The organism is Sphingomonas alba (assembly GCF_023516555.1).
Classification (GTDB): domain Bacteria; phylum Pseudomonadota; class Alphaproteobacteria; order Sphingomonadales; family Sphingomonadaceae; genus Sphingomicrobium; species Sphingomicrobium album.
Window position 1 is genome coordinate 1,549,354 of record NZ_JAMGBD010000001.1, and the last position, 54,440, is coordinate 1,603,793.

At 64.3% G+C, this 54,440-nt stretch carries 60 protein-coding genes (2 of these 60 only partly in view); 39 read left to right on the forward strand and 21 right to left on the reverse strand.

The annotated features are described in order from the left end of the window. The 4 genes in view from ribD to ribH are tightly spaced (at most 53 nt apart) and all read left to right on the forward strand, a layout consistent with a single transcriptional unit that may run on beyond the window. Nucleotides 1-502, forward strand: partial view of a bifunctional diaminohydroxyphosphoribosylaminopyrimidine deaminase/5-amino-6-(5-phosphoribosylamino)uracil reductase RibD gene (ribD, locus tag LZ536_RS08140; protein ID WP_249847959.1) — the 3' portion only. It extends 449 nt beyond the left edge of the window; the window shows 502 of its 951 coding nt (coding positions 450-951); its start codon lies off the left edge, out of view; its stop codon occupies nt 500-502. Nucleotides 503-509: 7 nt separating this feature from the next. Continuing rightward, nucleotides 510-1,109 carry a riboflavin synthase gene (locus LZ536_RS08145; protein ID WP_249847968.1) on the forward strand — a complete coding sequence of 200 codons (600 nt, stop codon included), beginning with the start codon at nt 510-512 and terminating at the stop codon, nt 1,107-1,109. A gap of 53 nt (nt 1,110-1,162) precedes the next feature. Beyond that, a complete protein-coding gene (ribB, locus tag LZ536_RS08150; RefSeq protein ID WP_249847969.1) occupies nt 1,163-2,446 on the forward strand; it encodes a 3,4-dihydroxy-2-butanone-4-phosphate synthase in 1,284 nt (427 codons plus the stop codon). Continuing rightward, nucleotides 2,446-2,895 (forward strand): 6,7-dimethyl-8-ribityllumazine synthase, encoded by a 450-nt coding sequence (ribH, locus tag LZ536_RS08155; protein ID WP_249847971.1) that lies wholly within the window; start codon nt 2,446-2,448, stop codon nt 2,893-2,895. Before ribB ends, ribH begins: the two co-directional genes overlap by 1 nt. On the opposite strand, the gene LZ536_RS08160 is transcribed toward ribH, so the two are convergent. Beyond that, nucleotides 2,892-3,980, reverse strand: a complete 1,089-nt coding sequence (locus LZ536_RS08160; protein WP_249847973.1) for an alkene reductase — start codon at nt 3,978-3,980, stop codon at nt 2,892-2,894. The two genes, ribH and LZ536_RS08160, sit on opposite strands and share 4 nt — an antisense overlap. A gap of 150 nt (nt 3,981-4,130) precedes the next feature. Between LZ536_RS08160 and LZ536_RS08165 the strand changes: the two genes are divergently transcribed. Genes LZ536_RS08165 through ssb form a run of 5 tightly spaced genes read left to right on the forward strand, consistent with a single transcriptional unit; the run spans nt 4,131 to nt 8,381 of the window. Further along, the gene (locus tag LZ536_RS08165; protein WP_249847975.1) at nt 4,131-5,009 is read left to right on the forward strand and encodes a DMT family transporter; all 879 of its coding nucleotides are present in this window, start codon (nt 4,131-4,133) and stop codon (nt 5,007-5,009) included. A gap of 5 nt (nt 5,010-5,014) precedes the next feature. Further along, complete coding sequence (locus LZ536_RS08170) at nt 5,015-5,671, forward strand: COQ9 family protein (protein WP_249847985.1); 657 nt, start codon at nt 5,015-5,017, stop codon at nt 5,669-5,671. A gap of 38 nt (nt 5,672-5,709) precedes the next feature. Then, on the forward strand, nt 5,710-5,985 hold the full coding sequence (locus LZ536_RS08175) for a FeoA family protein (RefSeq protein ID WP_249847986.1): 276 nt from the start codon (nt 5,710-5,712) through the stop codon (nt 5,983-5,985). Next, a complete protein-coding gene (feoB, locus tag LZ536_RS08180) occupies nt 5,982-7,832 on the forward strand; it encodes a ferrous iron transporter B (protein ID WP_249847988.1) in 1,851 nt (616 codons plus the stop codon). Before LZ536_RS08175 ends, feoB begins: the two co-directional genes overlap by 4 nt. Nucleotides 7,833-7,883: 51 nt before the next feature. Further along, complete coding sequence (gene ssb, locus LZ536_RS08185) at nt 7,884-8,381, forward strand: single-stranded DNA-binding protein (RefSeq protein ID WP_249847989.1); 498 nt, start codon at nt 7,884-7,886, stop codon at nt 8,379-8,381. Nucleotides 8,382-8,384: 3 nt separating this feature from the next. Here the strand turns inward: ssb and LZ536_RS08190 are convergent, their stop codons facing one another. Next, nucleotides 8,385-8,828 (reverse strand): hypothetical protein, encoded by a 444-nt coding sequence (locus tag LZ536_RS08190; protein WP_249847991.1) that lies wholly within the window; start codon nt 8,826-8,828, stop codon nt 8,385-8,387. Between the two features lie 113 nt (nt 8,829-8,941). On the opposite strand from LZ536_RS08190, the gene LZ536_RS08195 reads away from it, so the two are divergent. Further along, nucleotides 8,942-9,292 carry a PilZ domain-containing protein gene (locus LZ536_RS08195; protein WP_249847993.1) on the forward strand — a complete coding sequence of 117 codons (351 nt, stop codon included), beginning with the start codon at nt 8,942-8,944 and terminating at the stop codon, nt 9,290-9,292. A gap of 79 nt (nt 9,293-9,371) precedes the next feature. Next, nucleotides 9,372-10,010 carry an EF-hand domain-containing protein gene (locus tag LZ536_RS08200; protein ID WP_249847995.1) on the forward strand — a complete coding sequence of 213 codons (639 nt, stop codon included), beginning with the start codon at nt 9,372-9,374 and terminating at the stop codon, nt 10,008-10,010. Nucleotides 10,011-10,212: 202 nt separating this feature from the next. Here the strand turns inward: LZ536_RS08200 and LZ536_RS08205 are convergent, their stop codons facing one another. Beyond that, nucleotides 10,213-10,911 carry a winged helix-turn-helix transcriptional regulator gene (locus LZ536_RS08205; protein WP_249847997.1) on the reverse strand — a complete coding sequence of 233 codons (699 nt, stop codon included), beginning with the start codon at nt 10,909-10,911 and terminating at the stop codon, nt 10,213-10,215. A gap of 178 nt (nt 10,912-11,089) precedes the next feature. Here LZ536_RS08205 and LZ536_RS08210 point away from each other — a divergent pair, with 178 nt between their 5' ends. After that, on the forward strand, nt 11,090-11,605 hold the full coding sequence (locus tag LZ536_RS08210) for an SRPBCC family protein (protein WP_249847999.1): 516 nt from the start codon (nt 11,090-11,092) through the stop codon (nt 11,603-11,605). Nucleotides 11,606-11,914: 309 nt separating this feature from the next. On the opposite strand, the gene LZ536_RS08215 is transcribed toward LZ536_RS08210, so the two are convergent. Both LZ536_RS08215 and LZ536_RS08220 read right to left on the reverse strand, forming a co-directional pair. Beyond that, nucleotides 11,915-12,439: a YceD family protein gene (locus LZ536_RS08215; protein WP_249848001.1), complete on the reverse strand. Its 525-nt coding sequence runs from the start codon at nt 12,437-12,439 to the stop codon at nt 11,915-11,917. Next, the gene (locus tag LZ536_RS08220; protein WP_249848003.1) at nt 12,436-12,945 is read right to left on the reverse strand and encodes a ubiquinol-cytochrome C chaperone family protein; all 510 of its coding nucleotides are present in this window, start codon (nt 12,943-12,945) and stop codon (nt 12,436-12,438) included. Before LZ536_RS08220 ends, LZ536_RS08215 begins: the two co-directional genes overlap by 4 nt. A 124-nt stretch (nt 12,946-13,069) precedes the next feature. Between LZ536_RS08220 and LZ536_RS08225 the strand changes: the two genes are divergently transcribed. Genes LZ536_RS08225 through LZ536_RS08235 form a run of 3 tightly spaced genes read left to right on the forward strand, consistent with a single transcriptional unit; the run spans nt 13,070 to nt 15,467 of the window. Next, nucleotides 13,070-13,537, forward strand: coding sequence for an outer membrane protein assembly factor BamE (locus LZ536_RS08225; RefSeq protein ID WP_249848005.1), 468 nt, complete (start codon nt 13,070-13,072; stop codon nt 13,535-13,537). 38 nt (nt 13,538-13,575) lie between these two features. Continuing rightward, nucleotides 13,576-14,310 (forward strand): tryptophan 2,3-dioxygenase, encoded by a 735-nt coding sequence (locus LZ536_RS08230; RefSeq protein ID WP_249848006.1) that lies wholly within the window; start codon nt 13,576-13,578, stop codon nt 14,308-14,310. Beyond that, the gene (locus LZ536_RS08235) at nt 14,307-15,467 is read left to right on the forward strand and encodes a class V aminotransferase (protein ID WP_249848010.1); all 1,161 of its coding nucleotides are present in this window, start codon (nt 14,307-14,309) and stop codon (nt 15,465-15,467) included. The genes LZ536_RS08230 and LZ536_RS08235 overlap by 4 nt, the downstream gene beginning before the upstream one ends. On the opposite strand, the gene LZ536_RS08240 is transcribed toward LZ536_RS08235, so the two are convergent. Next, on the reverse strand, nt 15,464-16,093 hold the full coding sequence (locus LZ536_RS08240) for a TetR/AcrR family transcriptional regulator (protein ID WP_249848011.1): 630 nt from the start codon (nt 16,091-16,093) through the stop codon (nt 15,464-15,466). The two genes, LZ536_RS08235 and LZ536_RS08240, sit on opposite strands and share 4 nt — an antisense overlap. A 124-nt stretch (nt 16,094-16,217) precedes the next feature. Here LZ536_RS08240 and LZ536_RS08245 point away from each other — a divergent pair, with 124 nt between their 5' ends. The 11 genes from LZ536_RS08245 (at nt 16,218) to LZ536_RS08295 (ending at nt 31,260) form a co-directional block, all read left to right on the forward strand. Beyond that, nucleotides 16,218-18,614: a TonB-dependent receptor gene (locus LZ536_RS08245; RefSeq protein WP_249848012.1), complete on the forward strand. Its 2,397-nt coding sequence runs from the start codon at nt 16,218-16,220 to the stop codon at nt 18,612-18,614. Nucleotides 18,615-18,622: 8 nt separating this feature from the next. Continuing rightward, the gene (locus LZ536_RS08250; protein WP_249848013.1) at nt 18,623-19,489 is read left to right on the forward strand and encodes an alpha/beta fold hydrolase; all 867 of its coding nucleotides are present in this window, start codon (nt 18,623-18,625) and stop codon (nt 19,487-19,489) included. 66 nt (nt 19,490-19,555) lie between these two features. After that, a complete protein-coding gene (locus LZ536_RS08255) occupies nt 19,556-20,803 on the forward strand; it encodes a spinster family MFS transporter (protein WP_348538822.1) in 1,248 nt (415 codons plus the stop codon). Nucleotides 20,804-20,877: 74 nt separating this feature from the next. Continuing rightward, complete coding sequence (locus LZ536_RS08260; protein WP_249848014.1) at nt 20,878-22,278, forward strand: hypothetical protein; 1,401 nt, start codon at nt 20,878-20,880, stop codon at nt 22,276-22,278. Nucleotides 22,279-22,373: 95 nt separating this feature from the next. Beyond that, nucleotides 22,374-22,943 carry a fasciclin domain-containing protein gene (locus LZ536_RS08265; RefSeq protein ID WP_249848015.1) on the forward strand — a complete coding sequence of 190 codons (570 nt, stop codon included), beginning with the start codon at nt 22,374-22,376 and terminating at the stop codon, nt 22,941-22,943. A gap of 72 nt (nt 22,944-23,015) precedes the next feature. Continuing rightward, nucleotides 23,016-24,119, forward strand: coding sequence for a DNA polymerase III subunit beta (gene dnaN / locus LZ536_RS08270; RefSeq protein ID WP_249848016.1), 1,104 nt, complete (start codon nt 23,016-23,018; stop codon nt 24,117-24,119). 19 nt (nt 24,120-24,138) lie between these two features. Beyond that, the gene (locus tag LZ536_RS08275) at nt 24,139-24,888 is read left to right on the forward strand and encodes a DUF2059 domain-containing protein (RefSeq protein WP_249848017.1); all 750 of its coding nucleotides are present in this window, start codon (nt 24,139-24,141) and stop codon (nt 24,886-24,888) included. Nucleotides 24,889-24,921: 33 nt separating this feature from the next. After that, a complete protein-coding gene (gene recF, locus LZ536_RS08280; RefSeq protein WP_249848019.1) occupies nt 24,922-25,983 on the forward strand; it encodes a DNA replication/repair protein RecF in 1,062 nt (353 codons plus the stop codon). 224 nt (nt 25,984-26,207) lie between these two features. After that, on the forward strand, nt 26,208-27,740 hold the full coding sequence (locus LZ536_RS08285; protein WP_249848021.1) for a DEAD/DEAH box helicase: 1,533 nt from the start codon (nt 26,208-26,210) through the stop codon (nt 27,738-27,740). Between the two features lie 218 nt (nt 27,741-27,958). Beyond that, on the forward strand, nt 27,959-30,454 hold the full coding sequence (gene gyrB / locus LZ536_RS08290; protein ID WP_249848022.1) for a DNA topoisomerase (ATP-hydrolyzing) subunit B: 2,496 nt from the start codon (nt 27,959-27,961) through the stop codon (nt 30,452-30,454). 35 nt (nt 30,455-30,489) lie between these two features. Beyond that, on the forward strand, nt 30,490-31,260 hold the full coding sequence (locus tag LZ536_RS08295) for an endonuclease/exonuclease/phosphatase family protein (RefSeq protein ID WP_348538823.1): 771 nt from the start codon (nt 30,490-30,492) through the stop codon (nt 31,258-31,260). Here LZ536_RS08295 and rpoN read toward each other — a convergent pair. The 5 genes from rpoN to LZ536_RS08320 are packed head-to-tail and all read right to left on the reverse strand — an operon-like array spanning nt 31,257 to nt 35,310. Further along, nucleotides 31,257-32,723 (reverse strand): RNA polymerase factor sigma-54, encoded by a 1,467-nt coding sequence (gene rpoN / locus LZ536_RS08300; RefSeq protein ID WP_249848023.1) that lies wholly within the window; start codon nt 32,721-32,723, stop codon nt 31,257-31,259. The genes LZ536_RS08295 and rpoN overlap by 4 nt on opposite strands. Before the next feature lie 12 nt (nt 32,724-32,735). Next, nucleotides 32,736-33,509, reverse strand: coding sequence for an LPS export ABC transporter ATP-binding protein (lptB, locus tag LZ536_RS08305; RefSeq protein ID WP_249848024.1), 774 nt, complete (start codon nt 33,507-33,509; stop codon nt 32,736-32,738). Nucleotides 33,510-33,522: 13 nt separating this feature from the next. Continuing rightward, the gene (locus LZ536_RS08310) at nt 33,523-34,059 is read right to left on the reverse strand and encodes an LptA/OstA family protein (RefSeq protein ID WP_348538824.1); all 537 of its coding nucleotides are present in this window, start codon (nt 34,057-34,059) and stop codon (nt 33,523-33,525) included. Next, entirely contained in the window at nt 34,056-34,697 is a 642-nt protein-coding gene (gene lptC / locus LZ536_RS08315) for an LPS export ABC transporter periplasmic protein LptC (protein WP_249848025.1), read from the reverse strand. Before lptC ends, LZ536_RS08310 begins: the two co-directional genes overlap by 4 nt. Further along, nucleotides 34,690-35,310 (reverse strand): ribonuclease D, encoded by a 621-nt coding sequence (locus tag LZ536_RS08320; RefSeq protein ID WP_249848026.1) that lies wholly within the window; start codon nt 35,308-35,310, stop codon nt 34,690-34,692. The genes lptC and LZ536_RS08320 overlap by 8 nt, the downstream gene beginning before the upstream one ends. A gap of 238 nt (nt 35,311-35,548) precedes the next feature. Between LZ536_RS08320 and LZ536_RS13055 the strand changes: the two genes are divergently transcribed. Further along, on the forward strand, nt 35,549-36,349 hold the full coding sequence (locus tag LZ536_RS13055) for a cold-shock protein (RefSeq protein ID WP_283938394.1): 801 nt from the start codon (nt 35,549-35,551) through the stop codon (nt 36,347-36,349). 63 nt (nt 36,350-36,412) lie between these two features. Here the strand turns inward: LZ536_RS13055 and LZ536_RS08335 are convergent, their stop codons facing one another. Genes LZ536_RS08335 through LZ536_RS08345 form a run of 3 tightly spaced genes read right to left on the reverse strand, consistent with a single transcriptional unit; the run spans nt 36,413 to nt 39,691 of the window. Next, on the reverse strand, nt 36,413-37,705 hold the full coding sequence (locus LZ536_RS08335; RefSeq protein ID WP_249848027.1) for a metal-dependent hydrolase family protein: 1,293 nt from the start codon (nt 37,703-37,705) through the stop codon (nt 36,413-36,415). A 44-nt stretch (nt 37,706-37,749) separates the two neighbouring features. Continuing rightward, nucleotides 37,750-39,348: a cisplatin damage response ATP-dependent DNA ligase gene (locus tag LZ536_RS08340; protein ID WP_249848028.1), complete on the reverse strand. Its 1,599-nt coding sequence runs from the start codon at nt 39,346-39,348 to the stop codon at nt 37,750-37,752. 34 nt (nt 39,349-39,382) lie between these two features. Next, on the reverse strand, nt 39,383-39,691 hold the full coding sequence (locus LZ536_RS08345; protein WP_249848029.1) for a hypothetical protein: 309 nt from the start codon (nt 39,689-39,691) through the stop codon (nt 39,383-39,385). 146 nt (nt 39,692-39,837) lie between these two features. Here LZ536_RS08345 and rpmG point away from each other — a divergent pair, with 146 nt between their 5' ends. Further along, the gene (rpmG, locus tag LZ536_RS08350) at nt 39,838-40,005 is read left to right on the forward strand and encodes a 50S ribosomal protein L33 (protein ID WP_037498456.1); all 168 of its coding nucleotides are present in this window, start codon (nt 39,838-39,840) and stop codon (nt 40,003-40,005) included. Between the two features lie 179 nt (nt 40,006-40,184). Here the strand turns inward: rpmG and LZ536_RS08355 are convergent, their stop codons facing one another. Next, nucleotides 40,185-40,580: a response regulator gene (locus LZ536_RS08355; RefSeq protein WP_431357940.1), complete on the reverse strand. Its 396-nt coding sequence runs from the start codon at nt 40,578-40,580 to the stop codon at nt 40,185-40,187. A gap of 43 nt (nt 40,581-40,623) precedes the next feature. Here LZ536_RS08355 and LZ536_RS08360 point away from each other — a divergent pair, with 43 nt between their 5' ends. The 6 genes from LZ536_RS08360 to LZ536_RS08385 all read left to right on the forward strand — a co-directional run bounded on the left by LZ536_RS08360 (nt 40,624) and on the right by LZ536_RS08385 (nt 44,650). Further along, entirely contained in the window at nt 40,624-40,887 is a 264-nt protein-coding gene (locus LZ536_RS08360; RefSeq protein WP_249848032.1) for a DUF3572 family protein, read from the forward strand. Next, nucleotides 40,884-41,498 carry an HAD family hydrolase gene (locus LZ536_RS08365; RefSeq protein WP_249848034.1) on the forward strand — a complete coding sequence of 205 codons (615 nt, stop codon included), beginning with the start codon at nt 40,884-40,886 and terminating at the stop codon, nt 41,496-41,498. Before LZ536_RS08360 ends, LZ536_RS08365 begins: the two co-directional genes overlap by 4 nt. Further along, nucleotides 41,495-42,241, forward strand: a complete 747-nt coding sequence (locus tag LZ536_RS08370; protein WP_249848036.1) for an SDR family NAD(P)-dependent oxidoreductase — start codon at nt 41,495-41,497, stop codon at nt 42,239-42,241. Before LZ536_RS08365 ends, LZ536_RS08370 begins: the two co-directional genes overlap by 4 nt. Before the next feature lie 139 nt (nt 42,242-42,380). Then, complete coding sequence (locus LZ536_RS08375) at nt 42,381-42,842, forward strand: RidA family protein (protein WP_249848038.1); 462 nt, start codon at nt 42,381-42,383, stop codon at nt 42,840-42,842. Continuing rightward, nucleotides 42,817-43,527: a glycerophosphodiester phosphodiesterase family protein gene (locus tag LZ536_RS08380; protein WP_249848039.1), complete on the forward strand. Its 711-nt coding sequence runs from the start codon at nt 42,817-42,819 to the stop codon at nt 43,525-43,527. The genes LZ536_RS08375 and LZ536_RS08380 overlap by 26 nt, the downstream gene beginning before the upstream one ends. Further along, nucleotides 43,514-44,650, forward strand: a complete 1,137-nt coding sequence (locus tag LZ536_RS08385; RefSeq protein ID WP_249848047.1) for a GNAT family N-acetyltransferase — start codon at nt 43,514-43,516, stop codon at nt 44,648-44,650. The genes LZ536_RS08380 and LZ536_RS08385 overlap by 14 nt, the downstream gene beginning before the upstream one ends. Here the strand turns inward: LZ536_RS08385 and LZ536_RS08390 are convergent. After that, a complete protein-coding gene (locus LZ536_RS08390; RefSeq protein ID WP_249848049.1) occupies nt 44,632-45,546 on the reverse strand; it encodes an isoaspartyl peptidase/L-asparaginase family protein in 915 nt (304 codons plus the stop codon). The genes LZ536_RS08385 and LZ536_RS08390 overlap by 19 nt on opposite strands. Before the next feature lie 94 nt (nt 45,547-45,640). On the opposite strand from LZ536_RS08390, the gene LZ536_RS08395 reads away from it, so the two are divergent. From LZ536_RS08395 to LZ536_RS08410, 4 genes are all read left to right on the forward strand, one after another. Continuing rightward, on the forward strand, nt 45,641-46,546 hold the full coding sequence (locus LZ536_RS08395; RefSeq protein WP_249848051.1) for an SPFH domain-containing protein: 906 nt from the start codon (nt 45,641-45,643) through the stop codon (nt 46,544-46,546). A gap of 9 nt (nt 46,547-46,555) precedes the next feature. Next, the gene (locus tag LZ536_RS08400; RefSeq protein WP_249848053.1) at nt 46,556-46,753 is read left to right on the forward strand and encodes a type II toxin-antitoxin system antitoxin; all 198 of its coding nucleotides are present in this window, start codon (nt 46,556-46,558) and stop codon (nt 46,751-46,753) included. A 105-nt stretch (nt 46,754-46,858) separates the two neighbouring features. Further along, nucleotides 46,859-47,095, forward strand: coding sequence for a hypothetical protein (locus tag LZ536_RS08405; protein WP_249848055.1), 237 nt, complete (start codon nt 46,859-46,861; stop codon nt 47,093-47,095). Beyond that, nucleotides 47,092-48,024 (forward strand): alpha/beta hydrolase, encoded by a 933-nt coding sequence (locus tag LZ536_RS08410; RefSeq protein ID WP_249848057.1) that lies wholly within the window; start codon nt 47,092-47,094, stop codon nt 48,022-48,024. Before LZ536_RS08405 ends, LZ536_RS08410 begins: the two co-directional genes overlap by 4 nt. On the opposite strand, the gene LZ536_RS08415 is transcribed toward LZ536_RS08410, so the two are convergent. From LZ536_RS08415 to LZ536_RS08435, 5 genes are read right to left on the reverse strand one after another with little or no spacing between them, the layout of a single operon-like run. Continuing rightward, nucleotides 48,021-48,905: a S1/P1 nuclease gene (locus LZ536_RS08415; RefSeq protein ID WP_249848059.1), complete on the reverse strand. Its 885-nt coding sequence runs from the start codon at nt 48,903-48,905 to the stop codon at nt 48,021-48,023. The genes LZ536_RS08410 and LZ536_RS08415 overlap by 4 nt on opposite strands. Before the next feature lie 44 nt (nt 48,906-48,949). After that, nucleotides 48,950-50,785, reverse strand: coding sequence for a DUF4231 domain-containing protein (locus LZ536_RS08420; protein WP_249848068.1), 1,836 nt, complete (start codon nt 50,783-50,785; stop codon nt 48,950-48,952). Continuing rightward, nucleotides 50,785-51,270 carry a hypothetical protein gene (locus LZ536_RS08425; protein WP_249848071.1) on the reverse strand — a complete coding sequence of 162 codons (486 nt, stop codon included), beginning with the start codon at nt 51,268-51,270 and terminating at the stop codon, nt 50,785-50,787. The genes LZ536_RS08420 and LZ536_RS08425 overlap by 1 nt, the downstream gene beginning before the upstream one ends. Before the next feature lie 28 nt (nt 51,271-51,298). After that, nucleotides 51,299-51,862, reverse strand: a complete 564-nt coding sequence (locus tag LZ536_RS08430; protein ID WP_249848073.1) for a hypothetical protein — start codon at nt 51,860-51,862, stop codon at nt 51,299-51,301. A gap of 31 nt (nt 51,863-51,893) precedes the next feature. After that, nucleotides 51,894-54,029 carry a toll/interleukin-1 receptor domain-containing protein gene (locus LZ536_RS08435; protein ID WP_249848074.1) on the reverse strand — a complete coding sequence of 712 codons (2,136 nt, stop codon included), beginning with the start codon at nt 54,027-54,029 and terminating at the stop codon, nt 51,894-51,896. Between the two features lie 111 nt (nt 54,030-54,140). On the opposite strand from LZ536_RS08435, the gene ispG reads away from it, so the two are divergent. After that, nucleotides 54,141-54,440 carry the beginning of a flavodoxin-dependent (E)-4-hydroxy-3-methylbut-2-enyl-diphosphate synthase gene (gene ispG, locus LZ536_RS08440; protein WP_249848075.1) on the forward strand. 825 nt of this gene lie beyond the right edge of the window, so 300 of the gene's 1,125 nt are visible here — the first part of the coding sequence; its start codon is at nt 54,141-54,143; the stop codon falls past the right edge of the window.

The following is a 54,440-nucleotide window of genomic DNA, read 5'->3' on the forward strand; positions in this document are numbered from 1 at the left end:
TTCGATCGACGGCAAGATCGCGCTTCCCTCGGGCGAATCGAAGTGGATCACCGGAGAGGACGCCCGCGCCCACGTCCATCTCGAGCGCGCGCACAGCGACATGATCCTCGTCGGCCGCGGCACCTACATGGCCGACCAGCCCCGCCTCGACGTCCGTCTGCCAGGCCTCGAAGAACGCTCGCCCCGCCGCGCCTTGTTGAGCCGCGGCGAAGCGGTCCCTGGCTGGGAAATGCTTAAATCTCCGAAGGATGTGCACCGACTTCATGACGTCAACGACCTGCTGGTCGAGGGTGGATCTGCGACCGCGACGGCATTTCTGGCCGAGGATCTGGTCGACCGCATCCTGATCTATCGCGCCCCCATTCTGGTCGGCGAGGGCAAATCCAGCTTCGGGTATATCGGCCTCGACGCCATCGCCGATGCCCATGGTCGCTGGCAGGCCGTCGATCCGCGTCCGCTTGGCATCGACAGGCTCGAAGTCTACGAGCGCGTTCGGGGTTAGGAGCGGCATGTTCACCGGCATCATCACCGACATCGGAACCGTCCGAAGCGCTGAAGAGCGCAGCGACCTGCGCCTCACCATCGGCTGCGGCTACGACATGGCCGGCGTCGACCTCGGAGCCTCCATCGCCTGCTCCGGTGTATGCCTGACCGTCGTCGACAAGGGGAATGACTGGTTCGCGGTCGACGTCTCCACAGAGACCCAATCCCGGACCCCGTCACACATGTGGCAGGAAGGCACGAAGCTGAACCTGGAACGCGCCCTGCGCGTCGGCGACGAGCTCGGCGGCCATTTCGTCACCGGCCACGTCGACGGGATGGGCGACGTCCTCAATGTCGCACCGGAAGGGGGCTCGATCCGCCTTTCCATCCGCGCCCCCGCCGAAATCGGCTCCTATATCGCCGGCAAGGGCTCGATCGCGCTCGACGGCGTTTCGCTCACGGTGAATGACGTCAACGATGCCGACGGCGGCACTGACTTCGGCATCAACATCATCCCGCACACCGCCGCTCACACTACATTGGGACGATTGGCGGCTGGCGACCGCGTCAATCTCGAGATCGACGTCCTCGCACGCTATTTGAAGCGCATGGCCGCATCACAATAGGAACATATCTGTTCCCTCTTTTATCACATTGCAATGTGATATATGGCCGCTTCATGAGCACGACCCTCATCGACCAGCTAACCCAAATCATCGAAACCGGCGAAGTCAGCCGCGCCGGCCTTGCCCGTGCCGCCGGCCTTCACCCCAATAGTTTGCGCAAATTGGGCGCGGAGGACTGGAATCCGACCGCCGAGACGCTGAAGCGGCTCGAAAAGCTGATCCAGCGCGGCAATGCGCAGGTGCTGGTCGGCGCTGAAGCGATCATCGACGAGGCCCGCAACGGTCGCATGTTCATCCTCGTCGACGATGACGACCGCGAAAATGAAGGCGACCTCGTCATTCCGGCGCAAATGGCGACCCCGGACGCCATCAACTTCATGGCCCGCCACGGGCGCGGCCTCATCTGCCTGGCTTTGACCAAGGATCGTGCCGACGCGCTCGAGCTGGCGCCCATGACCAGCAACAATCGCACGCGGATGGAAACCGCCTTCACCGTCTCGATCGAGGCGAAGGAGGGCGTCACGACTGGAATTAGCGCTGCCGACCGCGCTCGCACCATCGCCGTCGCCATCGATTCCGCCAACGGCCCGGACTGCATCGTCTCCCCGGGCCACGTCTTTCCGCTGGTCGCCCGTCCCGGCGGAGTCCTCGTCCGCGCCGGCCACACCGAGGCGGCGGTCGATGTCTCCCGCCTTGCCGGCCTCAACCCGTCGGGCGTCATTTGCGAGATCCTGCGTGAGGACGGCACCATGGCGCGCCTCGACGACCTCATCGAGTTTGCCGCCGCCCACCAACTGAAGATCGGGACGATTCGCGACCTCATCGCCTATCGCCTGCGCCGCGACCACATGGTGTCGGAAGTCGCTGACACGCGCTTCACCTCGAAGCGGGGCGCCAACTGGTCGGCCAAGGTGTTCCGCGACAAGGCCAGCGGCGCCGAGCAGCTCGCCCTCGTCCACGGCACGGTGGAAGAGGACAAGCCGACCCTCGTCCGCATGCACAGCCTCGACCTTTTCGCCGACGTCCTTGGCGAGCAGAGCGAGCGCAGCGGCCTCCTCGATGGCGCCATGGCGATGATCGAGAAGGTGGGCGGCGGCGTTGTCGTCGCGCTTCATGCCGCCTCGCCGGGCTCGCTTTCCCGCTCCGCCGACGTCCGCTCCGGCAAGCCACCCCAGGGCGAGGCGCTGCGCGACTATGGCATCGGCGCCCAGATCCTCGCCGCGCTCGGCGTCCATGACATGATCCTGCTCACCAACACGCGCCACGCGCCGGTCGGCCTGTCGGGCTATGGCCTGTCGATCGTCGAGGAACGCTGCATCCCGCTGGAGACCCGCTGATGGCCCGCATCCTGATCGTCGAAGCCCGCTTCTATCCGCACCTGAACGACATGCTGCTCGACGGCGCCCGCGCCGCGATCGAGGCGGCCGGCAACGAGCATGAGACGATCACCGTCCCCGGCGCGCTCGAAATCCCGGGAGTCATCGCGCTTGCCGCCAAGAGCGGTCGCTATTGCGGCTTCGTCGCCTTGGGCGTTGTCATCCGCGGCGAGACCTATCACTTCGAAGTCGTGTCCAACGAAAGCGCCCGCGCGCTGACGGACCTCAGCCTTGAAGGCTATGCGATCGGCAACGGCATCCTCACCGTCGAGAACGAGGCGCAGGCGATTTACCGCGCCGACCCGGCCCAGGCGAACAAGGGCGGCGGCGCGGCCAAGGCGGCGCTCGACATGGTCGATATCGCCACCCGCTTCGGTGCCGCCCCGTCCTATTTGCGGCAGGTGCGCTAGGCGGCCGCGGCCTCGTTGATTCGCGCATAGTCCACATAGCCGCGCGCGTTGCCGCTGTAGAACGTGCTCTCGTCGCCAGGGGTCAGCGGCAAGCCCATCCTGATACGGTCGACCAGGTCGGGGTTGGAGATGAACGGCCGGCCGAAACTGATCGCATCGCCGACCCCCTCGGCCAGGCGAGCGCGAGCGCTCGGACCGTCATAGTCGCTGTTGAGCGCGATCTTGCCTGAGTAAATCCCTCGCATGGCCGGGCTGACCGGCGCGGTCGGAACGGCGCCCGCGGAAGTCGGCTGGTGCGCTTCGCGAAGCTCGATCCACGGAACCTGCAGGCATTCGAGCCGCTCCGCCAGGGCTGTGAACAGCGGGATGGGGTCGCTGTCCTCGACGCCCTGCGAATAGATGTTGGGCGAAAAGCGGATGCCGACATTTTCCATGCCGATGGCATCCCCCACCGCGCTCAGGACTTCGGTGACGAAGCGCAGCCGATTGTCGATCGACCCGCCATAATCGTCTTCTCGATGATTGGCTGAATCGCGGAGGAATTGGTCGACCAGGTAGCCATTGGCGCCATGGACCTGGACGCCGTCAAATCCGGCAGCCATCGCGTTCTCTGCTGCTCGCCCATAATCCTCGACAATGCGCTCGATGTCGTGGGCCGTTGCCGCGCGGGCTTCCGTATAGGGCTTCTTGCCTTCGTAGGTGTGGGCATAGTCGGGTGCAGTCGTCGCCGACGACGACAAAGGCTGCCCGCCGCCGAGATCGGGATGGACCAGCCGCCCCATGTGCCAGAGTTGGGCGACGATCCTGCCACCGGCCTCGTGGACCGCCTCCGTGACCGGCTTCCACCCTTCGATCTGCTGGTCGTTCCACAGGCCCGGCGCATTAGGCCAGCCAAGGCCCTCCCGGCTGATTCCTGTGGCTTCGGTGATGATGAGGCCTGCGTCGGCGCGCTGCGCATAATATTCGGCCATGATTGGAGTGGGCACCGCTTCCCTGGTAGCCCGGCCCCGGGTCAGCGGCGCCATCCAGATACGATTCTTGAGTTGAAGACCACCGATAACGACGGAATCGAACAGATTTGACATAAGGGTCCTTTCTGGACGCAGCAGCAAAAGCCAGTCAATGGCTGTGGAGATGAGATAAGCGCGCTGCTCGTTCAACAGCGATTGTCCGCATGCTCTCATAAGATGAACTTATACCTTCCAGCCTATGGCCGAAGGCCCTAAGCGCGGCGCGTGACACAATCCCATCCCCATTCTCTGGCCTATCCCGCGCTGCTGCTTGGCAATGTTGCGCTGGCGTTCGGCCCGTGGCTGGTACGCATGGCCGACACAGGCGCGGTAGCGGCCGGCTTCTGGCGGTTGGCGCTCGCCGCGCCGTTTCTCTTCCTGCTAGCAGGCGTCTCCGGCCAGCCGGTTCGCTGGCCGGGGAGGAGGCTCGCCATCGCCCTCTTTGCGGCCGCCGCTTTTTTCGCCCTCGACCTCGCCGCATGGCATGCCGGCATCCGCCTCACCAAGCTCGGCAACGCGACCCTGTTCGGCAATTTCGCCAGCTTCGCCTTCGCCGCTTACGGCCTGTGGATGGCGCGCAAATGGCCTTCGCACATGCAGGCCGTGGCGCTCGTCCTGGCTGCCGCCGGTGTCGGCGCGCTGATGGCCGGCAGTGCCGAGCTCAGCGCCCGTCACGTGCGCGGCGACAGTCTCTGCCTCGCCGCGGGTCTACTTTATACCGGCTATCTGATCATCGTTGAGCGCTCGCGCGGGCGGCTGAAGCCTCTGCCTCTCCTGTTCATGGCCAGCCTGTTCGGCGCGATCATCCTGCTGCCCATCAGCCTCGCCTTCGGGGAGCGCGTTATTCCGCATGACTGGACGCCGCTCCTCATCCTGGCGTTCACCAGCCAGATCCTCGGCCAGGGCCTGCTGGTCTACGCCATCGGCCACGTGCCGCCTCTGATCGTCGGCCTCGCCTTCCTGACGCAGCCGGCCATCTCAGCCCTTATCGGCTGGCTGGCCTATGGCGAGACTTTGACCCCGCTCGACTGGGCGGGCGCCATCGCCGTCGGCATCGCCTTGGTCCTCGTCCGCTTGCGCTTGGGCAAGCGCGCGGCCAATTAGCCGCCATGGCCGACCAACCGACTCCTCTCGAAGCCGTCCGCGCCCAACTCGCGCTCGCGGTTGGCGAGAATGCCGTGTTCGACGGCTGGAGCGACAAAGCGGTCGAGGCCGCCGCCGCCACCCACGGGGTCGATCCGGCCATCGCCCGCCTGGCTTTCCCCAAGGACCAGCTCGGCAAGATCGGCGCCTATATCGAGGCGGTCGACGCGGCGATGGAGGCGCATTTCACGCCTGACGTCATCGCCGGCATGAAGATCCGGGACCGAATCCGCGAGCAAATCTGGTTCCGTCTCCAGGCCATGGGACCGGCGCGCGAAGCGGTGCGCGCTGCCCTCACCATCCTCGCCATGCCGCAGAATGTCGCCACCGGGCTCAAGACCGGCTGGCACAGCGCCGACCTCATGTGGCGGCTGGCCGGCGACAAGGCGACCGACTTCAACCATTATACCAAGCGCCTGACCTTGAGCGCGGTCTATGCCTCCACGCTCGTCGCCTGGCTCGACGACCAGAGCGAAGGCTGGGCAGAAACCAGTGCCTTCCTCGATCGCCGAATCGCCAACGTCATGAGCTTCGAGAAGTGGAAGGCCAGCTGGAAGGGCAGCAGCGAGCAGCGCCCGAGCATCAGCCGCTTCCTCGGCCGCCTGCGCTACCCGCCGCACTAGGGTTCCAATTTCCTCTCGTTATTGATAATCAGTCGCAAATGAATGCGGCCCAGCCTGCCCAAGCCTTTGCGATTCCGCTCGATTCGCTCGAGCTCGGCAAGCGCGCGCATATCCAATCCATCGATTGGGCCGCGTTGGAGGAAAGCGCAGCTCGCCGCCTCCGCCAGTTCGGCTTCGACGAAGGCGTCACCATCGAGGCCTTGCACCTCGGCCCGTTCGGCCGCGATCCGCTCGCCGTGCGCGTCGGCCGAATGACCGTCGCCATCCGTCGCGCCCATGCCCGCGCCGTGCACGTCGTCCCGATCGCAAAATGAACCCCCAGCCTTTGATCGCGGTGGTCGGCAATCCCAATGCCGGCAAGAGCGCCTTGTTCAACGCCTTGACCGGCGCGCGTCAGAAGGTCGGCAATTATCCGGGCGTCACTGTCGAACGCCATGTCGGCCGCGCCATCCTGCCGTCGGGCGCGCCGGCTGAGCTGATCGACCTTCCGGGTTCTTACGGCCTCGACCCGAACAGCCCCGACGAAGCGGTCACCCGCGACGTCCTTCTCGGCCGCCAGCAGGGCGAGCGCCTGCCCGACGCTTTGCTGATCGTCCTCGACGCCTCCAACCTAGACAATCACCTGCGCTTCGCCTTGCAGCTGATCGCTTTGGGTCGCCCGACCGTCGTGGCGCTCAACATGGTCGACCTCGCCAAGCGTGACGGGCTTGAGCTCGACGCTGCCAAGCTCGAAGCCGAGCTCGGCGTGCCGGTCATCGAGACCGTCGCCGTCCGCCGCCGCGGGATCTCCGACTTGCTCGGCCGTCTCGAAAGCGAGCTCGGCCACCAGCGCGCGGTTCACGGCAAGGACTTGCCGCCGCCCGACCTCATCCACCTGCAAAAGCGCGCTCGCGAAGTCGCGGAGGCGGCTATCCTCCGCGAAACCCCGGTCCGCCGCATCACCCACCGGCTCGACGCCGTCCTGCTGCACCCCGTCGCGGGCCCGATCATCCTCGCCGCGGTGCTTTTCATCATGTTCCAGGCGGTCTTCGCCTGGGCGACGGTTCCCGCCGACGCGCTCGATGCCGGCATCACCAGCCTCGGCAATATCGTCGGCAATGCGCTTGCCGCCGGTGTCCTCAAGTCCTTGGTGGTCGACGGCGTCTTCGCGGGCGTCGGCGCGGTCATCGTCTTCCTGCCGCAGATCCTGATCCTCTTCCTCTTCATTCTCGTCCTCGAAGCGACCGGCTATCTCGTCCGCGCCGCCTTCCTGATGGACAAATTGATGCATTCCGCCGGCCTCTCGGGCCGCGCCTTCATTCCGCTCCTGTCGAGCTTCGCCTGCGCGGTCCCCGGCATCATGGCGACGCGGACGATCGACGATCCCAAGGACCGGCTGACGACCATCCTCGTCGCGCCGTTGATGACCTGCTCCGCGCGCCTGCCGGTCTACACATTGATCATCGCCGCCTTCATCCCGAACCGCGCGGTCGGCCCTGGCATCGGCCTGCAGGGCCTGGTGATGTTCCTGCTCTACATCGGCGGCATCGCCGGCGCCCTGCTCGCCGCCTGGGCGCTCCGCCGCTCGGTCGTGAAGGGCAGGGGCGGCGCCTTCATGATGGAGCTGCCCAAATACCAGATGCCACGCCTCGTCGATATTGCGCTCGGCCTCTATCAACGTGCGCTCATCTTCCTGAAGCGCGCCGGCACCATCATCCTCGGCACGACCATCGTCCTCTGGGCGCTCGCCAGCTTCCCGCAGGCCGGCCCGGGCCAGAAACAGAGCGAAGTCTCCATCGCCGGCTACATCGGCTCAGCAATCCACAAGGTCGTTGCCCCCATCGGCTTCAACCAGGACATCAGCCTCGCGCTCTTGCCCACCATGGCTGCGCGCGAGGTCGCCGTCTCGGCCATCGGCACCGTCTATGCGCTCGACGCCAGCGACGAGGGCCAGCTGACCAGCCTCGAGGACCGTCTCGCCAGCCGCTGGAGCCTTGCCACCGCGCTCGCCTACCTCGTCTGGTTCATCTTCGCGCCGCAGTGCATCTCGACCATCGCCGTCACCCGCCGCGAGACCAACAGCTGGAAGTGGACCGGCTTCATGGTCGGCTACCTGTTCGTGCTCGCTTATGCGGCCGCCGGCCTCACTTACTGGACCGCCGTCGCATTCGGCCTTGGCTAAGCACCACGCCCGTCCTATCGCTCGTTCAAACTGGAATTGAGGAGAGCGGAAATGGCGGGAAGCGTGAACAAGGTCATCCTGGTGGGGAACCTCGGCGCCGATCCTGAGGCGCGCTCGCTCAACAATGGCGGCGAGGTCGTCAACATCCGTGTCGCCACGTCGGAAAGCTGGAGCGACAAGTCCTCCGGCCAGCGCCAGGAGCGCACCGAGTGGCACAATGTCGTCATCTTCAACGAGAATCTGGGCAAGGTCGCCAAGTCCTATTTGCGCAAGGGCAGCAAGGTTTATCTCGAAGGCCAGCTGCAGACCCGCAAGTGGCAGGACCAGTCGGGCAACGACCGCTACACGACCGAGATCGTCTTGAACCGCTTCCGTGGTGAGCTCGTCCTCCTCGACCGTGCCGAAGGCAGCGGCGGCGGTCGCAGCGACTTCGGTGGCGGCGGTGAGGACTTCGGTGGCGGCTACAGCGGTGGCGGCGGCTCTCGCCCGCAATCGCGTCCGCAACCGGCGGCCTTCGACACCGATTTGGACGACGACGTTCCCTTCTAAGGTCTAGAACTCGACCGTCAGTGATCCGTTGACCGGCACGGCCGCCCACTTAGCGGTCAGGTCGTCGAGCGTCGCCCGCACCCCATCCACATCCTCGGCCGTCACCGGCGCGGCGGCATGCCCGCGCGCCTCGCAGGCGATCCTGTAGGTCTCCAGCAGCTCGTCCGCAGGCACTCGGCCGCCCCACATTTCCGCCTGGAAGCTTTCGACCAGCCGCTCGATCGCCTCTTCCGACTCTCCGCCCTGCGTCGCGAACACCGCCGCGTCGCCCCCGGCGACCATGCCCAGGAAGCCGCGATGGGCGAGCACGCTCTCCACCGCATAATGGATCATGTCGTGCGGGATGATGCCCTGCTTGGGGTTCCGGATCGTCTCGGGCGCCGCATCGGGGCGCTCGATCAGCAGATCGTCATATTTCCCGTCGCGCTTGGTGAATGTCAGCCGCATCGAACCCCCTGTCCGGCAGACCATAACGCCGCTTGCATCCGCTTTCGACCCATTGCCGTCCGTCGTTTACACTCTGGCAGCATCCGGGTGCTAAACGGAGCGCTAGCGAGAATATGGCAACACCCGCACCCAAAGCGCAGGACACAGATCCTTTTGCCGACCGCCGCGCCTTTCCGCGCGTCGAAGTCGCCTTGCCCGCCTTTCTTCAGGCCAATGGCGATCGCCATGCCGTGCAGATTCTCGATTTGTCCGCGGGCGGCGCCAAGCTGGACTGCCCGCTGTCACTGCCGGTCGGCGCGGCGGTGCAGCTGGACTGCGGGACCCTGGCGCGCGGTGCGGTCGTCCGCTGGCAGGATGGCCGCGTCATGGGCATCTGTTTCGACACGGAGCTCGGCCATCGCGACGTCGCCGCTCTGGCCCAGCGCTCGACGGCCCTTGCCGCCTTCAGGAAGACGCGCGAATAGGCTGCTGTAAGGCGGGGTTCATGACGGTGCGCTCAGGAGCCTTGTCCGTCTGCTGCAATTTTGCGGGGTGATGAATGCGATGCGCCAGGTCCTAGCATTATCGCTCTTGGGGATGGCCCTTCCCGCCGCCACCCAGCCGCCGGACCATCCGCAATTTTCGCCGCGCACGCCCGTCTACCTCAGCCTGATGGGCGAACCCCTCGAGGGCGATGCCGGTGGCGGCTCGCCGGTGACGAAATGGATTGCCCAGGCCGACACGGACGGCGACGGCGCGGTCAATCGCACCGAATTGCTTCGCGATGCCGAAAGATTCTTCCATCGCCTCGACACCAACGGCGACGGGGTCATCGATTCCGACGAGATGGGCAATTACGAAAACGTGATTGCCCCCGCCCAGGTCAGGATGGCTGGCGGAATCAGGCCGATTTCGGAAGCCAGGCATGCGGTTGTCGACTATGCGGACGATGGCGACGGCGACGGCGTCCAGAGGCAAGGCACGGGCGAGACCGGCCTGTTCGGCGATGCCACGGCCGTCCCGGAACCGGTGGCCATGGCCGACATCAACATCGATCGTTCGGTATCGCTGGATGAGTTTCGGGCCGCCGCCCGCAAGCGCTTCACCCAGCACGATCTCAACGGCGACAACAAGCTCACCGCGGACGAACTCGCCCCGGCCCGCGCCCCCGACCGAGGCCGCCACGCGCACGGCACGCACTAGGATCAGCCAATTTCGTCATTCCCGCGAAAGCGGGAATCCCGCTAGTGTGTCACCGCCGACCCATTGCGCACATCCGCTTCCGACCCATTCCTGCCACAAGGCTATTTGGATATATGGTCCCTCATGGCGATCGCTTCGGTCTTTGCCATCTGGCCTTCGTCCACGGCAATGGCCGATGCCTGACGCTTGGGAGTCCGGCCCCTCAGCTTGCGAGCTTTTGCTCCTTTGCAAACGGACTGAGGCCGAGCCAAGATTGCATGGCTGAGGCGATGTCTCGATCGCCAGTCAACCGCATCCGATTGTTCCCGACCGCCGCGCGAACCGTATCGAGCCCCATCCAGATCGCGGTCATGGTGCGCAGGTCGACCGATACATAGAGGTCGACTTCGAATCCGGGATCGATCGAACAGAGATCGACACCGTCCGTCGGGTCAACGATCAGCCACCAGGATTGCCGGTTGGCCGGGAGTTCCGGATAGATGAACTGAATCACATTTCGACGTCGCGGCAGGGGCGTCGGGTTCAGATTCCGCCGCAAATCCCACATCAGCAATTGGGCATCGAGGTTCTGGAGTGACAGCTCGGCCTTGACCCGGCGTTGGCCCCAAATACCGAATCCCTCGACGATCTTATCGAGCTCCCGTCCGGCCGGTGTCAGCCGATACTCAAGAATACCGGGCTCAGAATCCGATCGTTCACGCCTGACAATTCCCGCAGCTTCAAGTTCCTTGAGGCGCTGGGACAGCAAGGCGGGGGACATGCGCGGAACGCCGCGCCGCAGGTCGTTGAAGCGGGTTGAGCCGGCGACGAGCTCGCGAAGCAGGACCACGGTCCACCTTGTGCACAGGATCTCGGCCGCCATCGCGACTGGGCAGAATTGCTTGTAACTTCCGGCGGCCACGTTTCCCTCGATTCCAATGGCATCCGCTATAGGTTCGAAACGGACGCCGCCGCTAGTTCACTTTCTGTACTGGGCAGATTCAGTCTCTGAACTGGCTGCGTGCGACTGCTGTCGCTAGCCCGCCGCGCTCCCGGATCCGATCGATCCGGCTCAACGCTCAAACGACAAAGGTAATTCTGTGAGAAACTTTTCGAATGCTTGGACTGCAGCGCCGACCTTCCGTGCGGCAATTGCGGCGGCGATAATCCTCGTTGGCGGCACTGCGCCGGCCTCCGCCGCAGTGATTTCACGCAGCGCCGATGTGCATGCACCCGCCTCGGCCGTATGGTCGTTGATCGGCCCATTCTGCGCGATCAAGGACTGGCTGCCTCCGGTCGGACAATGCATCGAGGACGGCAAGGCGCCGCCGACCCGGATCCTCGTAACCAAGGACGGGAAGGCCGCCTTTGTAGAGACTGAAGCGGCGAGAAATGAGGCGGAGCACACCTACTCCTACCGCTTCCTGTCGAGCCCCCTTCCGGTCTCGAATTACAAGTCGACAATCAAGGTCACCGCCAAGGGCGACGGGACTTCGACCATCACCTGGTCCGGTTCTTACATTCCGGAGCGTGGCAAGGAACAGGCCGCCAGCGATGCGCTGGGCGGCGTTTATGAAGCCGGACTTGGCGAGATCAAGGCAAGGTTCGCCAAGTAGCAGGGCGGTTTCGACCCGCCGATTGCTCGATAAGTCATCGTGTCGAGGCGCGCGGCGTTGGCCAGGCCATATGAGCCCGGCCAATGCCGTCGCCTGATTGCCGAGGCACTTTCCTGCATCGCTTTAGTTCACAATCCTTACGGACTCCGCGACCGTTTTGGTCAGGTTAGGGCGAGTTCTGAGAAGCGGAAAACCTGGTCGGCAATCCAACCAGCCAGCGCCTGCGCGCGAACGCGGACGCTGGCATGATGTGGCGCTAAAAATGTGGGCCGGCGTCAATGGGCGTCCGCTTTCCACCCATTCCGGGCTCTAGGCTTCGTCGGGCTTCTCGCTCTTTAGCGCTGCAAGCGCCGCGAACGGTCCCGCTTGCTCTTCGCTGAGCACGCCCGCCGCTTTCAGCGCCGCCTCGGCATTCGGCCCGCGCGGATAGGGGTCGAGCACCAGGCTCAACGTGTCCGCGACGGCCGCGCCCAGCTCGATCGCGGCGCCGTCGTGGAAGACGACGTCCAGCTCGCCCTCGCCAAGCTCCACTTCTTCGTCCGGCCGCCCTTCCGGCTCGGGCAGGAACAGCAATTCGAAGGGCTCGTCGATCCGCGCCGGCACCGGTTCGCCGCTGGCGACGCAGGCTTGGCTCAGCGCCGCCTTGATGCGGCCGGTGGCGGTGATCTTCTCGCCATCCCGGCCCAGCACCGCATGAGCTTCCAGCCGGTCGAGCGACAGCAGGCCGAGCCGCTTGGCGATGGCGGCGCATTCCTCGGCGCCCGCATTGAGGTCGACCCTTTCGCCGTCGCGGATCTGCGCCAGCGGCAGGCGCGCTTCGAAGCTTTCGCTCATCCCATCTGTCCCGTCATCAGGGCCGAATCACCCGTTGCCTGCAGCCTTTGCCACCAAAGCTTCGTCGCCTCGACCGCCTGTGCGCTCGCTTTGCCTTCGGGCACCGCGTACCCGTACAGGCTCATGCGCGTCGTCTCGTCCCACGGGTCGATGGCCTCGACCGCCCGGCGCCAGCGGTCGATGCGCGAGGCCAGCGCGCCGACCATCATCCGCACCTGCTTGCCCAGCGACGGGTCGCCAAAACCCTGTTCACGCATCTGCACGTCCATGTCGGCGATGAATGCTTCGGCCAGCCGTGGCCCCAGCGCCCGAGCCGGGTCCGCGCCACGTTCCAGCCTGATGTCGGCGAGCGAAAGCAGGGTCGTCAGCACGGCGAAGCGGCCGTCCAGCGTGTCGGGGACCTGCGCTTCGCGATACCAGTCTGGCCGCCGCGCCTCGGCGACGATCGCCCGGTAGAGCGGCCCGGCATCGGCCAGGGCCTTGGGTTGGAAAAAGGGCAGGCGCATTCAGCTTCCCATTCAGCTTGCTTTAAGCGGCAGCGGAGTCACTTGCTGCCCGACGCCGCACCGCATATTGAGGCGGCGCCGCCTGAGCGCAAGCTGGCCGGGAAAACGAAGGAGTTTGAAGTTCATGGCGTCGAAGTTCGTCAGCGTTGCAACGGCGCTTGTGGGCGTGACCCTCCTCAGCGGCTGCCTCGGCATTAAGGAGCACAAGGGCTACGTGCTCGACAAGGAGCTCGCTTCGGCCGTTCAGGTCGGCGTCGACAATAAGGCGTCGGTTGAAAAGACCCTGGGCCGTCCCAGCTTCACGGGCCAGTTCAACGACAGCGACTGGTTCTATGTCTCGCGCGACACCAAGTCGGTCGCCTTCCGCAGCCAGAAAGTGACGGACCAGGAGGTCCTCCACGTCCACTTCGACCAGGCCGGCAACGTCGCCGCCGTCAACAGCACGGGCAAGGAACTGGTCGTCAACATTTCGCCGGTCGACGACAAGACGCCGACGCTTGGCCGCAAGCGAAGCTTCTTCGACGAATTGTTCGGCAATATCGGCGCGCTGAACAGTGGCGCGCTCGCTCCCGGCAACGCCCCCGGCCAGTAAGCTTTTTCTGGAACGCCGTTTGCCCTAACGGGGGTCGCATGACCGCGACACCCGCCGGCATGACCTATGCCGAATATCTGCATCTCGACGATTTGCTGTCCGCCCAGCAGCCCCTGTCGGACCTGCATGACGAAATGCTGTTCATCGTCATTCACCAGACCAAGGAGCTCTGGCTAAAGCAGATGCTGCACGAGGTCGCGCTGGCGATTGCGCTGGTCGAGGACAATCGCTTTGCCGAGGCCTACAAGGCGCTGTCGCGGGTCAGCCGCATCCAGTCGGTGATGACCTTGAGCTGGGACGTGCTCGCGACCCTGACCCCGGTCGACTATTCCGCCTTCCGCCATGTGCTCGGCACCTCTTCCGGCTTCCAGTCGGCGCAATTCCGCGAGCTGGAATATCGCCTCGGCATCAAGGACCCCAAGTTCCTCGATTATTACGAAGGCGGCACAGAGGGCCATGCCCGCCTCACCCGGGCGCTGGCCGAGCCGAGCCTGTGGGAAGTCGCCGACGCCGCCCGCGACAAGGCCGGCGCCGCCAGCTGGCTCGAAGTCTACAAGGACGCCGACCGCTGGTTCGAATTGTACCAGCTTGCCGAAAAGCTGGTCGACGTCGACGATGCCCTCGCCGCCTGGCGGCACAAGCATGTGCTGACGGTCGAACGGATCATCGGTTTGAAGCGCGGCACCGGCGGCTCGGCCGGCGCGGCCTATCTCCGCTCGACGCTCGACAAGCGCGCTTTTCCCGAACTCTGGTCGCTTCGGACGGAGCTTTGAGCTTCAAGCGCCTGTTCTCGCGCAGCCTCGGCGCCGCGCCGGACCGGCTGCATTTCGCCGCCCACAGCCATCACCTCTGGCCCGACGCCAGTTTCGCCGGCCAGCAGCAGGCCTGGCTCGACGCCGCCGCCCTCGCCGACCGCAAGTGGGACAAGGTGATGGGCGAGGTCTGGCCGGAGGCTCAGGGCCATGTCGCCCGCGAGCTTGGCGGCGTGCCCGCCGACCGCATCGTCTTTTCGTCCAACACCCATGATTTCGTCATTCGCCTCTTTGCCGCCGTGCCGCGCTCGGGGCCGGTCCGGATCCTCACCAGCGACGGCGAATTCCACAGCGCCCGCCGCCAGTTCGCCCGCTGGGAAGAAGATGGCGACGCCGTCGTCACCCGCGTCGCCGCCGAGCCGTTCGACACGTTTTCCGACCGTTTTTTGTCCGCTGCGCAGGGCGGCGGGCACGACCTCATTTTCGTCAGCCGGGTCCTCTTCAACAGCGGCCGGATATTCGAGCGATCACAAGAACTTGGCGCACTCGCAAATCCTATGGGCCCTTGGGTGGTCATCGACGGCTACCATGCCTTCATGGCCATCGAGAATCCGTTTTTGGAAACCACTGCTCAGTCCGCTTTCTTCCTCGGCGGCGGCTATAAATATGCGATGGCCGGCGAAGGCATGGCCTTCATGCATTGCCCGCCGGGTTACGGCCCCCGCCCGCCGATAACGGGTTGGTACGCCGAGTTCGGCGACCTTACGGCGCCCCCGGGCAGTTCGGTCGGCTACACCCGCGACGCCATGCGGTTCATGGGCGCGACGTTCGATCCTTCGGCGCTCTACCGCTTCAACGCCATCCAGCGGATGCTCGGCGAGGAAGGCCTGACGACCGCCGCGATCAGCGCCCACGTTACCAGCCGCCAGCGGCGATTGCTGACCGCCATTGAGGGAACGGCACTCTCTGGCGCGGAGCTCCTCAACCCCCTCGAGGGCGGTCAGCATTCGCGTTTCCTCGCCTTCCAGAGTCCGAAAGCCGCCGAATGGAACGCGGCGTTGATGGAGCGCGGCTGCATCACCGATGTCCGCGGCGAAGTGCTGCGGATCGGCTTCGCTATTTATCATGATGAGGCCGACGCTGCGGCCTTGGCGGGGCTGGCGAAGGACCTGGCCTAGGGCTCCAGTCCCGCACGCAGGATCCGGTTGGCAATCGCCGCAACTTCCTCGGCATCCTCCTTGCCCCACACCGAAAAGCGCAGCCCGAGGAACACATTCATTCCCATCGCAGCCCAGGCGAGAACGTCGCGCTCCAGCGCTGTCAGGCCCCGCACTTCGCCCTTGCAGGCTCCGGTTTCCAGGCGCGAGGCGATGCGGTCGGCGACGGTCTCATAGTGCCGGCGATAAGCTTCCGGCGCGACGAACTCGGACTCGTCGATGATCCGGTAGACTTCCTTGTGGGTGGCCGCGAAGCGCAAATAGGCCGCGAGCGCCCGCCGCTCGGCATCGAGCGTGTCGGCTCCTTCGGACAGGGCCGGCGCGACCTCTTCACGGACCTGGGCCGACATGTCCTCGACCAGCGCGGCGAACAGGGCCTCCTTGCTGTCGAAGTAGGTATAGAACGTCCCGAGCGCGACCTTGGCGCGGCTGGTGATGGAAACGATCGAACTTTCCGAGAATCCCCGCTCGCCGAACTCGGCCAGTGCCGCATTGAGGATCTTGCGCATCGTCTTTTCGCCACGTGCGGTGCGCGGCGTTTTTGCTGACCCTGCGGCGAGCACCGGTTCGACCGACTGTTGCACCATTGCCGCTATCCCCCGGTTTCCGCCCGACCAAAGTTGAAAGTCGGTTCAACTTTCATTATGACCCCGTCTCAATGGCGGCGCAACCGGCACTGGCCGGAGACCGTCACATCGGAGGGGCTTATATATGCGCAAGATCGATCTTGCTCGCGCCATTCTTCTCGGCTCGAGCGCAGCCTTCATTTTTGCAGTGCCGGCGTCGGCGCAAACTGCGGCAGAAACCAATCAGCAGGCCAATGACCAACCTGCGTCGGCGGAAGCCACCACGGCCGCCAACGACGAAGGTAAGGACACGGCGACCGACGAGAACATCACCGTTACCGCGCGTCGCACCTCGGAGCGCCTGCAGGATGTTCCGGCGGCGGTCTCTGCCTTCAACGAGCGCACCCTCGATCGCCTCCAGGCGGTTGACCCGACCGGTCTTCAAGGCGCGGTTCCCAACCTCAACATCGTCCAGGGCCGCGGCTCGTCGAATGCGATGAATATCTACATTCGTGGTGTCGGCCAGCCCGACGCACTGCAGACGTTCGACCCAGCCGTCGGCGTATATGTCGACGACGTCTACCTGTCGCGAATCCGTGGAACGCAGCTCGACCTGCTCGACATTGATCGGATCGAGGTCCTGCGCGGCCCGCAGGGCACGCTCTACGGCAAGAACACGATCGGCGGCGCACTCAAGGTCGTGACGCACCGGCCCGGCGACGACTTCCGCGCCAGCGGCTCGATTGCCATTGGCAGCTACAACCAGTTCGAGGCCAAGGGAGTTGTCTCCGGCCCGATCGCCGCCGGCATTTCGCTCGGCCTGGCGCTCCTCACTTCGAAGCACGACGGCTATGTCAAGGATGAGCTGAACGACCGCGAATATAACGACAAGGACACAAAGGCGCTGCGCGGCGACATCGCCATCACGCCGATCGAGAACCTGCGGATCGACATCAGCGGCGACTACACCTGGGAAGACACGGCAATGACCGTGGGCCAGCCCCTTAACGATCTGACGACAGCCTACACGCCATTTTTCGGCACGATCCTGCCTGTCGGCAACCTATACGAAGACGGATACCATTTCACCGCCCAAATCTCGCCAAATCTGCCGAACTCGCTGGAGCTGCGACATCGCGGCCTATCCGGCACCGTCGCTTACGATGTCAGCGACCAGTTGACCCTGAAATCAATCACCGCACTGCGCAAGATGGATACGGCGGACAATATCGATATCGATGCGTCGATTTGGAACACGGGCGATGTTTTTGTCGGTGTCGACCAAAAGCAGTTCAGCCAGGAATTTCAGGCCCTGTACAAAAGCGAAAGGCTGTCCGGTGTTGCGGGGCTCTATTACCTGAATGAGCGAATCAAGTCTCATCAGGAGGCCTACGGATCCGACTATCTCCGATTCAGCCCACTCGTCGCTCCGCCCGCATTCCTGCGCACGATTGACGATGACCTGAGTACCAAGAGCTACGCCGCTTTCGTCAACGGCACCTATGCGGTCATGCCGAACGTGAATCTCTCTGCTGGCATTCGGTTCACTCACGAATCCAAGGACTATGATCGTTCGACAACCCGCTACATCGGCGGCGCTTTCTACGACATCTTTCCATTTTCCGGGAAGGATCACTGGAACGATTGGTCGCCGATGGCGAGCATCGATTACCACCCGACCGAAGACGTCATGGTTTATGCCAAGGTGTCGAAGGGCTTCAAATCCGGCGGTTTCAACGGCCGGGCAAACAGCGTTCAGGAATCGACCGAATACGACCCTGAAACTGTCTCGTCTTACGAAGCGGGCGTGAAAACACGTTGGTTCGATCAGCTGACACTCAACCTGACCATATTCCACAACGACTATAAGGATTTCCAGGCGCGAGTGGGCGGCTGTGGAGAGATCGATCCGATAACGCTCTCATGTACTCCGCTACTGTCGGTGTTGAACGCCGGCAAGCTGAGGATCCAAGGTGCCGAACTCGAAGCGGCATGGACACCAGTGCGTGGCCTGCTTCTTGACAGCCAAGTGGGCTACCTTGACGCCGAATATAAGGAATTCGACGACACCAGATTCCCGGATGGCAGCGTCGGCGGTCCGCCGTTTCCCAACGGGAGCCGCGCATTCCAAACACCTGCCTTTAGCCCGAAATGGACGATCCGAGGCGGCGCTCAGTACAGCTTCGAAATCGGCAATGCTGGTAACCTGACCATTGGCGGCCAGGCCCGATATAAGAGCCGCACCGCTCTCGCCGTCGACAACACTTACATCCTCTATCCGCCGACGCCTGGCGGATCGACCAACGGCACCGGCACCGATGTCGAGGTCCCCGGACTATTCCAGAAGGGCTATTGGCTCGCCGATGCCCGCATTGTTTGGGAAGACCTCGGCAAGCATCTGGCTCTCGGCCTCTATGCGAATAACCTGTTCGACAAGGAGTACCGGACCGACGCCCAGGAATTCTCGTCGGTGGGTAGCATCAGAACCGTTTATTACGGGGCTCCGCGGACTTTCACGCTGCGCTTCACTGCTCGCTACTGAGCGGTCCGATGACGGGGTTTAGCGAACGGCGTTGGACGACGCCGGACGGGCTGTCGCTTTATGCCCGCGACTATCCGGCAAAGGGCGGGGAGAAGCATCTTCCCGTCCTCTGCCTCCACGGCTTCACTCGCAACTCCGCGGATTTCGAGGATTTGGCACCGGTCCTTGCCGAGAGCGGCCGGCGGGTGATCGTCATGGATGTACGCGGGCGCGGCAAGTCCGACTGGGATCCGGCGCCCAAGCACTATCATCCGAAATTCTACGCGCAGGATGTCATCGGCTTCCTCGGCGCGCTCGGTATCCCCAAGGCCGTCTTCCTCGGCACGTCGATGGGCGGATTGATCACTTTCGTGGTTGCGTTGCTGCGCCCCAAGTTGATCTGGGCCGCAATTCTCAATGATGTGGGCCCGGCCGTCGATCCGGCGGGCATTGCGCGCATTCAATCCTATGCCGGGAAGGCGCCAGTGGTCCGCACCTGGGAAGACGCTGCCGACTATTGCCGTATTATCTACGAAAGCGCGTGGCCCTTCTACGGCCCGGCCGATTGGCAGCACCTGGCACGCCGCACTTTCCGCGATTCTCCGGGGGGACCGGTGCTCGACTACGACCCAGCCATTGCTTCGGCGCCTGGAGCCAAGACCAAGACGTCGAGCCTGCTCGCCTGGTTCGCCCTTCGAAGGCTGGCCAAAAGGGTCCCGACCCTCGTGATCCGCGGCGAGAATTCCGACATTCTTTCGGCGGCCATCGCCGAACGCATGCGGCGCAAGGCACCCGCCCTGGACTTCGCCGTCATCCCGGGCGTCGGCCATGCCCCGACGCTTGCCGAGCCGGAATCGTTGTCCGCCATCCACTCGTTCCTGGTGCGGGTCCCCTGAGCGGCTAGCCATGCTGATTTGCCCGTGCCATCAGGCGGGGACCGATTGCGGGCAGGGGAGTAAGCGGTGACGGAAGCGAAAAGCATCAACCGCAATGTCGTGCTTGGCGTGCTGCTGACTGCATATATCCTCAATTTCCTCGACCGGCAGATGCTCGGCATCCTTGCTGCCCCGATCAAGGCCGACCTCAATCTCACGGACGCACAATTTGGGGCAGTCGGCGGCCTTGCTTTCGCGATGCTCTACTCCTTTCTCGGAGTGCCGCTTGCGCTCCTCGCCGACCGCACCCGGCGCAGCTGGGTGGTTGCAGGTTCACTGGCGGTGTGGAGCGGCTTTACGGCGCTGTGCGGGACCGCGCTCAGCTATGGCCAACTGTTCTTCTACAGGCTCGGCGTGGGTGTCGGCGAAGCCGGCGGCGTTGCTCCGTCTTACGCGCTCATTGCCGACTATTTCGAACCCGAGAAACGCGCCCGGGCGCTGGCCATCTACTCATTGGGTGTCCCGCTCGGCCTTGCTGGCGGTGCACTCGCCGGTGCCTATTTGACATCCTGGATCAGTTGGCGGGCTGCGTTCATCGTCATGGGCGCAATCGGCCTGTTGCTGGCCCCCGTCATGCTGCTTCTCGTCCGCGACCTGCCGCGCGCAAAGATGTCCGAGACCGCACCCTCTTTGTTCAGCACGTTCCCGATCGTCGCCCGCAAGCCAACCTTTTGGCTGATGGCGTTCGCCTCGTCGTGCAGTTCGCTGTGCGGCTATGGCCTTGCGCTCTGGACCCCCTCGATCCTTATCCGCAGCTTCGGGCTCGATTTGCTTTCGACGGCGCATTTCTTTGCCTCGCTCCTTCTTATCGGTGGCACGTTCGGAGTGTTCGCGGGCGGTTGGCTGGCGGACCGTCTGGGGACTGCCGACCGCCGCTGGTATGCGCGACTCCCGGCCATAGCCTGGCTAGTAACTGCGCCCTTCTTTTTTGCGGGCTTCATGGCATCAAACCTCAAGGTGGCGTGGCTGCTGCTCCTCGTGCCGAACGCGCTGAATATCCTTTGGCTCGGACCCGTCACGACCGCAGTCCAGCACTTGGTGCCGCGCGCCTTACGATCGACGGCCTCGGCCAGCTTCCTGTTCATCAATAATCTGATTGGGCTGGGCGTCGGGCCACTGTTGATGGGCGCGATTTCGGACGGCCTTAAGGCCAGCTATGGCGCCGAGGCCCTCCGTTATGCGGCCACCGCCTGCCTCGGTTTTTACCTTCTTGCGGCCCTGCTAATGTTCGTTGCGGTGGGTCGGCTCCGTAACGACTGGGTGAAAGAGGCCTAGGAGCCTGTCGCGCCGATGAACGGGGGAACGACCCCGTTTTGCGTTGGTTTTCTCTCGTTGAAAGGAGAGTTTCCATGCGCATTTGGATGCTCGCGACCAGTGCAGCGGCGCTGGCGATCACAGCACCGGCGCTCGCTGACAAGGGTGGGCACGGTGGTCATGGCGGCGGCAACGACGCCCAGGTTCAACGCGGCGGCGGTGACCGCGCCCAGGCTCGCGCCTCTCATGGAGGAGGCGATCGTGGCCAGATGAGAGCTCAGGCCCAGGGGGGAGACCGCGGCCAGATGAAAGCCGACCCCGGCAACCGCGAGCGTGGCAACCGCCAGATGTTCGCCGAGGGCCAGAATCGCGGACACGGCCAGAATGGCGAGCGCATGCGCGTTCGTGAGAACGCTCAGGGGAACCAGGGCAACCATGGTTTCCGCGCCCGTGGCAACGACAACCACCAGGGCGACAACAATCGACAGGGCATGGCTCGCTTCGAGGACCGCGGCAATCGCGGCCACGAGATGCGCGTCCTGAATGCCGAGCGCGGCAATAATGCCCGAGTATTTGGGGAGGACCATATCCGTGCTCGCGGCAATGTCCGCTTCGCCGAGGGCGAGAAGGTGTTTCGCGTCCGCGACGTCGATCACGGCGTCGTCCGCTTCCGGGATGTCGATCGCGACGATCTCTTCGTGCGCCGCGTCGGCTGGGTAGATGGCTGCCCGCCGGGATTGGCCAAGAAGCACAACGGCTGCCTGCCTCCGGGCCAGGCGGCGAGGTACATCGGGCAGCCGCTCGGTGCGGTGAGCCGGATTGCCGCGCTTGAGTCGTTGCCGGCCGCATTCCGCCCGCTCTACCTGGACAATGACGACTATTATTACCGCTATGGCGGCGGCTATCTCTATCGCGTCGATCGGGGCGACAACCTGATCAATTCGATGGTGCCGCTGTTTGGCGCGGCGCTGCTCGGCCAGCCGATGCAGCCTTACTACGCCAACAACTATTATCGTCCGTCCTACTACGACGCATTCTATCCGAACACGGCATATGACTGTTACCAGTACGGCTACGGCTACGTGTACAATACGAACTGCGCCAACGGCCTGATCCAGGACGTCATCCCGACCTATGACTATGGCTATGGCGTCGGCCAGATCCTGCCGTCGAGCTACGGCTATTACAACGTGCCGTACGCCTATCGCGGCAGCTATTACGACAGCGGCGATTATTATTATCGCTACGCGCCGGGTGCGATCTACCAGGTCGATCGTTCGACCTCGTTGATATCGGCAGTCGCGGCGTTGCTGACCGGCGGCCTGACAGTCGGCCAGCCGCTGCCGGTCGGCTATTCGGCTTACAATGTGCCGTACGCCTATCGGACTACCTACCATGACACGCCGGACACTTGGTACCGTTACAACAACGGCTACATCTACGCGGTCGACCCGACGACCCAGCTGGTGACCTCGATCGTCCGGGCAATCGTCTAAACCAACATGCGTACACGCCGGTGGCCCGGCGGGGATTGGAGCGATGCTCCACCCCGCCGGGCTTCGGCCAGTCAGTCAAAAATTGGGAGAGTATGATGAACAAGCGCATGATCTCGCTTGGCCTTGCGGTGGGCCTCATCGCCCTTGCCGGTTGCAACAAGAACCAGGAAGGCAAGGAGGCCGCAGCCAACGGCACGGAGGCGGTCAAAAAGGCCGGCGACAAGACCATTGCCGCCAGCCTCGATGCGAACAGCAAATACGCCAGTTTGGCCAAGGCGGCCGGCCTCGACCTGACGCTCCAGGGCGCGGGGCCTTACACGGTGTTCGTCCCCGACGACGCCGCCTTCGACAAGCTGCCCCCCGGCACGACCGAGGATTGGACCAAGCCGGAGGGGCGCCCCGAGCTGACTCGGACCCTGACCTATTCAATCCTGCCGGGCACTGTGCTTGCCGAAGACATCGCGAAGGCGATCGACAACGGCAAGGGCAAGGCCGAACTCGCGACGATGGGCGGCGAAGTGCTGACCGCGACCAAGGACGGCGACAAGATCGTCCTGACCGACGCCGCCGGCGGCAAGGCGACCATCGTCAAGGCCGACGACACCATGGCCAATGGCGTCATTCACCACACCGATGCGGTGCTCATGCCCAACAAGGCATCGTAACGCGTCGATTACCCCCTTCCGCGCGCCTTTCGCCTCGCTATAACGAGCTGAAAGACGCGCGAAGGGGTAGTGATGAAGGCGACGATCGAGCGGGCGACCCTGTTGAAGAGCCTGGGCCATGTGCAGTCCGTGGTCGAGCGCCGCAACACCATCCCCATCCTCTCCAACGTGCTGATGGAAGCCCGTGACGACGGCTCCCTGCGGCTGATGGCGACCGATCTCGATCTGCAGGTCGACGAGAGCGTCCCGGCACAGGTTGCGCAAGCCGGCGCTACCACCGTCCCGGCTCACACTTTTTTCGACATCGTCCGCAAGCTGCCGGAGGGCAGCCAGGTCGAGCTGACCGCCGCCGAAGGCAAGATGCAGGTCGTCGCCGGTCGTTCACGCTTCAACCTGTCGACCCTGCCGCGCGACGATTTCCCGGTGATCGCCGAGGGCGAGCTGCCGACCCGTTTCGAGCTGCCGGCGGCAACGCTTCGGCAGATCATCGACAAGACCCGCTTCGCCATCTCCAGCGAGGAGACCCGCTATTACCTCATGGGCATTTTCGTCCACGTCGCCGACGACAAATTGAAGGCGGCCGCGACCGACGGCCACCGTCTGGCGCGCGTCACCGTCGACCGCCCGGACGGCGCCGAGGGCATGCCGGATGTCATCATCCCAAAGAAGTGCGTGGGCGAGCTCAGGAAGCTCCTGGATGAGGTCGAGGGTACCGTCGAAGTGTCGCTGTCGGCGACCAAGATCCGCTTCGGCCTCGGCAGCGCCATCCTGACCAGCAAGCTGATCGACGGTACCTTCCCCGACTATAATCGCGTCATCCCGACCGCGAACGACAAGCTCCTGAAGCTCGATCCGAAAAGCTTCTCGGCCGGTGTCGACCGCGTCGCCACCATCGCCAGCGAGAAGACGCGCGCGGTCAAAATGGCGGTCGACCGTGACAAGGTGACCCTGTCGGTGACCTCTCCCGAGAGCGGTACGGCGACCGAAGAGCTCGCGGCCGACTATGGCTCGGACAATATCGAGATCGGCTTCAACGCCCGCTACCTCCTCGACATCCTGCACGAGATCGAGGGGGACACGGTTGAAGTCCATCTGGCCGACGCCGCCGCCCCGACGCTGCTCCGCGAGAACGACAACAGCCCGGCGCTTTATGTCCTCATGCCGATGCGGGTGTGATCGACGCCTGCGGCCGGTGATGCGTAGAACAATATTATTCCTGCTGCTCGGCAGCGTCGTAGTGCCGACTGCAGCCCCTGCGGCCGATAATCCCTCGGCACCATCTGCCGCGAAGCCCGACCCCGCCGCCAAGGCTGCGGCGCTGAAGCTCGCCAACATCCTCTATTCGGAGGAATCGCAGGTCAGGATGGCCGAGCGCATGGTGGACCAGGAGATTGGGCCTGCATTCCGTTCGAATCAGAGCTTCATGGACCTGGAGGCAGAATATCCCGGCTTCATCGACGCGCTCGTCCAGGAATTCAAACCGTCATTGATCAGGTTCACGCGACGGGAACTGCCGGGATACCATGATCGGGTCGCAGAGTTGATCGCGTCGCGCCTGACTGCTGCGGAGATCGAGGATCTGGCGTCCTTCTACAAAACGCCGACCGGGCAAAAGTTGGTCCACGGCGTCCAGGACAATCTGGCGTCCTCGTCAATTCTCAAGGAAGCAATGGACGACCCCGACAAGCCGGCCAGCTACGGGGCCATTGTCAGTGATCACAAGGCGGCGACGGAAGCAGCTACCAAGCTGATCGACAAAGCCGATGAGCCCGGCCTGATTGCCCTTTCACAAAAGCCCTATTTCACGCGCCTAGCGGTTCTTGGCCCGGACATGCGCAAGCTCGAACAAGACTTCATGAACGAGCCGGCGCCCGAGTTTGAGGCAGAGGTCGAGGCCATCGTCAAGGCAACCCTGGCTCGATTCGAGGGCGCGAAAAAGAGGTAAGCGCTGGGCCAAATCGGTCTAAGCGGGTTGCCAATGACCGCCGTCGCTCGCCTCGCCCTGACCGATTTCCGCAATTACGGCGACGCCGTGCTGGAGACTGCCGAAGGCTTCGTCCTGCTGTCGGGCGACAATGGCGCGGGCAAGACCAACATCCTGGAGGCCGTGTCGCTTCTGGCGCCTGGGCGTGGGCTGCGAGGCGCGGCGCTGTCGGAGATGGCGCGACAGGGTGGCCCCGGCGGCTTCGCCGTTGCGGCGCGCACAACAAATATCGATATCGGCACCGGCACGCTGGCAACGGCACCCGAGCGCCGCCAGGTTCGGATCAATGGCGCACCGGTCTCCGTCAATTCGCTCTCCGAGCGGCTGGCGATCCTCTGGCTGACCCCAGCGATGGACCGGCTGTTCACGGGGAGCGCGGGCGACCGCCGGCGCTTCCTTGACCGGTTGGTTCTGGCGCTGGAGCCCATGCATGCCCATCACGCCTCACGCTATGAAGCCGCCATGCGTGCCCGCAACAAGCTCCTGAGCGATGAACTGGGCGCCGACCCCGAATGGCTGGGCGCGCTGGAAATTCAAATGGCCGAGCATGGCTCGGCGATTTCGGATGCCCGTTCTCGCACCGTTGAAGCGTTGGACGCGACGCTTTCAGGCAATGCCGGGGACGACTTCCCGCTCGCCTCACTGGCGCTGGAAGGCTGGGACGGAGGCGACTTCATCGCGACGCTTCGCAGCAGTCGGGGCCGCGACGCGGCAGCCGGGCGGACAACCGTCGGCCCGCATCGGCAGGACCTCGCCGTCATCCACCGGGCCAAGCATGTGCCCGCTGCCCGATCCTCCACCGGCGAGCAAAAGGCGCTGCTGCTCGGGCTGGTTCTCGCCCATGCTGATCTGGTCGCCGAGCGGCGCGAGACACCTGCCATCTTGCTCCTCGACGAAGTCGCGGCACATCTCGACCCAGGCCGTCGCGCAGCCTTGTTCGGCCGGCTCGAGGGGCGCGGCCAAGTGTGGATGACCGCCACCGAAGCGGCGCTGTTCGACGGCATAGGTGAAGCAAGCCGCTTCCACGTCCAGGACGGCTCAATCGGCCCCACCTAGACTTTTCCGCATTTCTCTCTATATTGCACTGCAGCACGAGGCGCTTTCCAAAGCGGCGTGAACGGTCTCGAACCAGGGACCCCATCAAAGTAGCACTTTGATGGGAACCTTCGAGGACCCGGCCCGCGTCTCGACCGTTTTGCTTCCCAATTCACGCGGGGCGCTTTTTTTGACCCCCTCGGACCGTGCCCATTTGGCGCGGCCGTCAATGATATTGGACACTCATGTCTTTTCACAATCTCGGGCTCTCGAAGCCCCTCCTGGATGCGCTTGCCGCGAAGGATTATTCGCAGGCGACGCCTATCCAGACCCAAGCCATTCCGACCGTTCTGACTGGACGCGACCTGCTTGGCATCGCCCAGACCGGCACCGGCAAGACCGCGGCCTTCATGCTGCCGTCTCTCGACCGGCTTGCAGCCGCCGGCAACATCCCGCGCCCGGGCCAGATCCGCATGCTGGTGCTCGCCCCGACACGCGAACTCGCCTCGCAAATCGCTGCCAGCGCTGAGACGTACGGCCGCTTCATGCGCCTGTCGGTCGGCGTCATCTTCGGCGGCGTTCCGAATTCGAAGAGCCTGCGCACTGTCTCGCGCGGTCTCGACGTCCTCGTCGCCACGCCGGGCCGGCTGCTCGACCTTATAGACCAGCGCGCACTGAGCCTGCGTGACCTTGAAATCCTGGTTCTCGACGAGGCCGACCAGATGCTAGACCTTGGCTTCATCCATGCGCTGAAGCGGATCGTCGCTTTGGTCCCGGCCAAGCGCCAGACCCTGTTTTTCTCGGCGACCATGCCGAAGGCGATCAAGGGACTGGCCGACAAATATCTGACCAACCCGGCCGAAGTCGCGGTGACCCCGGTCGCCAAGACCGCCGACCGCGTCGCGCAGCAGGTGGTCATGGTCAACCAGCCGGAAAAGACCGCGCTTCTGACCCTGCTCATCCAGTCGGAGACCGACCTTGAGCGCACGCTTGTCTTCAGCCGCACCAAGCATGGCGCCGACAAGATCGTCCGCTTGCTCGCCGCTGCGGGAATCGCGTCCAACGCCATCCACGGCAACAAGAGCCAGGCGCAGCGCGAGCGCGCCATCGGCGAGTTCCGTTCGGGTGCCGTGCAGGTGCTGATCGCGACCGATATCGCGGCGCGCGGCATCGACATTCCGGGTGTCAGCCACGTCATCAACTACGACCTTCCTGAAGTGCCCGAGCAGTACGTCCACCGCATCGGCCGGACCGCCCGCGCCGGCGCCGAAGGCCAGGCGATTGCTTTCTGCTCGCCCGAAGAGCGTGGCCTGCTGCGCGACATCGAGCGGCTGACCCGCCTCAAGATCGACGTCGCGCCGCTACCCGAGAGCTTCGTCCAGGCGGCCGCCGCATTGAAGCGGCTCAAGCCCGCGCCAAAGGAGGCCGAGCGCCCGCAGCGTGGCCAGCGTCACGGGATCAAAGCCGACCGTCGTGCCGACGGTCAGCGCCGCGAGCACCGCAACGACCGCCAGCGTCATCCGCACCGGGCCGACGGTCATCCGGGTCACCGCTCGGCGGCCCAGGACGGCAATGGGCAGCGTCGCGATGATGCGCGGAACGATCGCACACGGTCGTCATACCGTCCGGAAGCCTATCGCGAAGCGGACGCCGGCACGCGCATGCCTCGCCCAGCTAATGGCGACCTGCGCTCCGAAGGGGGGCAGCCCAAGCGTAAGTTCCATGGCCGCCGTGGCCGTCCGGGTGGGGCCCAGCGCCGCGCTGGCAGCCCCGCCTGATCCGATTGTTGGATACGTGTAGGACTTGGCCGGGCTAGGCGGCGGGAATGCCGACTGACCTTGCCCGGGTCCTCACGATCCAAAGTTGATGAAGTTGACAACCCCCCGTTTCTCACCGCGCGAAGGTGGCAAGCGTCGGGCTTGAAGGCTTCGGGGATTCACGCGCGCGCATACGCGTGCGCGCGTGACTTTTCGCCCTGAAACCCTATATCGAGACCATGGCTACCGACCCCAACAAGAACGAATATGGCGCTGACAGCATCAAGGTCCTCAAGGGCCTCGACGCCGTCCGCAAGCGGCCCGGCATGTACATCGGCGATACCGACGACGGCTCGGGCCTCCACCACATGGTGTTCGAGGTGTCGGACAATGCCATCGATGAGGCGCTTGCGGGGCATTGCGACCGCATCCTCATCCAGCTGAACCCCGACGGTTCGGTTACGGTCGAGGACAATGGCCGCGGCATTCCAACGGGCATCCATGCCGAGGAAGGCGTTTCGGCGGCCGAGGTTATCATGACCCAGCTGCACGCCGGCGGGAAGTTCGAGAACACGTCGGACGACAATGCCTACAAGGTATCGGGCGGCCTCCACGGCGTCGGCGTGTCCGTCGTCAATGCGCTCTCCGAATTCCTCGACCTCACCATCTGGCGCGATGGCGAGGAGCATTTCATGCGTTTCGCCCATGGCGACGCGGTTGCGCCGCTCAAGGTCGTCGGCAAGGCGCCCGAGGGCAAGAAGGGCACTCGCGTCACCTTCCTGCCGAGCCCCGAGACCTTCAAGATCACGGAGTTCAATTTCGAACAGCTCGAGCATCGCTATCGCGAGCTCGCGTTCCTCAATTCCGGCGTCCGCCTGCTTCTCGCCGACGCACGGCATGAGGAGCGCGTCGAGCATGAGCTTTATTATGAAGGCGGCATCGCGGCCTTCGTAAAGTGGCTCGATCGCGCCAAGACGCCACTGTTCCCGGACCCGATCGCCATCTCCGCGGTCCGCGACGGCATCGGCATCGATGTCGCCCTCGAATGGAATGATTCCTATTACGAGAACGTCCTGCCGTTCACGAACAACATCCCGCAACGCGACGGCGGCACGCACATGGCCGCTTTCCGCGCGGCACTGACCCGCACCATCAACAATTACGCCGAGAAATCGGGGATGTTGAAGAAGGAGAAGGTCACGCTGACCGGCGAGGACATGCGTGAAGGCCTGACGGCCATTGTCTCCGTCAAGCTGCCCGACCCGAAGTTCAGCAGCCAGACCAAGGACAAGCTGGTCAGCTCGGAAGTCCGCCAGCCGCTCGAAAGCCTGATGGGCGACAAGATGAGCGAGTGGCTGGAGGAGAATCCGGCCAACGCCCGCACCATCATCCAGAAAGTGATCGATGCCGCCGCAGCGCGCGAAGCTGCCCGCAAGGCACGCGAAGCCAGCCGCAAGTCGGTGATGGGGATCGCCTCATTGCCGGGCAAGCTCGCCGATTGCCAGGAGCGCGACCCGGCTTTGTCCGAACTGTTCCTCGTTGAGGGGGACTCGGCGGGCGGCTCGGCGAAGCAGGGCCGCAACCGCCAAAACCAGGCCATCCTTCCTTTGAAGGGCAAGATCCTGAACGTCGAGCGGGCGCGCTTCGACCGAATGCTCGGCTCGAAGGAGATCGGTACATTGATCCAGGCGCTCGGCACCTCGATCGGCACCGAAGACTTCGACATCGAGAAGCTCCGCTATCACAAGATCGTCATCATGACGGACGCCGACGTGGACGGCGCCCACATTCGCACGCTCTTGCTGACTTTCTTCTTCCGCCAGATGCCCGCGCTCATCGAGCACGGCCACCTCTTCATTGCCCAGCCGCCGCTCTACAAGGTCGCGCGCGGCCGGTCGGAAGTTTACCTGAAGGACGACGCAGCCCTCGACGATTATCTCGTCGACGCCGGTCTCGACGGCCTGCTGCTCGAAGGCGCTTCGCAACATAGCGGTGAGGACCTGCGGCACTTGGTCGAGCATGCCCGCCGGATGCGCACCCTGATGCGTTACGCGCCGCGCAAATATGATCCGACGATGATCGAGGCTCTGGCATTGTCGGGCGCGCTCAATCCGAAGCTGGATGACGCCGGCCGCGCCAAGGCGATCGCCACGGTCGCCCAGTGGCTGGGTGCCGGCGACCCCGAAGCTCAATGGAGCGGCGAGGTTGCCGCCGAGGGCGGGTACCTGCTCCGCCGTGTCTGGCGCGGCGTCACTGACGCCCACATCGTCGAGCCCAGCTTCATCGGCTCGGCCGAGGCGCGAAAGCTGCACACGCTCGCCGCCGAGCAGGCAAGCGCCTATGCCAAGCCGGCGACGCTGAAGACGCTGAAGAAATCCGCGGCGGCTGCGCCCGAGCCCGAGGTTGACTCGGTCGAAGGCGAAGAGGTTGAGGTTGAAGCCGAGACCAAGGGCAAGACGGTTGCCGTCACGCGGCCGTCCGAGTTGCTCGACGCCGTTCTCGCCGCCGGCCGCAGGGGCCTCAGCATCCAGCGCTACAAAGGCCTTGGCGAGATGAACGCCGAGCAGCTTTGGGAAACGACCCTCGACCCGTCGAACCGCTCGTTGCTGCGCGTCGAAGTTGCGCAGGCCGATGTGGCAGACGAAATCTTCACCCGGCTGATGGGCGACGTGGTTGAACCCCGCCGCGAGTTCATCCAGGAGAACGCCCTCTCCGTCGCGAACCTCGACGTTTAGGGAACCGGGCGGAAGCGAAGGAGGTTGGCCGCTTCGTGAGCGCACCGACCATTACCGTCGCCAGCTACAATATGCGCAAGGCGGTCGGCCTCGACCGCAGGCGCGACCCGAAACGCGTGCTGCACGTGCTGCAGGAAATCGATGCGGACGTTGTCGCCCTGCAGGAAGCCGACAAGCGCGTCGGCGGCCGCGGCGCCGCGGTCCCGCATGAGCTTATCGACACCCACGGCCTCTACCGGCCGGTCAGTTTTGGCGTCCGTCACAAGCGCATGTTGGAGGGCGCTCGCAAGCATGCCGATCGCTGGCTCAAGGTCGACACCCGCAACCTCGGCTGGCACGGCAATGCCATGCTGGTGAAGCCGCATGTCGGCGTTCTCGACTGTGCAGCGCTCGACCTGCCGATGCTGGAACCTCGTGGAGCGGTGATGGCCGAGTTGCTGATTGGCGACCAACCACTCAGGGTCATCGGCCTGCACCTCGACCTGTCGGGGCTGTGGCGCCGAAGGCAGATGCGCGCCATCCTCGACACTGTTGCCAGGCGCCCCCAGAAAATGCCGACAGTCTTGATGGGCGACACCAACGAATGGCGGGCGGCTGCCGGTTGTCTCAAGGAATTGAACGGACGCTACCGGATCGCCCCGACCGGAGCGAGTTTCCATAGCCGCCGGCCAATCGCAGCGCTCGACCGCATCATCGTCGATGAAGCCCTTGGAATCGAGGCAGCCGGGGTCCACGCCAGCGCTTCTGCGCGCCAGGCGTCGGACCATCTGCCGATCTGGGCGCGATTGGTGCTTCCGACAGGTTAGCCGTTCCCGGCGATCTTGCGGGCTCGACGCCGCTGGATCGACGAGCCGATGCCCATCGCCTCGCGATACTTGGCGACGGTACGCCGAGCGACGTCGAAGCCCTGAATCTTGAGCAGGTCGACGAGGTCGTCATCGCTCAGGATGTCGGCCTCGGCGCCAATGAGCTTGCCGATCGCAGCTTTCACGGCCTCGGCCGCTGCACCCTCGCCATCGCCGCTGCCGACCCCGGAACCGAAGAAATATTTGAGTTCGAACATGCCGCGGTCGCAAAGCAGATATTTGTTCTGCGTTACCCGGCTTACCGTCGACTCGTGCATTTCAATCGCTTCGGCGACTTCACGCAATGTCAGTGGCCGCATTGCGGCGACGCCGCTTTCGAAGAAGCCCTGCTGCCGTCGGACGATTTCGCTAGCGACCTTGAGGATTGTTTTGGCGCGCTGATCAAGCGCCTTCACCAGCCAGCTTGCGCTTGCCAGGCAATCGCTGAGCCATGCCCGCGACGCCTTGTCCTGCGGTCCAGCCTTGAGCTCGGCATGGTAACGGCGGTTGACCAGCAGGCGAGGTAAGGTCCCGGAATTGAGCTCGACCGACCAGCCGCCGCCCGAGCGTTGGACGAGCACGTCGGGCTCTGCTGTTCCCGCGTCGCTCTTGCCGGCGAAACGGCAACCGGGCTTGGGGTCGTAGGCGCGCAGCTCGGCCACCATGTCGGCGAGGTCTTCGTCATCGACTCCGCAAATGCGCTTCAAATCCTTCATTTGGCCGCGCGCCAGAAGGTCGAGATTGGCGATCAGTCTCGCCATGGCGGGATCGTAGCGGTCGGCCGCCTTGGCCTGCAGGGCGATGCATTCTTCGAGGCTGCGGGCAGCGATTCCGGGCGGGTCGAGCGACTGGACGAGCGCCAACGCCTCTTCGACTTCCTTGGCGTTCACATCCATCGCCTCGGTGATGGCGCTAAGCGGTGTGTCGAGGTAGCCGGTTTCTTCCAACTCGTTGACGATGGCTTCGGCAATGCGGCCGACGGCGCCGCCAGTCCCATGGAGTTGGCTCAACAAATGCTCGGCCAAAGAGGATTCTTCCGCCTCCAGTCGTTCGAAGTCGAAACCCTCGCCGTCGCCCGAGCCGCCGCCGACATCGGCAAAGCTGTCAGTGTCGAGCGCTGCCTCCCGCCAATCCATGTCCAGCGGGGCATCCGCGTCTCCATGCATGGCGGTAATCAGTTCGTCCGACCCAGCCGGATCGGTTGCCTCGTCGCCGGTGTCGCGGTCCTCACGGATGATGACCCCTTCGGATGCTCTGCCTTCCCCCGGCCGAGCTTCGAGCAACGGGTTCTTTGCCAATTCCTCGGCGATGACTGATTCAAGCTCCATATTGGACAGCGCCAGGAGCTTGATCGCCTGCTGCAGCTGCTGGCTCATTACCAGCGACTGAGTCTGGCGGATCTGGAGGCCGGGCCCGAGTGCCATTCGGCCTACCCCCTAAAGCGCAAAGCTTTCGCCGAGGTAGAGCCGCCTGACCTCCTGGTCGGCGACCAGCGCCTGCGGCGTACCCTGGAACAAGACCTGCCCGTCGTAGATGATACAGGCGCGGTCGACGATATCGAGCGTCTCACGGACGTTATGGTCGGTGATGAGCACGCCGATGTCACGACTCTTAAGGTCGCGCACCAGCTCGCGAATGTCGGAAATGGAGATGGGATCGATGCCGGCGAACGGTTCGTCCAGCAACATGATTGATGGATCAGCGGCCAATGCGCGGGCAATTTCACAGCGACGCCGTTCGCCACCGGAAAGCGACATTGCCGCCGATGACCTAAGGCTCGTTAGCCCGAACTCCTCGAGCAAGCGCTCGAGGCGAGCCAAGCGCGCCTCGGCATCGGGTTCCACGACTTCCAGCACGGCAAGGATGTTTTGTTCAACCGACAGGCCCCGGAAAATCGAGGTTTCCTGCGGCAAATAGCCAAGGCCGAGGATCGCGCGCCGGTACATGGGCAGGCCGGTAATGTCTTCGTTGTCGAGGAAGATGCGCCCCGAGTCCGGCTTCACCAGGCCCATGACCGAATAAAAGCTAGTCGTCTTGCCGGCGCCATTGGGGCCGAGCAGGCCGACGACCTCGCCGCGCGAAACGCTGAGCGAGACGTCATGCAGGACCGCCCGGCCGTCATAGGCCTTGGCGATTGACCGCACTTCCAGGCCCCGCACCGTCTGGCCCGATGGCTGGGCCGGTCGCTCGAAGGTCTGAAGGTCGTTCACTGCCGTGTCTGGCTTACTGGTTGCCGCGCTTGGGAACGGTGAAGTGGCCTGTCACGCGACCGCCGCTCTGGCCAACGCCCGCCGGCCCGCCGTCAACGACCGCACGCCCTGAGTTCAGGTCGATGGTGAGACGTTGCCCGTTCACTTGGGAGCCGCTCCGATTGAGCTGGACCGCACCGATCAAGGTGATCAGCTTGCGATCGAGATCATAGATTCCGAAATCACCTCGCGCCGTTTCCGACGGGCTTTTCACAGTCACGCCGCCGCTAGCGTCGAGCCGCCGAATCTGGATCGAGCCAGCCGAAGAATAAGCGACGGTCAGACGCGTCGTGTCGAGTGTCAGTTCCGCCTGGCGAACGTGAACGTTTCCGGCGAACACCGCGCGATCCGCACGATCCTGGACCTCGATGCGATCGGCGGCGACATCGATCGGAGCGTCGGGATTATGCCCCTTAAGCGCCGAAACCGGCGCTTGCGCCAAAGCCAGGGAGGTCAGCGGAACAGCGGCAAATCCGGTAATTATGGTCAACACACGCGACATAGTTCTCATCTGACTGCCCCCTGGATGATTTTCAAGCGCGCCCCGCCGTCGAGCACGACCTTCCTCTCGCGCAAATCTGCACTCAGCTTATTCGCCTGGAATTGGCCGAGATTCATTGCCCCGGTCACCGGCCCGTGACTCTGCATTGTCTGTTGTTTGAGATCGAAATTCACGTCGCGCGTTTCCAGCCTATAGCCAGCCGGACCGACGACACGAACTGGTCCATTCACATCGACCATATGGCTGTCCAGGTCGTAACGGCCTTGGTTCGCCGCCACGACCAATGGCCCCTGACCAAGACTCAGCCGGGCCATCATTCCTTCGATATTGACGATAGGTTGGTCGGACGTCGGCTGTATCGCGCGATTCGCCGTGATCTCGAATTTGTTGCCCTTATTGTCTTCGCCTGTGTAGCGGGCGGTCTCGATCCGCATCCGCTCCGCCGCTTTATCGACGCCCTTCTTGTCGAGGATGAAGCTCACGTCTCCGCCACGCTGATCGAACGGCGCAATCGCGAGGATGAGCAGGAATGCTACCGCGACGATCGGCAGACCAATTTTTGCCAACCGCACAAGCCGGTCATGCTGGCTACCGGGCTCGGCCCAGTTCCGCTTCATGTCATGCTTGCGGATGGCCGCCTCAGACATGCGCGAAGATGTCCTCTTCCGGCCAACCGGCCAGGTCGAGCATGGCGCGCGCCGGCAGGAAGTCGAAGCAGGCCTGGGCGAGGTCCGTACGATTCTCGCGGGCCAGCCGCACGTCGAGCTTCTCCTTCAGCGCATGCAGGTACCGGACGTCGCTTGCGGCATATTCGCGCTGAGCGTCACTGATTTCCGGTGCCCCCCAGTCGCTGGTCTGCTGCTGTTTGCTCAGGTCCTGGCCGAGCATTTCCTTTACCAGTTCCTTGAGGCCGTGGCGGTCGGTGTAGGTCCGCACCAGTCGCGAGGCAGTCCGTGTGCAATAGACCGGCGCCGCCATGACATTGAGGTAGGCGCGCATGATCGCGATATCGAAGCGCGCGAAATGGTAAATCTTGATCCGGTCGGGGTCGACGAGAAGCGCCTTGAGGTTCGGTGCGGAATAGTCGCTTCCCGGTCCGAAGCGGACCAGGTGCTCGTCGCCGCGGCCGTCCGAAAGCTGCACCAGGCAGAGCCTGTCCCGGCCCGGCATCAAGCCCATGGCCTCGGTGTCGATGGCGACCGGCCCGTCCTGCAACTGCAGGCCGTCAGGCAGGTCTTCTTCGTGGAAATGAACTGACATCGGCTTCTTTCGTACCCGGCTTTGGCGGCACGCTCCTTGCATGCCCGTGAACACCTCTAGTCCGATGCATGGCTGCCATGCCAGCCCCTAGGCAGACGAATCACTAGGAGAAGCCCCATTTTTGCGGTAAGGGAGCCCCCGTGCGCGCGGGCTTTATCGCGCGCTAGACCGGTTGCGCCCCTAGCCCCAGCGCGTTGGTTAATGGAATTTTGCGGGCACGAAGAGAGTTAAGACGGGCATGGGTTTCGATAGAGGGCGTAAAGGCGACCGTGGCGGTCGCGGCAGGGACAAGCGGGACAGTTTCGGAGACGACAGCAGCTTCGGCGGTGGTGATCGCGGCTTTGGCGGCGGTGGCTTCGGCGATCGTGGCGGCGGCGGCGGATTCCGCAGTGGCGGCGGCTACGGTGGTGGTGGCGGCGGTGGCTACGGCGATCGCGGCGGCGGCTTCGGCGGCGGCGGTGGTTTCCGCGGCGGCGGCGGCGGCGGTGGCTTCCGTGGCGGCGGCGGTGGCGGCATGCCCCCGCAGGTCGTTGGCGAAGGCAAAGGTGTCGTCAAATTCTTCAATCCGCAGAAGGGCTTCGGCTTTATCGTCCGTGACGACGGCGGCGAGGACGTGTTCGTGCACATCTCCGCCGTCGAGGGTGCGGGCCTGACCGACCTGGCCGACGGCCAGCCGCTCGAGTTCACCTTGGTGGATCGCGGCGGCCGCATTTCGGCGACCGACCTCAAGATCGACGGCGAGCCGATGGAAGTCGTCCGCAAGCCGCGCGAAGAAGGCGGATTCGGCGGCGGCGACCGTGGCCCGCAGCGCCAGCTCACCGGCGAAAAGGCTCAGGGCACCGTCAAGTTCTTCAACTCGATGAAGGGCTTCGGCTTCATCAGCCGGGACGATGGTCAGCCGGACGCATTCGTTCATATCTCGGCCGTTGAACGGGCCGGCATGCCTTCTCTCAATGAAGGCGACCGACTCGAGTTCGAGATCGAGGTCGACCGGCGCGGCAAATATGCGGCGGTGAACCTCCAGCCGATCAGCGAATAATAAGAGCGAGGGTAACCTGAACGCCCGTCCGGAAGACCTCCGGGCGGGCGTTTTCTATTGGGCTTATTGCATCGGGATCGGCCGGCCCTCGACCATTACGTATGCGACGCGAGTAACGGCCGAAGGGTCGGTCAGCGGATCGCCGTCAACCGCGACGAGGTCTGCCGCCTTGCCGGCGTCCAGGGTACCGGTCTCGCCCGACAAATTCATCAGGTCGGGCCCACCCTTGGTCGCGGCGATGAGCGCATCGCGGGGGGTCATGCCGCCCTTGCTGACCATCAGGCCGACCTCCTGGGCCGCTTCCTTGTGCGGCGCAACGGCGCTGTCAGTGCCGAGCGCGATCTTGACGCCATTCCGATAGGCAAGGTTGAGGCCCCGGCCCCAAATGGAGAGCGTCTCACGCGCCTTGGCCTCGCTGGCCGGCGCCAGCTTGCCGGTGCCGAGCAGGCGATTGACGCCACTGAAGGCGAGGAGCGTCGCCGAGAAATAGGTGCCATGTGCCTTCATGGCTTTCGCGCCGGCCTCGTCGAGGAATGTGCCGTGCTCGATCGAGTCGACGCCGGCGTTCGTGGCGGCCAGGATACCGCCCGCACCGTGTGCATGGGCCGCGGCTTTCAGGTGCATGGCGTGCGCCATGTCGACGATCGCCTTCATCTCCTCATTGGTGAAATGCTGCTCCAGGCCCATGGCGCCGGGATCGAGGACACCGCCGGTGGCGTGGAACTTGATGACGTCGACGCCTGCCGCCGCCAGCTCGCGAACGACCTTCTGGCACTCCGTCGGGCCGGTACAGACGGTCGGATTCAAGTGAGCTTCATTGACCGCCTCTGCCAATTCGGGCGGCAAGCTCGTGGCCGCGTCACCGTGCCCGCCGATGATAGACAAGGCGTTGCCTGAAACCTTGACCCGAGGGCCGGGGAAGCGGCCTTCGGCGATCGCGTCGCGGACGGCGATGACGGCGGACGTATCGCCGCCAAGATCGCGGACGGTGGTGAAGCCGGCTCGGGCCATTTCCAAGGCGTGGGTCAGACCGACCGTTGTGGCATAGGGGTTGGAGTATTTCTGGGTGAAGCCTTGGTACCAAGGCTCGCCGGAGTTGCTGGTCAAATGAACGTGGACGTCGGTCATGCCGGGCATGACGGTCTTGCTGCGCATATCGACGACGATGGCGCCGGCCGGGGCAGTGGCGCCGTTCTCGATGCGGGCGATGCGGCCGTTCTCGACGATGACAGTGGAGGGGCCGCGCTCCGGTTGAGCAGCGTCGACAATCAGGCGGCCGGCCTGGATGGCATAGGTTTCGGCGGACACTGCAGTAGATTGCAAGATCGCAGCGGCGACGATGATGGCTCGGAACATGGCACTCCCCCGTAGGATTTGCGGGGGACACTAGCGGCGGCGATTCAAGTGACAAGCGCCAACAATGTGGCAATCTGGTCGGCCTCGTGCGCGTGTTTGTCGTCGCGGATACGCGAAATGCGCGGGAATCGCATCGCCAGGCCCGATTTGTGCCGCTTGCTCAAATGGATGGAATCGAAGGCGACCTCGAGAACGAGGCTCTTTTCGACCTCGCGGACCGGGCCGAATCGCTGGACGGTGTGCGTGCGGACGAAGCGGTCGAGCCACTTCAGCTCCTCGTCGGTGAAGCCGAAATAGGCCTTGCCGACCGGCAGCAACTCCTGGGCGTCAGTCCAGCAGCCAAAGGTGAAGTCGCTGTAGAAGCTGGATCGCTTCCCCGAACCGCGCTGCGCATACATGAGCACGCAGTCGGCGGTCAGGGGATCACGCTTCCACTTGTACCACAGCCCCGCCTTGCGGCCGGACGTGTAGGGACTGTCGCGACGCTTCAGCATCATGCCTTCGATGGCGGCATCGCGGGCGGACAGTCGCATGTCTTCAAGCGTTGCGAAGTCGGGCGCCTCGATCAGTGAACTGAGGTCGAAACGGTGGGAGTCGAGCTCTCCGACGAACCGTTCGAGCCGTGACCGTCGTTCGAACCAGGGCAAGGCGCGGAGGTCTTCATGGCCGTCGAAGAGGATATCATAGAGGCGGACGAACGCCGGATATTCGCCGAGCATTTTGTTCGAGACATTCTTGCGGCCGAGGCGCTGCTGGAGGGCGTTGAAGCTCGCGGCGGCGCCGCCATGCTCCTCCGCGCCCTGGCCGGCGCCGCGTACGAGCAGCTCGCCATCGACGACACCGCGCGTCGCGAAGGCCTCGGCGATTTCGGGAAAGCTGTGACTGATGTCGTCGCCGGTGCGGCTGTAGACACGGGTTTCGCTGCCGGCATGGGAGATCTGGACGCGGATGCCGTCCCATTTCCACTCGGCGGCGAAGTCGTCGAGGCTGACTCGCAGGTCCTCAAGCGGCAAAGCGAGCATGAACGGCCGGAAGAGCGGCATGTCTTCGGCCGACGGCTGCTCGCCGCGTCCTTCGGCCCAGTCGAACAGCTCGGCATAGGGCGGCTTGAGCCCGTGCCAGACTTCCTCGACTGCCTCGACATCGAGGCCGAAGGCGTCCGCAAAGGCCTGCTTGGCGAGGCGCGCGGAAATGCCGACCCGGAGCGCGCCGGTCGCCAGTTTGATGATTGCGAACCGGCCGGAGACGTCGAGATGGTCGAGCATCCGCGCTAGGACGGCGGGAGCGTCGACGCGGCTGGACTGCTGCAGCCGGTCGACGGCGTCGAAAAGCCGGATGGTGCCGTCGTCGAGGTCGGGCGGCTCCCCTTCCGGCACAGGCCAGAGCAGCGAGAGCGTCTCGGCCATGTCGCCGACATAGTCGCGGCTCATCGACAGAAGGACGGGGTCGATGCGGTCTTCGGCCATGGCGCGAACCTGGGCCGGCTTCACCGCCTTGATGTCGAGGGTGCCGGTCATGGCGGCGAGCGCAAGACCGCGGTCGGGGTCGGGTGTTTCCTTCAGGTAGTCACCGATCAGGCGCAGCTTGGCGTTGCGCGAACGCGTGTAGACGAGATCGTCGAGCAGCTGTGAAAAAGCGCGCACCGCGCCTTAATGCACGAATCGCGCGAGAGATGCCTTAGTGGAGGCGGACCGCGAGGGCGGCGAGGATGGTCTGGCAGTCGGCAGGCGATTCGCTGTCGAGGGCTTCGCCAAAATGTTCGAGGCAGGATGCAGTGGCGACGCGGTGGCCCGGAAGCAGCGCCAGCTGGGCCGAGCATTGGGCGAGGCGCTCAAGGACGGCCATTCCGTTGGCGGCGGCCATTTCGCGGATCTCGTCCATGCGCTGGTAGACATCGAGCGGCGACAGGCGCGCCGCGGTGCGCTGAATATTGGCGATGCGCTCGCCCAGCTGTCCACGGACCAGTTTGATCGAATCAGTCGCCATAACGATTGGAAGTTCACCCAAATTGGTTAACGACCTCTCAAAGCCGTGCTTTGCTTGACAAAAGTGGCTCCGGGCGTCATTGGGCGGCGCGTTCGAGCGGCGCATGACGCCGCTTTTTGATTTTTCAGCTTTCAGGATTTCTCGCGATGGCCAAGCCGGCAACCGTCAAGATCAAGCTCGTCAGCACTGCCGACACCGGCTTCTTCTATGTCACCAAGAAGAACCCGCGCAACCAAACCGAGAAGATGAGCTTCCGCAAGTACGACCCGGTCGCGCGCAAGCACGTCGAGTTCAAGGAAGCGAAGATCAAGTAAGCACCTAAGCGCAGCGAGAGGATTGCGAAGCAATCGTCGAGTAGCGCGAAGAGAGTGCGAACGGCCGGCCGACCGCCGGCCTCTTGGCCGAGCGGATCGACGTCACGAATTCACTTCGTGACTGCCCTTCAACAAGAACAACCGGGTTCCCGCTTTCGCGGGAATGACGAGTCTTGGGGCTACGCCCCTTGCGGCGTCGGCGCCTGCGCCAGCTGGTTCCTGCCGGCCAGCAAGTCCTCGACAGTTTCAGCGAAGCGAACCACGGAAATCGGTTTGGCGACATAGGCCTGCGCCCCGGCGGCGCGGATGCGCTCGTCGTCACCGACGCCCGAATAGGCCGTGACGGCCATGATCGGTACGTCCTTTAGCTCATCGTCCTTGCGGATCATCTCCATCAGTTCGAGCCCGGTAACATGCGGAAGCTGGATGTCGGTGATGACAAGGTCAGGCTTGAAGTTGCGGGCCGCTTCGAGCGCGTCGCGGCTGTCGAGCACACCTTCCGGCTCGTGGCCGTGCGCGGCGAGGAGGTCGCAGAACAGCTTGATGTTCAGCGCATTGTCCTCGACAACCAAGATCTTCGCCAAACCTTTTCCCCTGTTGGTTGCAACAAAATAAGCCATGAATGGCGCAACGCACAATGACGCCGAAACGCTGGCACTTTCCGCGCTCGCCGCGACGCTCACTGACGAACGGCGCGCGGAGAGGTTCCTGTCGCTGACCGGACTGTCTCCGGATGGGATAAGATCGCGGATCGGCGATCCGTCGCTCCTGGCGGCTTGCATTACGTTCCTGGAAGCGCATGAGCCCGACCTCATTGCCGTCGCCGAAGATATCGGCGTCAAGCCGGAGGACCTTTTGCGCGCCAAGGCCGAACTCGAATGAACCGCCCGCTCCTCATCACCGACTGCGACGAGGTGCTGCTGCACATGGTCGCGCACTTCCAGGACTGGCTGGACGAAGAGCATGACATCAACTTCGCTTTCGAGACGGGGGACTTCGCGGAGGCGCTGACCTATCGCCACAATGGTGAGGTGGTTGAGCGTGACCGGGTCTGGCCGCTGCTCACCGACTTTTTCCGCGGCGCGATGCACCGCCAGACGCTGACGCCAGGTGCGCTGGAGGCGCTCGGCCGGATCGGCGAGGTCGCGGACATCGTCATTCTCACCAATCTTGGCGATGAGGCGCATGGCTGGCGCGTCGAGCAGCTGGCGGCGCATGGCATCGCCCACGAGGTGGTCTGCAACCAGGGCGGCAAGGGCGTTCCGGCCCGAGCGATCATCCAGCGGCACAGCGCGACTGCATCTGTTTTTGTCGACGATTTGCCGGTCCATCATGCCTCGGTCGCCAAGCATTCGCCGGATACCTGGCGGCTGCACATGGTCGCGGAGCCACGGCTGGCGCCGGCCGTGCCGGTTGCCGCAGAGGCGCACGCCCGCATCGACGATTGGCCGACCGCCACGGACTGGATTCTTGAAAGGTTGAAGAGCGCATGACCAAGACCATCCTCATCACCGGCGCGACCTCGGGCTTCGGCCGGGCGGCAGCGCGCAAGTTCGCGGGCGGCGGTTGGCGCGTGATCGGCACCGGGCGGCGGGCCGAGCGGCTGCGCGAGCTGCAGGACGAGCTCGGCGAAAATTTCCTGCCGCTTGAAGTCGACATGCGCGACAAGGAAGCGGTCGCGGGCCTCGCAAAGCTGTCCGCGCCATGGGGCGACATTGACCTTTTGCTCAACAATGCCGGGCTGGCGCCGCCGACGACCCCGCTTCCGGACACCGACTGGGACCGGATCGAGGAGGTTATCGACACCAATGTGAACGGCCTGGTCGCCTTGACCCGGGCGCTGCTGCCCAAGCTGGTCGAACGCAAGGGTCAGATCATCAACCTTTCGTCGGTAGCGGGCACCTATCCGTACAAAGGCGGCGCGGTTTACGCCGGGACCAAGGCCTTCGTGCGCCAGTTCAGCCTCGACCTTCGCTGCGACCTGCAGGGGACCGGCGTGCGCGTGACCTCGGTCGAGCCGGGGATGGCGGAGACGGAGTTCACGCTCGTCCGCACGGGCGGCGACCAGGCGGCGTCGGACGCGCTTTATTCGAACATGGCGCCGATGACGGCCGAGGACCATGCCGATCTCTTCTGGTGGCTGGCAACCCTGCCGCCGCATCTCAACATCAACTCGATCGAGCTGATGCCGGTCAGCCAGAGCTGGGCTGGCTTCTCGGTCGAGCGGCAAGGTTGAGTCACAAACTCTCGTTCGTCCTGAGCGAAGTCGAAGGGCGTATGTTCGGCGGTTGTGCCAGCGCCCTTCGACTACGCTCAGGACGAGCGGGTGGGTTGGGGGTTGACCCAAAACCTGTCGGAGTGCACCGGCACCGCCCATGAGCATTGACCAGCGCATTGCCGAGCTCGGCATCACCCTTCCCACGCCCGCGGCCCCGGTCGCTTCCTATGTCCCGGCGGTCGAGGCCAATGGCCTGCTGCACATTTCGGGACAGATCAGCTTCGCCGAGGATGGCAGCCTGATTACTGGGCGGCTTGGCGAAGGTCTCGACCTCGAGGCGGGCACTGCCGCCGCGCGCCGTTGCGGAATCATGCTGCTGGCGCAGATGAAGGCAGCGCTTGGCACGCTGGACCGCGTCGAGCGGGTCGTGAAGCTGGGCGTATTCGTCAACAGCCATGGCGATTTCACCGACCAGCCGAAGGTCGCCAATGGCGCGTCCGAGCTGATGCAGGACGTGTTCGGCGAGGCCGGGCGTCACGCCCGCTCCGCCGTCGGCGTTCCGGTGCTGCCACTTGGCGTGGCCGTCGAGGTCGATGCGATCGTCCAGGTCCGTAGCTGACCCGTTGGAGCCGGGCCCCAAGGGGTTCGCGCATCGGGGGCTGCATTATGGTGCGGGATTCCCGGAAAACAGCCTGATTGCCTTTGCAGGTGCGCTCGAAATGGGCGCAGGGATTGAGTGCGACTTGCGGTTGACCCGGGATGACCACGTGGTCGTCTTCCATGACAAAGACGCAATGCGCCTGTGCGCAAGCCCGATGCGGATCGGGACAAGCAGTCTTGCCGAGCTGGGCCGGCTGCGGCTTGGCGACGGGCCGATCCCGACCCTGGAGAGCTTGTTGAAGCTGGTCGACGGGAGGGCGCCGCTGCTGCTTGAGGTGAAGGTCGACGGAGACATTTGGCGCTGGGCGCCAGCGCTGAAGCGCGCTTTGGCGGACTATCGTGGCGCTTTCGGGGTGATGAGTTTCGATCCACGCGTGTCGCGATTGATGAAGACGAATTTGCCTGAGGTACGGCGGGGACTGGTGGTCAGGGACCGGTTGCCAGCGTGGAAGAGATACTGGGCGATGTGGCTCGCCGATCCGCAGTTCCTGGCTGTTGAGACTGCGGCGCTCGGGAAGGCCTGGGTCGAAAGAGCGAGGCGGCGGATGCCGGTCTATAGCTGGACGGTGCGGAGCCAGGAGCTGCGGCGGAAAGCAGAGGTTCACGCCGATGCCGCTATTTGGGAGGGCGATGGCCGACCGTGAAAGCTTGGGTGTTGCGCGTATCGCGCCGGGCGTTGCCACGCTCGACGCGGCGCAATGGAATGCGCTTGCCGAGAAGGACGATCCGTTCCTCAGCCATGCCTTCCTGAGCGCGCTGGAAGATTCGGGCAGCGTCGGCGAGGGCACGGGCTGGACGGCCGCACCGATTGTCGTCGAGGGCGCGGACGGCACGATTGCCGCCGCCGCTCCGGCCTATCTGAAGAGCCACAGCCAGGGCGAATATGTCTTCGACCATGGCTGGGCGGAGGCCTTTGAGCGGGCGGCTGGGCGTTATTACCCAAAACTGCAGGTTGCGGTGCCGTTCACGCCCGTGCCCGGGCGGCGGTTGCTGGGCGGGTCGCGGCAGGCGTTGCTGGCGGCGATTGAAGCGGTCGTGACCCAGAACGGATTGTCGTCGGCGCACGCCACTTTTGTCGATGAGGCGGAGGTCGCGGAGTTTGCGGCGCGCGGCTGGCTGGCGCGAAGCGGAATCCAGTTCCACTGGCTCAATCGCGGCTACGGCAGCTTCGACGATTTCCTTGCCGCGCTATCGAGCCGCAAGCGTAAGCAGATCCGCAAGGAACGGGCGGCAGCGGTCGAGGGGCTGGAGGTTCGGGCATTGCGCGGGGCCGAGATCGGAGCGGCGGAATGGGATGCCTTCTGGACCTTCTACCAGGACACCGGCTCGCGGAAGTGGGGGCATCCCTACCTGACGCGCGAGTTCTTCAACTTGCTCGGGCAGCGGATGGGTGAGCAGTGCCTGCTGTTCATGGCTTTGTCCGACGGGCGGCCGATCGGCGGCGCGTTGAACCTGGTTGGGGCCGATACGCTCTACGGACGCTATTGGGGTGCGGTCGAGGAAGTGCCGTTCCTGCACTTCGAACTCAGCTATTACCGGGCGATCGAATGGGCGATCGATCATGGGCTGGGTTGCGTGCAGGCTGGAGCGCAGGGCGAGCACAAACTGGCGCGCGGTTACGAGCCGGTGATGACCCGGTCGGCGCATTTCCTGCCCGATCCGGGGTTCCGGCGGGCGGTGGCGGACTTCCTCGCGCGTGAGGATGAGATGATTGCTGCCGAGCTGGAGTGGTGCCGGACGGCTTTGCCTTATCGGTCTTCGGAATAGACGCCGACGATGCGCAGGTCCGGGCCGGCGACGCCGCGGTACATGCCGGGCGTCGTGAAGCCCCAGGCCGCTTCGCCCGAGGGCGCTACCGCGATCAGGCCCCCCGTGCCGCCCATTTCCTTGATGTCGGCGAGCGTGTCGTCGACCGCTTGCTGCAATGATGCGCCGGCGAGGCGGATGCGGTCGGCGACCTGGTGGGCCGCGACGGCGCGGATGAAATACTCGCCCGACCCGGTGGCCGAAATCGCCGCCGAACGATCGTCGGCGTAGGTGCCGGAACCGATGAGCGGCGAATCGCCGATCCGGCCCCAGCGCTTGGCGGTGAGGCCGCCGGTCGAGGTTGCGGCGGCGACGTGGCCGGCCTCGTCGACTGCGACCGCGCCGATGGTGCCGTATTTCACGTCGGCATCGAAATGGCCGCCGGCGGCAAGCACTTTGTCGAGCTGTGCGCGGCGCTCCTCGGTCTCGAAATAGCTGTTGTCGACAGTCTCGAAACCGTGCTCGCGGGCGAATTGCTCGGCGCCTTCGAAGGAGAGGAGGACGTGGCTCGACTGTTCCATGACCGCGCGGGCCAAAGCGATCGGGCAACGCACGGTCTTGATGCCCGCGACGGCGCCGGCGTCGCGGGCGGCGCCGTCCATGATCGCTGCGTCGAGGTCGATGCTACCATCGTAATTGAGGACGCTGCCGCGGCCGGCGTTGAAGACGGGATCGTCCTCGAGCACCCGGGCGGCGGCATCGACGGCGTCGAGGGCGCTACCGCCCGCCGCAAGGATCTTCTCCCCTGCATCGAGCGCGGCGTTGAGGCCGCCGCGCGCCGCATCCTCCTGATCGGGATCGAGACCGCCCGGCCGCATTGCTCCGCAGCCACCGTGAACCATCAAACGCCATGCCATGCGCGGCCCTTAGCGAGAGGCGGCCGCCGATTCCAGTTGACCTTTGTCGCAACATGATATTAAATTGATATCAAATTAAGGGGAGCTAGGTCACATGTTCGAGTCGAAAACCATTGCGCTGACGGCGAGCCGGGAACGGCCGGCGAGCGCGTACAGCGGCTACGTCATGCTCATCTTGTTGCTGGTCGCAATCCTCGCACAAGTTTGGGGGATTGTCGGGTTGGCCAGGGGCGGCGAGGGGCCCGCCATTCACATCGCGGCGGTGATTGTCGCGCCGCTGGCGCTGCTCTTCATCGCTTGCGGCTTCTACATGTTGCAGCCGAACCAGGCGGCGGCGATCACTCTGTTCGGCGAGTATCAAGGAACGGACCGCACGACCGGCCTGCGCTGGGTGCTGCCGTGGATGATCCGCAAGAAGGTGTCGGTTCGCGCCAACAACTTCATCAGCGAGAAAATCAAGGTCAACGACCAACGCGGCAACCCGATCGAGATGGCGGCGCAGATCGTCTGGCGCGTGGTCGACACGGCCCAGGCTTTGTTCGACGTTGATGACTATAAAGCGTTCGTCCGCGTCCAGGTCGAGGCGGCGATCCGGAAGATCGGCTCGCGTTACCCATATGACGATTTCGAGCACCACGATGTGACGCTGCGCGGTCACCTCGACGAGGTCGCGGGCGAACTTCGCAAGGAACTCATTGAACGGCTGGCGATCGCGGGAATCACGGTCGATGAATGCGGCTTCACGCACCTTGCCTATGCCCAGGAAATCGCCCAGGCGATGCTCCGCCGTCAGCAGGCGCAGGCCGTCGTGGCGGCGCGTCAGACCTTGGTCGCGGGCGCGGTCGGAATGGTCGAAATGGCGCTCGAGCAATTGTCGGAGAAGAACGTCGTCCACCTCGACGACGAGCGCCGCGCGGCGATGGTGTCGAACCTTATGGTCGTCCTTTGCGGCGAGCGTGACACCCAGCCTGTCGTCAACGCCGGCACGCTCTATTCATAAGAGGCGGATGTGGGCGGCGAGCGCAAAGCCTACCCCTTGCGGGTCGATCCGGGCCTTTGGGCCGCGGTCGAGCGCTGCGCCGCCGCCGAACTGCGCAGCACGAATGCGCAGGTCGAATGCCTGCTTCGCGAGGCATTGAAGGCGAGGGGCGTGAAGCTGGACATGCCGACGCCGATCAAGCGCGGCCGGCCGCCAAAGGGAGACTGATATGTTCATGGCCATTCATTCATCGTCGCAGCGCAAGCCATTCCTGATCGCAGCGGCCCTGTGCCTGCTGTTGCTCGGGATCGGCATCGGACTGGCGTTCGGCTGATGGCCGACTGGTTTGCGCCGAAGCGTTACGGTTACGGCGGCGGCGTGCCCATCGCCTGGCAGGGGTGGGTGATCACCCTGGCCTATGTCGCGACCATCATCGGCGCGACGCAGATCCTGAAGACCAACGGCTGGGCAATGGGCTCGGTCATCGTCACGGCGACGGCCATTTTCCTGGTCATCGTCATCAAGACTACGCGCGGTGGATGGCACTGGCGCTGGGGAGGTAAGGAATGATTGCGGAGTTTCTGATCATGGCAGCTGTCGCAGCCGCGCCAGTCGAGCGTGAAATCACTGCACCGGGCCCGCAGGGCAGTCTGGCGGGAACGCTGACCGATGCCGGCAAGGGCACCCCGGTCGTGCTCATCATTCCGGGATCCGGACCGACCGACCGTGACGGCAACAACCCCCTCGGAGTCACTGCCGCGCCCTATCGCATGCTGGCCGAAGGGCTGGCGAAACAGGGCGTCAGCTCCATCCGGACCGACAAGCGCGGCATGTTTGGCAGCAAGGCGGCGATCCCGGACGCGAACAAGGTCACGATCGCCGATTACGCCGCCGACGCCCACGCCTGGGTGAAGAGCGCGCAAGCCGCGACCGGCGTCAAATGCGTCTGGGTGCTCGGGCATAGCGAAGGGTCGCTGGTCGCGCTGACCGCGGGCCAGAAGCCCGAAGGTATCTGCGGAGTCATCAGCGTGTCCGGTCCCGGCCGCAAGCTGGGCACGGTGATGCGCGACCAGTTGAAGGGCAATCCGGCCAATGCGCCCATCCTGCAGCCGGCCCTGGCGGCGCTGGATTCGCTCGAAGCTGGTAACCCGGTCGATGCCGCGACCTTGCCGGCGCCATTGCAGCCTTTGTTCAACCCGGCAGTGCAGCCATTCGTCATGAACCTGCTGGCACAGGACCCGCCGAAGCTCGCCGCCGGGCTGACTGTCCCTTACCTAATCGTCCAGGGCGACAAGGACATCCAGGTCAGCGTCGAAGATGCGAAGCTTTTGGCGGCCGGGCAGCCCAAGGCGAAGCTGGCGGTCCTGCCGGGGGTCAACCACGTCCTGAAGCCGGTGCTCAGCGATGACCGCGCCGCCAATATGGCGGCCTATGGCGATGCGTCGCTGCCGATTGCTCCGTCCGTCGTCGATGAAATCGCGAGTTTCGTGAAGCGCTAGTTGCGCTTCTGGCCGGGGGCCCTGGCCTCGGGTCCCAGGGCATCGTCGAGCAGCTTCGCCAGACGAACCCCGCCGGCGAGAACCTGCCGCCGGACGACCGGAATCAGTTCCCGGACTTCGACTTCGGTGAGCGTCGGCCGGTCCTGCGGCTTCGGCCCGCAGGCATCGCCGATCAAAGACGAATAGGCGTATTTGCGTGCCGCTTCCCAGCTGTCGCGGCTCCAGTCCTCGACGGTGCCGGCGGCAAGCTGGGCGCGCTCTTCCGAAGTGGAGGAGGCGAGGATCGCTCGCGGCCCGGCTGGCGGCGTAGAGATGGAACGCTCGGCGAGATGGCCGTCCCAGATGCTGTGCAAGTTCGTGTGGCCGCCGACGATTCCGTAATTGGCCTTCACGTCGTTACCGCCCTTGTCGCCGCGATCGCCGGCATGCATCGGCTGGACGAGGTCGCCCATGAAATGGACGAGGAAGACGAGGGCCATGAGCCGCTCGCGCTCCGGCACCTTGCGGTCCGCGAGCAGGCGGGCGTTGCGCTCGATCTGCGCCGAAACGCAATTGCCGTCCTTGCAGGCAGGCTTGAGATCGAACGGCTTGCAGATGTCGACGTTCTGGTAGTGCCAGGCGTAGGCATAGGTGAAGCGGTCGCCCAATGGTTTGACGCAATCGGCCCAGACGCTGGCTTCCTCGATCGTCGCAACCGGGCATTCCGGCGTGTCGAGCAACTTGCCCTTGGCGAGCAGGTGGTTGATTTGCGCCCGTGTGTCGGGGCGGACGCTCTCAAGCGCGATGCGGCCAACAGACTCGTGACCATATTCCCACCAGGCAGAGGCGGGGGAAGCCGCGCATAAAGCGGCGGCGAACAAAGCTAGCTTTCGAATCGGCACTCAAGCGACTTAACGCGGGCAGAGCCGAATTGCAGCCGCCAAGCTTATCCGACCGACAGGTCCAGCTGCTGAATGATGAGCCGCCATTCGTCGAGGTCACCGAGCATGGCGCGCGCGGACTGCTCCATGAGGTCGGCGGATCGGTTAAGGTTGGATTTGCCATCGCCAATCTGGTCGCGAATGGCAGCGAGCGTCCGCGCTGTGGATCGCGACCGGAGCGCACTGGCGCCGAAATCGCCCTGGAAGCGAATGCCAAAAATCGCGGTTCCGACAGCAGGGAAGCCGGCCGACATCAAGGTCGCCCAATTCTGCGTGTTGTTCACCCAATCGGGATCGAAGATCAGTCCCCAGATCACCGCGACAGAGGCGATCAGCGTGAGCACGAAAAGAGCCATGCCGAACCGCGCCAGCCTCCGGTCGAGCGTCTCGATCTGATGCGCGCTGCGCTCATTGTAGGCGATCTGCGGTTCGATCTCGTGACGGACGATGGAATCGGTCAACTCCGCGACATTTTCCTGTCCGATGCGGCCGTGCGGGCAACCCAAAGCCCGCCAGATGCTGGCGGCGTACCAATCGATCCAGCGGCGGGCGACGGGGTTGGCCTGGCTGCCCGGCGGGTCGGGCGCGGCTATGCCCATCAGCTTGAGGCTCCGCAATGGTCGCAGGCGCTCCGCAAGCTGGCGATAATCGAGCCAACGGCGATGCCATTCCTGCTTCATCCCGACGGCCGTGTTGATGATGATCGCCAGCGTGATGAGCATTTCGGCAATCGCCAGATGCAGTTTCGATGTCGGCAAAGCAAAGGACGACAGGCCGAGGATGACGGCGGTGGCGGCGAACACGAAGTTGAAAATGTGCCCGCTGCGGAAGGTCTGGGCGTAGTAAGTCGCCATGCGATCCGCCCATCCATAGGCTTTCTGCAAGAGGTCGAGCGGAGCCGAGACACCGTGGCAGTCGGTGCAGCCGGCGAGGAAATTCTGCCATTCCTCCTCAATCGCCGCCGCCGACTTGCCCTCGTGCCAGTGCGCACGTTTCAGGCGCCCTGTTCCGGTAAGCGCCAGCAGGATCGGATACTCGAGACGAGCGCGAAGCCGCCGCTGCCGCTCATTCGAGAATTGCGAGTAGAAGCGCCGCTCGGCTTCGCTTGGCGGCAGGGCCAGCATGCCTTCCAGCAACTGGCGGAGACTGTCCTTGTCGAAAGGCCGGCTGACATTGGCGTCGTGGCGGCTGCGGGTCAGGACATTGGGGTCGAAGGCGCTCCACAGGATGCGGCCCTCGCCCGGATCGACCGGTAGATGGATGATCGCCGTTCCGCGCTGGATGGCGAGCTCGACGACTTCGGCAGTGCCGCCGCGACCGCGTGGAGGCAGGCCGTCCCATACGGCAATGAGGATGTCGCAGTGGGCCACGGTTCCGCGCCCCGCCATGACATAGGCCTCCAATCGATCCTGCGGATCGCCGGGCAATTCAAGCGTGCATCGAGCCGATGCAACGAGCCTGTCATAGCGGGCGCGGCTATCATCATCGTTGAAATCGGCGAGATAGGTCTGGCGGTCGAACGGCAGGATCGCCTGCAATTGCCAGCCGCGCGCCAACGCCGCTTCTGCCGCCATCTGGTCAGCACCCTCGGCAAGCGGACTGACGAGCGTGAATAGGGGCGCATCGGATGCGAACAAATCTGGCTCGCGGCGATGGAGCGACAGCGCTTCGGCCTCTAATCTCGCCAGGACATCAGCAATCCGGGTCTGTACGCCGGTGCGTTGCTTCGCCGGTATCGCTTCCAGCCGATGCCCTGTGACACCGATCGTCAGCGCAAAAGGGAGCGGCGGCGGACCGGCGCTTGGCCCTTGTCTATCTCCGTTCCGAACGCCTTCCCTCACTATTCTGCGAGACCGTTCCGGTTGTCGCCGATGGGATCATATTTCAGCCTGTACTTGGAATCGCCCTGCAATCCGAAGAAGAAGGCGAAGCCGAAATATTGCTTGTATTCATTGGGGTTGAGGACGCTCAGCGTCTTCCGGTCGGCGCTCATGCCGGTCGGCGCGAATCCGACCCAGGTCGAGCCTGCCCGCGGGCAATGGCCATTGGGATTGATGACTTTGACCGCCATCGCGTCATTGAGGTCCGCCTTGGTCGGGTTCGGGTCCTGGAAGTACATGTAGCCCTTGCCGGTATCGTCCTGAATCTGGAAGGCGATCTCGAACCCGTCCTTGAACACCCCGCCCTGCCAATTGTCGAAGGTAACCTCATCGTCCCCGCCGGCGCCCCCTTTCTTGATGGGCGTATTGCCGGTTGTCGACAGCTCGAAGTCGGCGGGGTTGTCGCTCTTGATCCTGACGGTAATCGTCACGGGCCTGCGTGCCATGTTTCCCTCCCTCGCAAAGCGCGCCGGTTCAGCGCAGCAAAACGTATCCGAGCACCACGACGAGCGCGACGCCGGCCACAATCAGCGTGTTGAAAATGGACGAGGACGCGAACCCCGTGGGATCGATCGAGCTGCCGCCGTTCCGATTGTCGCCGATGGGATCGTAGGGGATGAGCTTCTTCACGCCCTGTGTCGAACTGTCCACGAAGTTGATGGTGAAACTGAAGAAGCAATTCGACGGATTGGTGTTGACGACCGTCAGCTTCTTGGGCGCCGACTTTTCCGCGTAGAAGACGGGATCCTGGCCGTTGCCCGACGTCGGGCACGCAGGGATATGATCCTTGTCGCCCCAGGCCACCCAGAGGACGTCGGTCAGGCTCTGCGCGAATTCCAGCGTCATGCCGGATTCCTGGACGAGGGAGAAGTGCACCTCATGCTCGTCCTTCTTGGCCATCAACTCGTCGTCCTTGCTGAAGACGATGCTTTCCAGCTTTTCGCCCTTGGGCGTTTCCAGGTGGAAGGAGACTCCGTCCGGCTTGCTGGGGTCTTCATGAGCGATGATGTTCACATGCTTGGGAAACCGTTTGGCCATTTTTCCCTCCCTGCCACTTTCTCGTTGGAATCTAGATCGACCGCCTGAAGCCCATTGCGGCAAGACGCGCTTCAATCGCCCGCGCTTCCGCGTTCCTGCCAACGCGCTTCAGCAACTCTACCCGCTCGCCGAGCTCGCGCGGACGTTCGGTGACGTTTTTCGGCAGGGTAGCAAGGCCCGCCTGCCAGGCTTGAAGGGCGCGGGCGCGGTCGCCCTGACGGTCCGCGACATCGCCAACCAGGCGCTGCGCTGCTGCCAACTTATAGCGGTCGTCCAGGCTCGGCCCCTTGCCGACCGCCTGAGTGGACCGCAGCAATTGTCCCGCCAGCGACGCGGCTTCGTCCGTCGCGTTGGCCGCGAGGGCAAGCTCCGCTCGAACCGCCAGGCAGTCGCGATTGACCTCCTGCCAGTAAGTGACCTGTGTCGAACGCGCGAGAAGCCGGCTGACCATGTCGCAGCCGGCGCGCGCCTGGACACCCGCTTCCTCCTTCGAACCATAAGCGAGCAAGGTATTGGCAAGCGCGAGCTTCGAGGAAGCGGCATATTCCACCCAGCGCATATTGTCCGGCTCGGACGGGATCAGGTTCTCGGCGACCGATACCGCGGCATTCAGGTGCTCAAGCGCCTCCTTTGACTCGCCGCGCGAAGCGAAGAGCCGGCCCAAGGCCTGGTGGGCGATGATCATCTGCTCGAGATACTCGACGTCGCGCCCGCGTTTGCTGAGGCGGGTGAGCAGGTCGACTTCGCGTTCGCGTTGGGCGATCGCCTCGTCGAGCTTGCCCTCCGACCATTGCGCATCGGCGAGCCAGGCGAGCGATTTCGAGAAGTTCAGCTGGTATTCGCGATTGTTGGGCTCGGCCGCCGCAACGCGCTCGATGGTCGCGACCGCTGCCTTGAACTGCCGTGACGCCTCGGGGAAGCGGCGCTTGGCGAGGTAGACGATCCCGAGCTCGGCATCGGAATATTGGGTTTCCATCCGGTAGCGGACGCTTGCCGGATCGATGGACGTCATGCGGTAGGACAGGTTCTTGTATTCCCTCGCAGCCGCTTCTGCTTGGTCGAGCTGGCCGCGCTCGCGCGCAATCTCGCCGATCCAGAACACGTTCTGCGCATGCTCGAAGAGCCGTTCTGGATCGTCCGGCGACCGGCGGACCATTTCCGCGGTGCCTGACATGGCCTCGGCATAGCGGGCGCGGGCCCCTTCGAGATCGCCGCGGGTCTGCGCAATCTCGCCCATCATGGTCAGAGCCTTGCTTCGCTGGGCAAGGGCAGCGTCGGACAGCTCCGATTTGTCCTGCTTGGCGAAATAGGCGAGCGCCCGGCTACCGACGGCGTCGAGCGCGTCGAGCCGGCCGATCGGCTCCAGCTTCTGGCGAAGATCGCCGAGCATGAAGCCGACCAGGCCCTCGGCTTCGCGGCGCTGGTCGCGGGCCTCGTCGCGCTTTTCGAAGGCAAAAACGGCGAGGCCGCTGGTCAGGACCATGCCGGTGAGCGAGGCGGCCGCGATGGTGGTGAGGCGCTTGTGGCGGCGCTGCTGCTCGCGCTGGACGAGGTCGTCAAGGCCGACGCCAAGCATTCCGGCGATGATCTTGAGGAGGCCGAGCTGGCGGCCGTCACCGGTCGGGCGGAGATCGGCCGCGATGGGCTCGGCGCGCTTGCCGGTCGGCCGGCCGCGACTGTCGAACTTCTGGCGAAGTGCCGGCGGGAAGCATTCCTCGCCCTCATGGCCGGGAAGTTCGCTTGCAAAGGGCTCGCCATCGACGATCGCCGCCAATACGCAGCCGGATGGGTGCGCCTTCTTGAAGGCGATGATCTCTTCGTTTGTCCAACGCGACCGGGCCGCGTCCGGTGAGCAGAGGACGATCAGGCAGCGCGACGCCGCGAGCGCCTCTCGGATCGTGTGACCGAGGTCGCTCGCTGCCGCGAGCTCCTGGCGGTCGCGGAAAATCGGGCTGAAGCGGGCGGGTATGGGCCCGTGGGGACTGTCATTGCCGACCAGGGAGCGCGGAACGGCAAATTTCTCCAGCGCGCCATGCAGCCAATCGGCGGTTTCGCTGTCCTTGTGGCTGTAGCTGAGGAAGGCCCAATAGCGCGGGGTAACGGATGGGCGTTCGCGCCGGCTCGTGCCGGCAACGCTTCGCGGCGATACTAGGGCGACCTCCCGCATACGGTTTGCCCCACCCGTCTGTTAATGTCGGGCAATAACAGAGATTCGTAAGTCGCGCGATTCCCGAAGGATAAGGTTGGCGCGCATGGCCTCGGGGCCTATATCGCCGCCATGTCGATACGACCCTGGCGCGACATCGAGCGCCGTCCTTCCCGCCAGATCATGGTCGGCAGCGTTGCTGTCGGCGGCGACGCGCCCGTCAGCGTCCAGACGATGACCAATACCCCGACGTCGGATGCCAAAGCGACGATCGACCAGATCCGCCGCTGCGAGGAAGCGGGCGCTGACCTCATCCGAGTGTCCTGTCCCGATGTGGAGAGCACCGCTGCGCTGAAGGAGATTATCCGCGCCGCCAAGGTGCCGATCATCGCCGACATCCACTTCCACTATAAGCGGGCCCTGGAGGCCGCC

Bases quoted from the DNA above. Each gene is read 5' to 3' on its own strand.
- LZ536_RS08145 (WP_249847968.1), top strand. From the start codon at position 510: ATGTTCACCGGCATCATCACCGACATCGGAACCGTCCGAAGCGCTGAA.
- ribB (WP_249847969.1), top strand. From the start codon at position 1,163: ATGAGCACGACCCTCATCGACCAGCTAACCCAAATCATCGAAACCGGC.
- ribH (WP_249847971.1), top strand. From the start codon at position 2,446: ATGGCCCGCATCCTGATCGTCGAAGCCCGCTTCTATCCGCACCTGAAC.
- LZ536_RS08160 (WP_249847973.1), bottom strand. From the start codon at position 3,980: ATGTCAAATCTGTTCGATTCCGTCGTTATCGGTGGTCTTCAACTCAAG.
- LZ536_RS08170 (WP_249847985.1), top strand. From the start codon at position 5,015: ATGGCCGACCAACCGACTCCTCTCGAAGCCGTCCGCGCCCAACTCGCG.
- LZ536_RS08175 (WP_249847986.1), top strand. From the start codon at position 5,710: ATGAATGCGGCCCAGCCTGCCCAAGCCTTTGCGATTCCGCTCGATTCG.
- feoB (WP_249847988.1), top strand. From the start codon at position 5,982: ATGAACCCCCAGCCTTTGATCGCGGTGGTCGGCAATCCCAATGCCGGC.
- ssb (WP_249847989.1), top strand. From the start codon at position 7,884: ATGGCGGGAAGCGTGAACAAGGTCATCCTGGTGGGGAACCTCGGCGCC.
- LZ536_RS08190 (WP_249847991.1), bottom strand. From the start codon at position 8,828: ATGCGGCTGACATTCACCAAGCGCGACGGGAAATATGACGATCTGCTG.
- LZ536_RS08195 (WP_249847993.1), top strand. From the start codon at position 8,942: ATGGCAACACCCGCACCCAAAGCGCAGGACACAGATCCTTTTGCCGAC.
- LZ536_RS08200 (WP_249847995.1), top strand. From the start codon at position 9,372: ATGCGCCAGGTCCTAGCATTATCGCTCTTGGGGATGGCCCTTCCCGCC.
- LZ536_RS08215 (WP_249848001.1), bottom strand. From the start codon at position 12,439: ATGAGCGAAAGCTTCGAAGCGCGCCTGCCGCTGGCGCAGATCCGCGAC.
- LZ536_RS08220 (WP_249848003.1), bottom strand. From the start codon at position 12,945: ATGCGCCTGCCCTTTTTCCAACCCAAGGCCCTGGCCGATGCCGGGCCG.
- LZ536_RS08225 (WP_249848005.1), top strand. From the start codon at position 13,070: ATGGCGTCGAAGTTCGTCAGCGTTGCAACGGCGCTTGTGGGCGTGACC.
- LZ536_RS08230 (WP_249848006.1), top strand. From the start codon at position 13,576: ATGACCGCGACACCCGCCGGCATGACCTATGCCGAATATCTGCATCTC.
- LZ536_RS08240 (WP_249848011.1), bottom strand. From the start codon at position 16,093: ATGGTGCAACAGTCGGTCGAACCGGTGCTCGCCGCAGGGTCAGCAAAA.
- LZ536_RS08245 (WP_249848012.1), top strand. From the start codon at position 16,218: ATGCGCAAGATCGATCTTGCTCGCGCCATTCTTCTCGGCTCGAGCGCA.
- LZ536_RS08250 (WP_249848013.1), top strand. From the start codon at position 18,623: ATGACGGGGTTTAGCGAACGGCGTTGGACGACGCCGGACGGGCTGTCG.
- LZ536_RS08260 (WP_249848014.1), top strand. From the start codon at position 20,878: ATGCGCATTTGGATGCTCGCGACCAGTGCAGCGGCGCTGGCGATCACA.
- LZ536_RS08265 (WP_249848015.1), top strand. From the start codon at position 22,374: ATGAACAAGCGCATGATCTCGCTTGGCCTTGCGGTGGGCCTCATCGCC.
- dnaN (WP_249848016.1), top strand. From the start codon at position 23,016: ATGAAGGCGACGATCGAGCGGGCGACCCTGTTGAAGAGCCTGGGCCAT.
- LZ536_RS08275 (WP_249848017.1), top strand. From the start codon at position 24,139: ATGCGTAGAACAATATTATTCCTGCTGCTCGGCAGCGTCGTAGTGCCG.
- recF (WP_249848019.1), top strand. From the start codon at position 24,922: ATGACCGCCGTCGCTCGCCTCGCCCTGACCGATTTCCGCAATTACGGC.
- LZ536_RS08285 (WP_249848021.1), top strand. From the start codon at position 26,208: ATGTCTTTTCACAATCTCGGGCTCTCGAAGCCCCTCCTGGATGCGCTT.
- gyrB (WP_249848022.1), top strand. From the start codon at position 27,959: ATGGCTACCGACCCCAACAAGAACGAATATGGCGCTGACAGCATCAAG.
- rpoN (WP_249848023.1), bottom strand. From the start codon at position 32,723: ATGGCACTCGGGCCCGGCCTCCAGATCCGCCAGACTCAGTCGCTGGTA.
- LZ536_RS08310 (WP_348538824.1), bottom strand. From the start codon at position 34,059: ATGAGAACTATGTCGCGTGTGTTGACCATAATTACCGGATTTGCCGCT.
- lptC (WP_249848025.1), bottom strand. From the start codon at position 34,697: ATGTCTGAGGCGGCCATCCGCAAGCATGACATGAAGCGGAACTGGGCC.
- LZ536_RS08320 (WP_249848026.1), bottom strand. From the start codon at position 35,310: ATGTCAGTTCATTTCCACGAAGAAGACCTGCCTGACGGCCTGCAGTTG.
- LZ536_RS13055 (WP_283938394.1), top strand. From the start codon at position 35,549: ATGGGTTTCGATAGAGGGCGTAAAGGCGACCGTGGCGGTCGCGGCAGG.
- LZ536_RS08335 (WP_249848027.1), bottom strand. From the start codon at position 37,705: ATGTTCCGAGCCATCATCGTCGCCGCTGCGATCTTGCAATCTACTGCA.
- LZ536_RS08345 (WP_249848029.1), bottom strand. From the start codon at position 39,691: ATGGCGACTGATTCGATCAAACTGGTCCGTGGACAGCTGGGCGAGCGC.
- rpmG (WP_037498456.1), top strand. From the start codon at position 39,838: ATGGCCAAGCCGGCAACCGTCAAGATCAAGCTCGTCAGCACTGCCGAC.
- LZ536_RS08360 (WP_249848032.1), top strand. From the start codon at position 40,624: ATGAATGGCGCAACGCACAATGACGCCGAAACGCTGGCACTTTCCGCG.
- LZ536_RS08365 (WP_249848034.1), top strand. From the start codon at position 40,884: ATGAACCGCCCGCTCCTCATCACCGACTGCGACGAGGTGCTGCTGCAC.
- LZ536_RS08370 (WP_249848036.1), top strand. From the start codon at position 41,495: ATGACCAAGACCATCCTCATCACCGGCGCGACCTCGGGCTTCGGCCGG.
- LZ536_RS08375 (WP_249848038.1), top strand. From the start codon at position 42,381: ATGAGCATTGACCAGCGCATTGCCGAGCTCGGCATCACCCTTCCCACG.
- LZ536_RS08380 (WP_249848039.1), top strand. From the start codon at position 42,817: ATGCGATCGTCCAGGTCCGTAGCTGACCCGTTGGAGCCGGGCCCCAAG.
- LZ536_RS08385 (WP_249848047.1), top strand. From the start codon at position 43,514: ATGGCCGACCGTGAAAGCTTGGGTGTTGCGCGTATCGCGCCGGGCGTT.
- LZ536_RS08390 (WP_249848049.1), bottom strand. From the start codon at position 45,546: ATGGCATGGCGTTTGATGGTTCACGGTGGCTGCGGAGCAATGCGGCCG.
- LZ536_RS08395 (WP_249848051.1), top strand. From the start codon at position 45,641: ATGTTCGAGTCGAAAACCATTGCGCTGACGGCGAGCCGGGAACGGCCG.
- LZ536_RS08405 (WP_249848055.1), top strand. From the start codon at position 46,859: ATGGCCGACTGGTTTGCGCCGAAGCGTTACGGTTACGGCGGCGGCGTG.
- LZ536_RS08410 (WP_249848057.1), top strand. From the start codon at position 47,092: ATGATTGCGGAGTTTCTGATCATGGCAGCTGTCGCAGCCGCGCCAGTC.
- LZ536_RS08425 (WP_249848071.1), bottom strand. From the start codon at position 51,270: ATGGCACGCAGGCCCGTGACGATTACCGTCAGGATCAAGAGCGACAAC.
- LZ536_RS08430 (WP_249848073.1), bottom strand. From the start codon at position 51,862: ATGGCCAAACGGTTTCCCAAGCATGTGAACATCATCGCTCATGAAGAC.
- LZ536_RS08435 (WP_249848074.1), bottom strand. From the start codon at position 54,029: ATGCGGGAGGTCGCCCTAGTATCGCCGCGAAGCGTTGCCGGCACGAGC.